Here is a 57,005-nt window from a genome sequence, read left to right on the forward strand (position 1 = left end):
AACCCGTCGGAAGGCATGCTGGCCAAGCGCCGTTCGGGCGCGACGCTGATCAGCTATCTTACGCCGCCGCTGGCACAGGCGGGCCTCTACAAGGGCCTGTCGGAACTGAAGGCGAGCGTCGAACGCTGGCGTGCCACAATCGACGATCCCGACCATGCCGAAGAGCGTGCCGATCTTGAAACGCTGATCGCCGACCAGTGCGAGGCGCTGGACATCGCCTGCGATGACATGTCGACGCTTTACGACCGCCTCTACGAGATGGAGGAGGCGCTGATCCCGCACGGGCTGCACGTGTTCGGCCGCAACCCGCAAGGGGCCGAGCGCGAAGACATGCTCGACGCGATGATGGAAGCGGCCGGCCACGGCGATGCCGCTCCTGATCGCGCGATGCTGGCGGCTAAGCTCGATTCCTCGGACGAACTGGGCGCGCTTATCCATGCGCTTGACGGCGGCTATGTCCCGCCCGCACCCGGCGGCGATGTGGTGGTGAACCCGGACGTGCTGCCCACGGGCCGCAACATCCACGGCTTCGATCCCTTCCTGCTGCCTTCCGCCTTTGCCTGCCGGATGGGCAACGAGCAGGCCGAACGGCTGATCGCGCGCCATGTCGAAAGCGGCCAGCCCTTCCCCGAAAGCATCGCCATGGTGCTGTGGGGCACGGACAACATGAAGTCCGAAGGCGTGCAGATCGCTCAGGCGATGACGCTGATGGGTGCCCGCCCCCGGCGCGACTCCTATGGCCGGCTGTGCGGCGCGGAACTGATCCCGCTGGAGGAACTCGGCCGCCCGCGCATCGACGTGGTGATGACCCTGTCGGGCATTTTCCGCGATCTGCTGCCGATGCAGACCCGGATGCTCGCCGAAGCCGCGCTGCTCGCCAGCGGCGCCGAGGAACCGCAGGAGGCGAATTTCATCCGCAAGCACACGCTGGCGCAGATGGAAAAGCACGGATGCGACCTCGAAACCGCGGCGCTGCGCGTTTTCTCGAATGCCGAAGGCGCGTACGGGGCCAACGTCAACCAGATGATCGCCGGCGGCGTGTGGGCCGATCCGGACGAGCTCGCCAATGCCTTCGAAGTGAACAAGGGCTTCGCCTACGGAGTCTCGGGCAAGCCGGTGCAGCAGCGCGAATTGCTGCAAAGCGCGCTCGGGACGGTCGATTTCACCTACCAGAACCTCGAAAGCATCGAACTCGGCATCAACGACGTCGATCAATATGTCGACGGTCTGGGCGGCGTGACCCGCTCGGTCGCGCGGGCAAAGGGCGCGGAAACCCCGGTCTACATCCTCGATGCCACCCGCGGGAACACCAAGGTGCGCACGCTGGCCGAACAGATCGACCTCGAAACCCGCACCCGCACGCTGAACCCCAAGTGGTTCGAAGGCCTGCTGGAACACGGTTACGAAGGCGTCCGCCAGATCGAGGGGCACGTGACCAGCACGCTGGGCTGGTCGGCCACCACCGGTCAGGTCGCCCCGTGGGTGTACCAGAAGATTTCCGAGACCTTTGTGCTCGACGAGACGATGCGGCGTCGTCTGTCGGAGCTCAACCCCAAGGCTTCCGCACGGGTGGCGAACCGCCTGCTCGAAGCCTGCGACCGCCATCTGTGGGAACCCGACGAGGCTACGCTCGCCGCCCTGCGCGAAGCCAATGACGAGCTCGAGGACCGCCTTGAAGGCGTGTTCGTGGGCGAATGACAACGAGGGATCGTAAACAATGAACCTGCACTCACCCAAATCAAGCTTCAGCCCGCCCGACGGCGAAGGCTCTGTCCAGGTCCAGCTCGACCCGAGCGACGCGATCAAGGGCGCGAAGGTATTTGCGGTCTACGGCAAGGGCGGGATCGGCAAATCAACCACTTCATCGAACCTTTCGGCCGCCTTCAGCAAGCTTGGTCATCGGGTGCTGCAAATCGGCTGTGATCCCAAGCACGATTCCACCTTCACCCTGACCAAGAAGCTGATGCCCACCGTTATCGACGTACTCGAGACGGTAGAGTTCCACGCTGAGGAACTGCGGCCGGAGGACTACATGTTCGAAGGCTATAACGGCGTCATGTGCGTCGAGGCGGGCGGGCCGCCGGCAGGCACCGGCTGCGGCGGCTATGTCGTCGGCCAGACGGTCAAGCTGCTGAAGCAGCACCATCTTCTGGAAGAAACCGACGTCGTGATCTTCGACGTGTTGGGCGATGTGGTGTGCGGCGGTTTTGCTGCCCCGCTGCAGCATGCCGAACGTGCGATCGTGGTCGCGGCGAACGATTTCGACTCCATCTTCGCGATGAACCGGATCGTGGCGGCGATCGGCGCGAAGTCGAAGAATTACGATGTGCGCCTCGCCGGTGTGGTTGCCAACCGCAGCCGCGAGACCGACGAGATCGATCGCTTCTGCGACCAGATCGGGATGCAGCGCCTCGCCCATTTCCGCGATGTCGACGCAATCCGCCGCTCGCGCCTGAAGAAGTGCACCTTGTTCGAGATGGGCGACGATCCCGAAGTGATCCAGGCGCAGAACGAATATCTCCGCCTCGCGCAGATGCTGTGGGACGGCGTGGAGCCCTCGCTGGCACAGCCGATGAAAGACCGCGACATCTTCGATTTCCTGGGGTTCGAATAATGGCGACGCGGCTCCCCTCCCGTTACGATGACCGGCGCGAGGCGCTGGCGACCTATTTCGACAGCACCGCGCGGCAGGCGTGGATCGACCTGACATCCGACGCCAAGGTCAGCGGTATCCGCGCCACGGTGCGGGCGGGCCGCGAGAACATGCGCGCGACGCTGCTGTCGTGGCTGCCCGAAGACCTGCGCCGCACCAAGGTGCTCGATGCAGGCTGCGGCACCGGTGCGCTGACGATCGCTGCGGCTTGCCGCGGGGCGGAAGTGACCGGGATCGACGTTGCCGCAGGGCTGGTCGACGTGGCGCGCGAACGCACGCCTTCCTTCATCGGGCACGGGCGAATCCACTGGACGAGCGGCGACATGCTCGACCCGGCGCTGGGCACCTTCGCGCATGTGGTGGCGATGGATTCGCTGATCCACTACCAGCCCGAAGACCTTGTCGCCGCGCTGTCCGAACTGGCCCAGCGCACGACCCGTTCGATCCTGTTCACCTTTGCCCCCCGCACGCGGTTGCTGGCGACGATGCATCAGGTCGGAAAGATCTTCCCCAAGTCGGACCGTTCGCCCGCGATCGTGCCGACCGCCGAGAGCGAGCTGCGCGAACGGCTGGCACGGCTTTCGGGGTGGAGCATCGGCCGCACCCAGCGCATTTCGAGCGGGTTCTACACCTCGCAGGCGCTTGAACTGGTGAGGCACGGATGAAGCGTCCGGCCCGCCCTCCCGCACCCCATTGGACAGAGGTGGCGTTCCGCCTCCTGCCGTTCGCGGATGCGGCGAGCGCGGACCTGCCGCTCGGACAATTGCTGCGCCTGTCGCTGTTTCAGGTGACGGTGGGCATGGCGACGGTGCTGCTCAACGGCACATTGAACCGGGTGATGGTGGTGGAACTCGGCACGCCGACCTGGCTGGTCGCGCTGCTGATCGCGGTGCCGCTGCTGGTCGCGCCGTTCCGCGCGCTGATAGGGCACAAGTCGGACACGCACCGCTCGGTGCTGGGCTGGCGCCGGGTGCCCTATATCTGGTTCGGCACGCTGATGCAGTTCGGCGGGCTGGCGATCATGCCCTTCGCGCTGTTGCTGCTGGGTACGCCGGAACGCTTCGAGATCGGCCTTGTCGGTGCGACCGCGGCATTCCTACTGACGGGCACGGGCTTCCACGTCACCCAGACCGCCGGCCTTGCGCTGGCAACCGATCTTGCCCCCGAAGAGAAGCGCCCGCGCGCGGTGGCGCTGCTTTATGTCATGCTGCTAGTCGGCATGATGTTCGCAGCCTTCGTCATCGGCGGCGTGCTGATGGATTACAGCGCCACCAAGCTGGTGCAGGTGATCCAGGGCTGCGCGGTGCTGACCATCATTCTCAACCTGATCGCGCTGTGGAAGCAAGAAGCGCGCAATCCCAAGGTGACCGCGCCCGACCGCGAGACACCGAACTTCTCGGAGCTGTGGCATGCCTTCGTGAAGGACGGACGCAATGCCCGGCTGCTGACGGCGATCGGGATCGGGGCGATGGGCTTTGCAATGCAGGACGCGCTGCTCGAACCCTATGGCGGGGAAATCCTCGGCCTGTCGGTCGGCGCGACCACCGGACTGACCGGGGCCTGGGCGCTGGGATCACTGCTGGGCTTCATGCTTTCGGGCCGTTTTCTCGCACGCGGGTGGGACCAGCTGCGGCTGGCGGGTGCCGGTCTGGTGGTCGGCATCAACGCCTTCCTGCTGGTGCTGTTCGCCGGGCCATTCTCGGCACCCGCGATGCTCTATTGCGGCGCGCTGGGCATCGGCCTGGGTCTGGGGCTATTTTCGGTCGGCACGCTGATGGAGGCGATGACTATTGCCAAGAGCGAGACCGCAGGTCTGGCGCTGGGCGCATGGGGCGCGGTGCAGGCGACCTGCGCGGGCGCGGGCATCGCGATCGGCGGCCTGCTGCGCGATCTTGTCGCCGTGCTGGTGCAGAGCGGCGACGGCGCGGCCAGCATGGCCACCCGCGCGAGCGGCTATGCCACAGTATACACACTCGAAGTTGCCCTGCTTCTGGCCGGGCTCGCCGCGCTGGGGCCGCTCGTCGGCCCGCGGCGCAACCGCTCTCCCGACGATACCGACCCGCAGGCGCAGCCCTTCGGACTGAGGGAGTTTCCGACATGATTACCCGTGCCCACCCATCCCAATTCCTGCCCGGCTTCGCCTCAGCCGACCCAATTATCGAGAGGAACGTGAAATGAACCACGCCTATATTGTCGGCACATTCGATGTCGCCGAACTCGCCTTCCTGCTGTTCTTCGGCTTTTTCGTCGCGCTGGTATTCTACCTCAACAGGGAAAGCCGCCGCGAAGGCTATCCGCTGGAGGACGAGCAGACTGGCAAGATCCACCCCGGCAGCCTTTTCGACGGTGACAAGAAGAGCTTCCAGCTGCCGCACGGCCGCGGCACCTATGTGCCCGAGGACGTGGCGCGCGATGATATCAACGTCCCCGCCACGCAGGCCTTCAACGCTGCCGGCGCACCCTGGGTGCCCAGTGGCAATGCGATGAAGGACGGCATGGGCCCGGCCGCATGGGCCAATCGCTCGAAATATCCCGATCTGACCTTCGACGGGCGTCCGCGCATCGTTCCGATCGCACAGAGCCACGAAATCATCGTCGCACCGAATGATCCGCAGCTTATCGGCTGGCCGGTGAAGGCTGCCGACGGCGTGGTCGTGGGCAAGGTCAGCGACATCTGGGTTGATCAGGCTGAGCACATCATCCGCTATCTCGAGGTCGAGACCTCTTCGGGCAAGAAGGTGCTCGCGCCGATGATGGTCGCGGTCGTCCATGGCAATGGTCTGCTGGATGCGATCCTGCCGATCATCGACAACAAGCCCGAATATGTCGAAATCGACGCGATCACCGCCGCACAGTTCGACGATGTGCCCGAAATCGAAACCCCCGGCATCATAACCCGCTACGAGGAAGACCGCATCCAGGCCTATTTCGGCGGCGGTTACATGTATGCAACGCCGGAGAGGGCTGAACCGTGGCTCTGAATCAGGCTGACAACCGGGCGGCGGCCATGCCGCTGCCCGGCGGCATCGATCATGCCGAGCTGGAGAATGACGGTCCGACCGCACATGGCGACCGGCTCGGCACGCCCGCGCCGGACGAAACCGTGCTGTGGAAGGGCCGTCCGGGTCTCGCGATGCTGGCCCGCACCGCGTTCCACACCCGCACGCTCGGAATCTACATGGCCGCGCTCGCGCTAGTTGCTGCCCTGACCGGCAATTACGAAGCCGCGGCGGTATCGGCCGGTCTGGGCGTGGTGCTGGTCGGGTTGCTGTACCTGCTCGCCTGGCTCAGCGCGCGCAGCACGCTGTATATCCTCACCGACGCGAGGCTGATCATGCGCATCGGCATGGCCATCGAAACGCGGATCAATATCCCGCTCAAGCAAGTCACCGCCGCCCATTTCCGCGAGCGCGCGGGCGGCTATGGCGACATCGCATTCGAACTCGGCGGCGACCGGATTCTGGGCATCGTGCTGCTGTGGCCGCACGTCCGTCCGTGGCGCTATGCCCGCCCGCAGCCGATGCTGCGCGCCATACCCGATGCGGCAAAGGTCGCGCAGATGATCGCCGATGTGCGCGCGCGTTATGGCGAAATCGAGCTAAATTTGACCGAGATCAAGGATCAGACCGCACCCGCAGGCCATCACGGCTCTGTGGCTGCACCGGCTGCTGCCCGGGTCGCAGCGGTCAAGCGCGCCGCCGACGCCGGTCTTGGCGACAAGGGATTGGAGGGAGCACCCGCATGATCGTCCGCGAATACGAAAAGGACGAAGTCACGGTCCACAAGGTGCCGCTGATGCTGATGGGCGGGATCGTGGCGATCTCGATACTGCTCACCGCCGCGGTTCAGCTCGGCTTCTTCGAGCGCAGCGCAGTTCCCGAAGTCGCCCGCGCCGAAGCGGGTGTCCAGGCGACCAGAATGCGCACGCTTCGCTTCTTCGACGAGCCCGATGGCACGGTGCGGGTCGAGGACGGCGCAAGCGCCGAGGTGCTGGGTCGTTTCGGGCCGGGTGAGGGCGGCTTCATCCGCGCCAGCGTGCGGAGCCTCGTCCACCAGCGCCGGATCCGCGGCGAGGGGCCGCGCGTGCCCTTCGAACTGACCGAATGGGACACCGGCGGAATGACGCTCAATGATCCGGTCACAGGCAAGAGCGTCGAAGTTTCATCTTTCGGGCCGGACAACCGCGCGATCTTTGCGGGCATGCTGCCGTCAGGGGAGGCGCGCTGATGGCCATGCTGTTCCTCGGTCAGGGTCCGCAATCCTTCGACGTGCGCTGCACCGTTACGGTGGAGCAGAGTCCGGAACACTTCCACGCCCATGTCGAACTGCCCGAAGACGTGACGATGGAGCCGGGCGACAAGGTGCGCGTCCACGGTGATCCGATCGCGATTCCCTTTGGCAGCCGCGAAGTTTTCGAGCGCACCGCCACCGTCACCCGCGCCGGCCTGATGACCCGCGCGGCGATCCGGCTGGCGGCCTATTTCGACTTGGCCGAACTCTACGAAGTCAGCTTCAACGCCGGGAGGATCAAATGAACGCCTACAAGCCGATGACCAGCGAAGAGGCGATGGCGATCGCCACGCAGGACACGATGCTGACCCCGCGTTTCTACACAACCGACTACGACGCGCTCGACGCGATCGACGTCTCTCCGGTGCGCGAAGAATGGGACCAGCTGATCGCCGACATGGTGGGCGATCCCAACAAGCTGCACTTCAAGCATTCCGACCGCTTCAAGGGCGTGATCGAGGGGCTCGAACCGGCGCTGCGCAAGGAATTCACCGATTTCCTCGTCAGCTCGATGACGTCGGAATTTTCGGGCTGCGTGCTCTACGCCGAAATCGCGCGGCGGACGAAGAACCCCGATGTGAAGCAGCTGTTCCGCCTGCTTGCGCGCGATGAAAGCCGCCATGCGGGCTTCATCAACGAAAGCCTGAAGGATGCAGGGATCGGCGTCGATCTGGGCTATCTGACCAAGACCAAGAAATACACGTATTTCAAACCGAAGTTCATCTTCTACGCGGTCTATCTGTCGGAGAAGATCGGCTACGCGCGCTACATCACCATCTTCCGCCACCTGGCGCAGAACCCGCAATACAAGTTCCACCCGATCTTCGACTGGTTCGAGGAATGGTGCAACGACGAGTTCCGCCACGGCGAGGCCTTTGCCATGCTGCTGCGTTCCGATCCCAAGCTTTTGCAGGGCGCGAACAAGCTGTGGGTGCGGTTCTTCCTGCTGTCGGTTTACGCCACGATGTATGTGCGCGACCATAACCGCCCGGTGTTCCACGCCGCGCTGGGGGTCGATCCGACCGAGTACGATTACAAGGTCTTTGCGATCTGCAACCAGATCAGCCGCCAGGTCTTCCCCGTTGAACTCGACATCGACGATCCGGCCTTCCGTCGCCAGATGGAAAAGCTGCGGATCGCGGCGCTGCGGATCGACGAAGGCAAGGAGCGCGGCGGGTTGACCGGCCTTGCCAAGCGCGTGTCCGGCATGGCCGGCGCAGGACTGGCCTTCGCCCGCATGTATTTCCACCGCACCCGGCCCAACGCGCTGCCCGCGCGGATCAGGCTGCAGCCCGCGTGGTAAGCTGGAGCGGCCATATTGTGCCGTTCATCGTGACGGTGGCGATCTGGTTCATCGCCACCGGCCTGATCGCGTGGGCAGATAACCGCGAACGTTCGACCTTCTCGCGCAGCATGATGATCGGCGGCGCGGCGGGGATTACGGGGCTCGTGGTGATCCTGTTCGCCTCGCTGTCGGCAGAGGTATGGGCGGTTTATCTCGCCTTTATCGGGGCGCTGATGGTGTGGGGCTGGCACGAGCTTTCGTTCCTGACCGGAGCCGCTGCCGGGCCGCGCCGCGGGCCGGGCGATCCGTCGCTGACCGGCATGGCGCGTTTCCGTCAGGCTGCGGCGACTGTCATGCACCACGAAGTCGCGCTCGCGCTCACTGCGCTGCTGCTGATCTCGCTGTCGTGGGATGTGCCCAACCAGATCGGCGCGACGGTGTTCGTGCTGATGTTCGGGATGCGGCTGACATCGAAGATCAACCTGTTCGTGGGCGTGCCCAACACAACCTCGGAAATGCTGCCCGAACATCTCGCCTATCTGAAGACCTATTTCGGCCCCAACCGCATGACTTTGCTGCTGGTGCTGTCGATCCTTGGCCTTGGCGCGATGACGGCCTGGTTCGGCACCCTCGCGCTCGCCGCGCCGCTGGGCAGCGCCGAAATGGTCGGTGCCAGCCTGCTGACCACGCTCGCCCTGCTGGGCGTGCTCGAACACTTTTTCCTGGCCCTGCCCTTCCGTGACGGAATGCTGTGGGGCTGGGCACTGCCGCGACGCAATGCCGCCGGGGCGCAAGGGCGCAATTGACGACATGACCGAAAAGAACGAGGAATACCCGATGGACTTCGAAGCCTTTTTTGCCGGCGAGCTGGACACTGTGCGCGCCGACGGCCGTTACCGGGTGTTCACCGACATCAAGCGCCATCGCGGCCGCTTCCCGCACGCCACCCGCTTTATCGACGAAGATACGCAGGCGGTCACCGTGTGGTGTTCGAACGACTATCTCGGCATGGGCCAGCATCCGGCGGTGCTGGAAGCGATGCATTCCTGTCTCGACGAATGCGGCGCGGGCGCGGGCGGTACACGCAATATCTCGGGCACCAACCACTACCACGTGCTGCTCGAACAGGAGCTTGCGGACCTGCACGGCAAGGAAAGCGCGCTGCTGTTCACCTCGGGCTATGTCTCGAACTGGGCGGGCCTCGGCACGCTGGCGGGCAAGATTCCGGGCTGCGTGGTGTTTTCCGACGCATTGAACCACGCCTCGATGATCGAAGGCATCCGACACAGCCGCGCGCCCTACAAGATCTGGCGCCACAATGACGCGGCGCATCTTGACGAGCTGCTGTCGATGTATGGCCCCGAAGTGCCCAAGCTGGTCGCCTTCGAGAGCGTCTATTCGATGGACGGCGACATTGCCCCGATCGCCGAGATTCTCGACGTGTGCGAAAAGCACGGCGCGATGAGCTATATCGACGAAGTCCACGCCGTTGGCCTCTATGGCCCGCGCGGCGGCGGCATTGCCGAGCGCGAAGGGCTGATGGATCGCATCACCGTGATCGAAGGCACGCTTGGCAAGGCCTTCGGGGTGATGGGCGGCTATATCGCGGCGAGCAGCAACCTTGTCGATTTCGTGCGCTCTTTCGCCAGCGGCTTCATCTTCTCGACCGCCCTGCCCCCCGCGATCGCGGCAGGCGCCGCGGCGAGCATCCGCCATCTGAAAAACAGCAGTGCCGAGCGCGAGATGCAGCAGGAGCGCGTCGCGCAGGTGCGCCGCAAGCTCGACATGATGGGCATCCCGCACCTCGACAACCCGAGCCACATCATCCCGGTGATGGTGGGCGACGCCAAGAAGTGCAAGATGATCAGCGACTGGCTGATGGACAACCACGGCATCTATGTGCAGCCGATCAATTACCCGACCGTGCCGGTTGGCACCGAACGCCTGCGGGTGACGCCCTCACCGGTGCACACCGATGGCGATATCGACCGCCTGATCAAGGCGCTGTCCGAGATCTGGTCGCACTGCGAACTCGCCCGGATGGCGACCGCAGCCTAGACCTCTCGGTTTGAAATTGCCGGTTCTCCCTTGGACGGGAGTACGCGAGGGCGGATGCCTTGGGGGAGGCGTCCGCCCTCTATTATTGCGCGCTACTTGCCGACCGGAATGAAGCGCACGGCGACCCCGCCCGACGAAGCGAGCCTTACGGCGAAGCTATCGCCGCCGGTGACGGTTTTTTCCTCGATCACGATGTCATAGGGGTTGGTGTCCCAGTCGGCGTCCGGCCCGTCGCGGTAGATCTGCGCGCGGTAGCGCTTGCCCTTCTCGAGGAAGTCCAGCGGCAGCACCAGATCGCGGGCGTTCTCGTCGGTCACCGCGCCGAGGAACCATTGCTTCGACTTCCTACCCTGCCGCGCGAAGGCGACATATTCGCCCACCTCGCCCGCCAGCGCGATGCTTTCCTCCCAGTCGGCCTCGACATCCTTGATGAACTGGAAGGCGTCCATCCGCGCTTCGTAGTTCTCGGGCAGGTCGGCGGCCATCTGCAGCGGCGAATAGAGCACCACGTAGAGCGCCAACTGCTTGGCCAGCGTCGTCTGCGGACGGTTTGCCGGATCGCCGCGCGGCATGTCGTCGCGCAGCGGGGCGCGCTCGTTGGGCTTCAGATCGAAGATGCCGGGCGTAAAGTCCATCGGCCCGGCAAGCATGCGGGTGAAGGCGAGCATCGGCACATGGCTCGGCGGATTGGGCGGGGTGCCCCAGGCGTTGAATTCCATGCCGCGCGCGCCCTCGCGGGTTATCCAGTTGGGATAGGTGCGGCGCAGGCCCGTGTCCTTGACCGGCTCGTGCGCGTTGATCGCAATCTGCCGCTTCGCTGCTGCCTTCACCACGCGCAGATGGTGGCCGACCATGAACTGGCTGTCGTGCCATTCGTAGCGGCGCACGCCGTTCTCGTCGACGCGCACCACATCGCCCGCGTCGGCGACATAGCCCGTCTTGACCGCCCGCGCGCCCACCTTGCGCATCAGGTCGAAGGCGGCCTCCATCTGGTTTTCGTAATTGGTGATATTGGCCGAGGTTTCGTGATGGCCGATCAGGCGCACGCCCTTGGACTGCGCATACCGGCCCAGCTCCACGATGTCATAGTCCGGCATGGCTTCGGTAAAGCGGAACAGATCGCCATTGTTGAACCAATCACCGTCCCAGCCGATGTTCCATCCTTCCACCAGCACCCCGTCGAAACCGTGCTCGGCGGCAAAGTCGATATAGCGTTTGGTTTCCGCTGTCGTGGCGCCGTGGATCCCGTCGCGGCCCCAGGTGCGATCCTTGATGTGCATCGCCCACCAGATGCCGATATATTTGCCCGGCTCCACCCACGAAACGTCGCCCAGCACGTTGGGTTCGTTGAGGTTAAGGATGATGTCCGAATTGATCAGCCCCACCGCGTCAGGCGCGATCTGGATGGTGCGCCACGGGCTTTTGAACGGGGCGCGGGTTTTGACCTTCGGTCCGCCCTGCCAACTGCGAAGCCGCGCCTCGAAAGTACCGGGACGCAGCGCACCGAGAGACATGGCCGAATAATCGACCAGCGCGGCTTCGTGAATGGCGAAGTGGATGCCGCTGGCCTTGCGGAAGGTCGCAGGCGTGTGCGCATCGTCCACCGTGCCTGCCGCGCCCGTCCGGGTGATATACTCATAGCGGTTGAACTCGTCCGACGGGGTGTACCACATGGTGGTATCCTCCCCGACGGCGAACTGGGTCAGCTCCTCGACGATGGCGATCTCTCCGGCCAGCGCCGGCTGTTCGGCCAGCTCGTAACGGAAGCCGATGCCCGTATCGAAAGCGCGGAACCGCACCACCATCTGCCGCGCAGGGCCTTGCGTGGCGGCGAAAGTGACGGCCAGTTCATTGTGCTGATCACGCACCAGCCGCCGCTCACCCCAGGGCTGTTCCCATGCCGTGTCGTTGGCGACAGAAACCGAACCGGCAATTTCCAGCCCGCGCTCGAAACCGTGATGGTCGGCAAACAGCATCCCCAGCTTCGAAGGCGCGATCACCGTCTCGCCGTCGTAACTAACCGCATAGGTCGCCTGCCCGTTATCGTCGCTGACGGTGACGGCGATCTTGCCGTCGGGCGAGGCCAGCGTCAGACTTTCGGCATGGGCGGGTGCGGCCGCCCACGCGATCGCGGCAAGTGCGATCCATGATTTCCACTGCTTGGTCATTCGTTCTCTCCTGCGCCCCTGCGTCCGACGCATCACTTCGTCTCTTTGAAAATCCGGTAACCCCATGCCGGCAGATCAAGGGTCTCGCCGCCTGCAAAGATCGCCGCCTCGCCGCTCAGCGCATCGGCGTAGCTGCCGTGATGGCGCGCCTTGCCGAAGGTTACCGCGTGCGGCCGGGGTGAGAGGTTGAACGCGGCGAATACCCGCTCGCCCGCCTGCCCCCGCGTGAAGGCGTAAACATCTTCCGCCGCGTCGGTCGGCACCTCGATCATGGCCGCCCCGAAACGTCCGTTGTGGAGCGCCCGCATTTCAGTCTTGAGCGCGATCAGCTTGCGGAAAAGCGCATCATGGCGCCCTTCCCGCCAGACAATCGGATCACGCTCGAAAAAGGCGAGCTGGCGGTCGTTGTCGGCCTCCTGCCCATTATAGATCAGCGGCAGGCCGGAGCCGGTGAAGGACAGCGCAATCGCGGCTTCGTAAGCGTCCCCGTAAATCTCGCTCGCCACTCCGTCCCATGAATTCTGGTCGTGGTTTTCGGTATAGACCATGCGCATGGCGGCATGCGGCCAGGTCTCGGCCTGTCCGGCGTAATAGCCGCGGATCGGCCCTGCCCCCTCGCCGCTTTTGACGAGGCGCTGCATCGCTTCCTTCCAGCCCCAGCCATAGGTCGCATCGAAGGCGCGGTTGTGCAGATCGCGCTGTTCCCATTCGGCCAGCATGAAGACGGGCTTCACCTTGTCGAGCTGAGCGCGGGCCGTGTCCCAGAAATCGGTCGGGACATAGCCCGCGACATCGCAGCGGAACCCGTCGATGCCGAATTCGCGCACCCAGTAGATCAGGCTTTCGGTCATGTAGCGGCGCAAGGCGGGCTGCGAATAATCGAAGTCCGCCACGTCAGACCAGTCGGTGCCGGCCGGCGGCACCAGAGCGCCTTCGGGGCTGCGGGTATACCATTCGGGGTGGCTGTCGGTCAGCGGGTTGTCCGTCGCCGAATGATTGGCAACCCAGTCGAGGATCACCTTCAATCCCAGCCGGTGGGCCTCGTCCACGAAGGCGCGGAAATCGGCTTCTCTCCCCAGCTCCGGATTGACCGCGCGATAGTCTCGCACCGCATAGGGGCTGCCGAGCGAGCCCTTGCGGTTCGCCTCCCCGATGGGGTGGATCGGCATCAGCCATATGATGTCCACGCCCATCGCCGCAAGACGCGGCAACTGCATCTGCGCGGCGGCGAAGGTGCCCTCCGGCGTAAACTGGCGGGTGTTGAGCTGATACAGCACCGCGTCGCGCGTCCAGTCGGCATTGGTCACCTCGACCACGTCACGCGGGGTGTAGTCGGGCTCGGCCAGCGCGGGACTGGCGGCAAGCACCGCTGCCAGCAACCCGATTGTGCCGCGCATCATGCCGCCTGCTCCCTGACCAGCAGGGTCGCCGCCGCCGCTGCCACGAAACTCGCCGCCGCGATCGCCATCGCGTAAATCGGCGCACCGCCGAAGATGTTGGTGACAAGGAAGCCGAGCAGCGTCGCCGCCAGCAGCTGCGGCACGACGATGAAGATGTTGAACACCCCCATGTAGATGCCCATTTTCTCCGCTGGAACGCTCCCCGCAAGGATCGCATAGGGCAGCGAGACGATCGAGGCCCAGGCGATGCCCAGCCCGATCTGCGGCACCCACAACAGCGCCGGATCGCGGACCAGCAGCACCGCAGCAAAGCCCGCCGCGCCCAGCATCAGGTTGAGCGCGTGGAGACGCGTGCGGTCGATCTTCGCAGCCACTACCACGAAACCCAGCGCGGCGGCCGCGGCCAGTCCGTTCCGCACCGATCCCATCAGGCTCCACCAGTCGGCACCGTCCTGATAGGCGGCACCGGCCGCATCGCTCGCGCCGAAGTGGTATTCGGTCACGCCCGGCGTGCCATAGATCCACAGCGCGAACATCGCGAACCAGCTGAAGAACTGCACCACGGCGAGCTGACGCATGGTTTTGGGCATGGCGAACAGATCGCTGACCACCTCCATGAAGCCGCTGTCCTCGCGCCCCTGCGCGCGCAGCATGCTTGCAAACAGCTGGATCACACCGAACCCGCCGATCAGCCCGGCGAGGACATAGAGATCCTTGGCGACCTCGATGGTGCCGAGGAACGCCGGACGGCTGTCTCCCCGTGCCAGCGCCACCAGCGCGGCGACCGCCGCACCAGCGATAATCCAGATCGCACCGCCAGTGGCGAACTGCGCCGCGCTGCGGGTTGCGGCGGCGTGCCCGCCATGCGCCACATCCCCCTGCGATGCTGCGAAACCGGCAAGCTCTTTTGGGGAATATTCCCTGGTGGTGAACACCGTCCAGCACACTGCCGCCAGCAAGGCCGCGCCGCCGATGTAGAACGACCAGTGCACCGTTTCGGGGATCTCGCCGGCAGGCGCGACATTGCTGAGGCCGAGCCAGTTGGTCATCACCCACGGCAGCGCACCGGCCAGCACCGCGCCGGTGCCGATGAAAAAGCTCTGCATGGCATAGCCGACGGTTCGCTGACGATCGGGCAGATTGTCGCCGACGAAGGCACGGAACGGCTCCATCGTCACGTTGAGCGAGGCGTCCATGATCCACAGCATCCCCGCCGCCACCCACAGCGCGGGGGCATTGGGCATGATGAACAGCGCCAGGCTCGCCAGCAGCGCGCCGACAAGGAAGAAGGGCCGGCGCCGACCGAAGCGCGGGCTCCAGGTTTTGTCCGAAAGGTGGCCGATGATCGGCTGCACGATCAGGCCCGTCATCGGTGCGGCAATCCACAGGATTGCGAGGCTGCCGACATCCGCCCCCAAAGTCTGGAAGATGCGGCTGACATTGCCGTTCTGGAGCTCGAATCCGATCTGGATGCCGAGGAAGCCGAAGCTCATGTTCCAGATCTGGCCTGCGCTCAGTGCCGGCTTGAGGCTGCCTTGCGTCATCGTCGTTTCATCCTCTCCCCCGCGCATCCGATCCTGTCGGGGTGACGCGGCTCCGCACAGATTGTAGCATTCCGGCTCTGCCGTCCGGATCATACGCCCAACTCGCGCCGCGACAGTCTGGACAGCTTGCAAAATTTTGCAAGAAACTTTCCGATTTTCTCCGGAAAAATTCTGATACCGGCGTGCCGGATTTTACTTTCTTTATATATTTCATTTCCTTGACTGCTCCGACCCCGCTTGCCCGACATGCATACAAAGATTTGCAAAACTTTTCACAAGCTGTCAGAACCGGCGCCGGAGGGAGTTGGGTCATGGCACGAATCTTCGTGGGAATTGCCGCTGCGCTATGCGCGGGTGCCGCCTTTGCCGGAGAACCGGTCGCACCACCGGCTGCGACTCCGATCGACCAGCGTCAGCTTGAAGACGAGATCATCTACTTCGTGCTGCCCGATCGCTTCGAGAACGGCGACACGTCCAATGATCGTGGTGGCATCAAGGGTGGCCCGCTCCGGCACGGCTTCGATCCCGCGCACAAGGGCTTCTATCACGGCGGCGACCTGAAAGGCCTGACCTCAAGGCTCGACTACATTCAGGGGATGGGCGTCACCGCGATCTGGTTCGCGCCGATCTTCAAGAACAAGCCGGTACAGGGCAAGCCGGGCGAGGAAAGCGCGGGCTATCACGGCTATTGGGTGACCGATTTCACCAGCGTCGATCCGCATTTCGGCACCAATGCCGAATTCAAGGCCTTCGTCGATGCCGCCCATGCGCGCGGGATGAAGGTCTATATGGACATCATCACCAATCACACCGCCGACGTGATCGACTATGCCGAAGGTGAGGCAACGGGCTATGCCTATCGCAGCAAGGGCGACTATCCCTTCTCGCGCCGCGGCGGCCCGGACGGCGCGCCGATCAACGAAGGCTTTGCCGGCGACGACAATCCCGATCCGGCCAACTGGGCAAAGCTGACAGATCCGGCTTTTGCCTATACCCCCGTGGTGAGCGAGGAAGAGCGGGACGTGAAGGTGCCGGCATGGCTCAACGACGTCACGCTCTACCACAATCGCGGCAATTCGCACTGGATCGGCGAAAGCAGCGTCTACGGCGATTTCTCGGGGCTCGATGACCTCGCGACCGAGAACCCGCGCGTGGTACAGGGCATGATCGAGATCTTCGGCGACTGGATCGACAAATACGGGATCGACGGTTTCCGCATCGACACCGCCAAGCATGTGAACCCCGAATTCTGGCAGGCCTTCGTTCCCGCCATGCTCGAACGCGCGAAAGCGAAGGGGATCGATCACTTCCACATCTTCGGCGAGATTGCCTACGAGGAGCCGAACGCGACGCTAGCCGCGCAGGTGATGACGCAAAGCGGCCTGACCTATGCGCTCGACATGGGCTTTGCGAAGGCCGCGCAGATGGTCGCCAGCGGCAAATCGCCGCCGCGGCTGATGGCCGAATTCCTCCAGCAGGATGCAATCTATCCCGGCGGCGCGACCACTGCGCTGGGCCTGCCGACCTTCCTCGGCAACCACGATTTCGGCCGCTTTTCGATGTTCGTGCGCGAGATGAGCGGATCGGATGACGAGGCGGAACTGCTCGCCCGCGTCAGCCTTGGCCATGCGATGATGTTTTTCCTGCGCGGGGTGCCGACGGTCTATTACGGGGACGAACAGGGCTTCATCTCCGACGGCAATGACCAGCTGGCGCGCGAGGACATGTTTCCGAGCAAGGTCGATTTCTACAACGACAACAACCTGATCGGTTCCGATGCGACCACCGCGCAGAGCAATTTCGATCAGCGTCACCCGCTCTACCGCCTGATCGGGGAGCTGGCGCAGGCACGCAGCACCAGCCCGGCGCTGCGCCGCGGGCTGAGCACGGTGCGCGCCTTCGAGGAAGCCGCCCCCGGCCTGCTCGCAGTCGAACGCTATGATCCCGAAACCGGCCAGCGGGTGCTGCTGGCCTTCAACACCGGCGCTTCGGCGCTTTCGCGCAATATCGAGGTGAGCTACCGCGCGCGCCGGGTGGCCCCGCTGCTGGGCAATTGTCCGGCCGCGCTGGCAGCACCCGGCACGCTGCGCATCGCGCTGGAGCCGTTCGGCTTTGCCGCCTGCATTCTGGAGACCGACGACTAATGGCAACCGCTCTTGCCGCCACCGCCACCGACACTGCCCACCCGCTGGCGTGGTGGCGCGGCGCTGTCATCTACCAGATCTATCCGCGCTCCTTCCGCGACACCAATGGCGACGGGATCGGCGATCTGGCGGGGATTGCCGACGGGCTCGACTACATCGCCGATCTTGGCGTTGACGGTATCTGGATCTCGCCCTTCTTCACCTCGCCGATGCGCGATTTCGGCTATGACGTGGCCGATTACTGCGGGATCGATCCAAGCTTCGGCAATTTCGCCGACTTTGACCGGATCATCGAAAGGGCCCACGCGCTGGGCCTGAAAGTCATCATTGATCAGGTCTATTCGCACACCTCGGACGAACATGCCTGGTTTCAGGAAAGCCGGCAGGATCGCACCAATCCCAAGGCCGACTGGTATGTCTGGGCCGATCCCAAGCCCGACGGTTCGCCGCCGTCGAACTGGCAATCGGTGTTCGGCGGATCGGCATGGCAGTGGGACGGGCCGAGGAAGCAGTATTACCTGCACAATTTCCTTACCAGCCAGCCCGATCTCAACGTGCATAACCGCGATGTGCAGGACGCGCTGCTGGATGTGGCGCAGTTCTGGCTGAAGCGCGGCGTCGACGGGTTCCGGCTCGATGCGCTGAACTTCTCGATGCATGACCCGGAGCTGCGCGATAATCCGCCCTCCGGCGTGCCGATGAGCCAGGTGACGCGCCCGTTCGACATGCAGGTGAAGCGGTACAACCAGTCGCACCCTGACATCACCGGGTTCCTTGAACGCATCCGGGCGACGATCGACGAATTCCCCGGCCGCTTCACTGTCGCCGAAGTCGGCGGGCCGGAACCGCTGGCGGAGATGAAGGCCTTTACCGAAGGCGGCAAACGGCTGGATTCCGCCTATAATTTCGATTTCCTCTATGCTCCCCGGCTGACAGCCCCGCTGGTGCGCGCCAGCCTGTCGCAATGGAGCGGGGAGCCGGGCGAAGGCTGGCCGTCCTGGGCCTTTTCCAACCACGATGCCCCGCGTGCCGTCACCCGCTGGACGCTCGACGGCGACTTGGCCCGCGCCGCGCGGTTGAACATGCTGCTGCTGCTGTCGCTGCGCGGCAATCCGATCATCTATCAGGGCGAGGAACTGGGCCTGCCGCAGGGCGAGGTGGCGTTCGAGGATCTGCTCGATCCCGAAGCCATCGCCAACTGGCCGCACACGCTGGGCCGCGACGGCGCGCGTACCCCGATGCCGTGGCAAGCGAATGCTCCGCAGGCCGGTTTTTCCAGCGCCAACCGCACCTGGCTGAAGCGCGATCCGGCACACGCTGCCCTCGCCGTCGACCGGCAGGCCGGTGATCCGCATTCGACCCTTGCCTATACCCGCCAACTGCTCGCGCTGCGGCGGCAACATCCGGCGCTGGTGAGCGGCGACATCACGCTGCTCGATACGCCCGAAGCGCTGGTCGCCTTCGTTCGCCGTGACGAAGGCGGCGCGGTGCTGTGCGCCTTCAATCTGGGCGAGGAGGTGATCGACTGGTCCCCGCCTGAAGGCTTCGCGCACAGCCGCCTGATTGCCAGCGAAAGCGCGGTCGGCGGATCGGGCAATCCGCCCATGGTGCTGGCGCCCGGTTCGGGTTACTGGGCGACAAACGACGCGGAGCAAAGCTGACGATGAATGCCACCCGGGCCCCCTCGCGGCGCAGCGCCACGCTGGAGGATATTGCGCGCGAAGCCGGGGTATCCGTCTCGACCGTCAGCCGTGCATTGAACGACAGCCCCTCGGTAAAGCGGCGGACCAAGCAGCAGATCTGGCAGATCGCGCGCGCGCATGATTATGAATTCCGCGCCTCGATGCCCGCTGGACCAAGCGGGGCGGATGCCACGATCGCGGTGGTCGTCCCCGCCCCGCAGGCGCGCGAAAGCCGGGTGTCGGACCCGTTCTTCCTCGAATTGCTGGCAGGGATTGCCGAGGCCGCGCGCGAGCGTAATGCCGACCTCTTGATCAGCCACCTGAGCCCCCGCGCGGGCGAGGATCTCGATTACGCGATGAGCACCAGCCGCGCGACGGGCGTGATCTTCATCGGCCAGTCCTCGCTGCACCACGCCTTCAACGCGCTGGCCGCGCGGGACAACCGCTTCGTGGTGTGGGGCGCGGAATTTCCCGATGCACAATATTGCGCGATCGGTTCGGACAATGTCGCAGGCGGGCGACGCGCGACGGCGCATCTGGCGCGGCTGGGGCGAAAGCGTATCCTGTTCCTCGGCGACACCGAAGCGCCCGAAGCCGAGCAGCGCTTTCGCGGCTACAAGCAGGCGCTGGAAAAGGCGGGGATCAGGTTCGACGACGAGTTGATCGTTCCCGCCCATTTCGAAGTGCACTCGGGCGAGGCGGCAACCCGCAGCGCGATTGCGCGCGGGCTGAAATTCGACGCGGTGTTCGCCGCATCCGACCTTATCGCCATCGGCGCGATCCGGGCGCTGACCCGTTCGGGACTGAGCGTGCCGGGCGATGTCTCGGTCGTGGGCTATGACAATATTCCTGCCGCAAGGCTCGTCACGCCGCAGCTCACCACCATCGATCAGGATGCGAACCTCGCGGGCCGCATGCTGGTGTCAAAGCTGATCGACCGCGGCGACGGGCCGGCGGTTTCCGAGCGGCTTGAAACCAGCCTGCTGATCAGGGAAAGCTGCGGCGGATAATCGCGCCATGACCGAAGCCGCTCCCGCCCCTGCCCCGCTCAAGCACATCGTCATCGTCGGCGGGGGCAGCGCGGGCTGGATGACGGCTGCAGCGCTGGCGCATGCGGTGGGCCGCGATTGCGCAATCACCCTGATCGAAAGCGAGGCCATCGGCACGGTCGGCGTAGGCGAGGCCACCATCCCGCCGATCCGCCATTTCAACCGCCGCCTCGGCATCGACGAGGCGACCTTCGTGCGCGAGACACAGGGAAGCTACAAGCTCGGCATTCAGTTCGTCGACTGGGGGCGCAAGGGCCACAGCTATTTCCATCCCTTCGGCCAGTACGGGGCCGAATTCGATCAGGTGCCGTTCTATCACCACTGGATGCGCGAATGGATCGAAGGGCGCGTAGAGGGCCCGATCGACGATTTTTCGATGTGCTGGGCAATGGCGAAGGCGGGCAAATTCACCCATCCTTCCACTGACCGGCGGCTGATCCAGTCGACCTTCGATTATGCCTACCATTTCGACGCCGGGCTCTATGCCGCGTACTTGCGGCGGTTCGCCGAACAACGGGGCGTAAAGCGCATCGAAGGCCGCGTGGTCGATGTCGCGCTGCGGGGCGAGGACGGGTTCATCGAAAGCGTCACGCTGGAAAGCGGCGAGGCCATCGCAGGCGAATTCTTCATCGATTGCAGCGGGTTCCGCGGCCTATTGATCGAAGATGCGCTGGAGGCGGGCTACGACAACTGGCAGCATTGGCTTCCGTGTGACCGGGCGGTGGCTGTCCCGTGCGAAAAGGGCGATTTCACCCCCTATACCCGCTCCACCGCCAAGGCTGCGGGCTGGCAATGGCGCATCCCGCTCCAGCACCGCACCGGCAATGGCTATGTCCATTGCAGCCAGTTCATCTCGGAAGACGAAGCCGCCGCAGAGCTGCTTTCGACCCTGGACGGCAAACCGCTGGCAGACCCCCGCACCTTGCGTTTCGTCACCGGCAAGCGGCGCGAATTCTGGAAGAAGAACTGCGTTGCCATCGGGCTGTCGGCGGGGTTCATGGAACCGCTTGAAAGCACCAGCCTGCACCTGATCCAGTACGGCATCCTGCGGCTGATCGCGCTGCTGCCCGACAGTGCCATGTCGCCGCTGCTGACGCGCGAATACAACGCGCAGACGGCCAAGGAATACGAACTGATCCGCGACTTCCTGATCCTGCACTACAAGGCATCGACAAGGGATGATTCCGAGCTGTGGCGGTATTGCGCCGCCATGCCGATCCCCGACAGCCTGCAATACAAGATCGACCACTTCAGCGCCCACGGGATGCTGGTGGCCGACGGGCAGGAACTCTTCGCCAATCCCAGCTGGATTGCGGTCTATCTGGGGCAGGGGATCGTGCCGCAGCGCGCCCCGGCGCTGGCGGCGATGCGGAGCGAGGTGCCGGTGACGCAGCGCCTTGCCCAGATCCGCGAGGCGATGGACGAAGCCGTAGCCGCAATGCCGGCCCATGGCGAATTCATCGCCCGGCATTGTGCCGCCCCGCCCATCCCAGCCTGAGATTGTTTCACGCGAAACATCGCCAAAAACCGCGAAATCGGTCGAGATTCGCCCGGATCGGGCCGAAATCGTGCGAGTTTCGGGCCAACCGCGCGCAAAAGGAAAGGGCCCGCCGTTGCCGGCGAGCCCTTCCTGAGACCCTGGTACGACCCGAGGGTTTCGTACCTTAGAAGTTCTTGCGGATCGTGAAGTTGAACGTCCGGCCGTAGAGTTCGTGACGGCTCGGGAAGGTCCCGATTTCGTTGCCGCCCGCATCGAACAGATCGTTCTGGGTCACGAACGGCTCGTTGGTCAGGTTGAACACTTCGAACAGCAGGCCCAGACCGTTGAGGACGCTGCCCGGCTTGTCGAAGGTGTAACCGATCTGCGCATCGAGGATCGTTTCCGACTGCGCGTCGGCACCCGACAGCGAACCGTCGAAATTCTGCACTTCCGACAGGAAGCCGCTGCGGTAGCGGGCGGCCAGCTTCGCGCGGAAGCCGTTCTTTTCGTAAAAGATGTCGCCCGACCAGGTGAGGTCCGAATAGCCCGGGATCGGCAGCGGGTTGAAGTTCTGGTTCTCCACCTCTGCATCGGCATAGGTGATCGAATAGAACCCGCCGAAACCGTCGAGCGCATTCGACAGGTCACCGAAGTTGACCCGCAGCGTGCCTTCGATCCCGGTGATCTTGCCGTCCGCGAAGTTGACCGGGCCGCTGAACACGCCGGTGGCAAGTTCGGGCGCAGTGGTCAGGATGCCGCCGAAGCCCGCGTTCTCGATCGGCTGGGTCAGATCGATCAGCTCGTTGAAGTCGATGATCCAGTCCGACAGATCCTTGTGGAACGCGGCGACGATGATCGCCGAGCCGGGCGAGAAATACTTCTCGAAGGAGATGTCGTAGGACGTCGAGCTGTAGGGCTGGAGGAACGGGTTGCCCCCGCTCAGATTGAAGCACACCAGCGAGGGCGGATTGAACCCGATCACGGTGTCGGGGATCTGGTCGCCATTGGTGTCGGCGCAGCTCAGCGCGTTGATGGTGACGTTCTGGTTCGCCGTCATCTGGTCAAGCCGCGACCGGGTGATCGTCTTGGCAGCAGCCAGACGGATGAAGGTGTCGGGCATGATCTCGAAGCTGAGGTTCATGCTCGGCAGCCAGTTGTCGTAGCTGGTGCCCACGGTGTTGAGCAGGCCGCCGCCGATCGTGCCGGTCGATTCCTGCGAGGTATCCGCATAGCGCAGACCGATATTGCCGCGCACCGGAACCGAGCCGAGATCGCCGTCGATATTGGCCTGGATGTAGAAGTTGTGGACCTTCTCTTCGACCACCCACTCGGTGTCGAAGGTCGCCTTCTCGACGTTGTAGGTGCCGTCAGTCAGGAAGCGCGACGGATCATAGGCGAGAATGTCATTGTTCAGGCCCTTGGTGTTGGTCGAACCGACGATCGAATTGGTCGGCACCGCCAGCCCGTTGCCGAAAGCGGCGGTCGGCCGCAGGAAGCTTTCGTTCGAATCGAAGTTCTTCTGACGGTCGGTGTAGAGCCAGCCGACCACGATCGAGTCGAGCAGGCCGCCGTCGAATTCCCAATAGGCTTCGGCGCGCAGCTGGTGCAGCTCGTCCTCGATGATCGGCTGCTTGATGAAGCCGACCTGGCCCCACCCGCCCGGATCGGTCAGCAGGACATTGGCCGGATCGGTGTAATCGAGCAGGCCGTCGATGCTGTAGGTGCCATCGGCGGGGAAATTGAAGGTCAGCGTATCCTGCGCACCCGAACGGGCGCGGCCGGTGCCGGCATAGCTTTCATAGTCGATGTCGTTGCGATCGAGCGTCGAATAGCCGTAGTCGAGAATGAAGCCGAGATTGTCGTTCGCCTTCCATTCGAGATTGCCGCCAATGGCGAAGATTTCCGACTCGCTGCCCTCGGTATCGGTGCGCAGGATCGGCACCACCGACGAATAGGTTGCGCTGTCGGCGAAGGGTCCGCTGCCGGTCGCGCCTTCGAAGGTCGCGCCGCTCCACGATGCGATCGGGGTTTCGGTGCCGCGGAAGATGCCCGAATCCTGGGTATCGGTGTAGAAGCCGTCGATATTGATCGAAAGACTGTCGGACGGTTCGAACTGCAGCGTCCCGGCAACCGAGGTACGTTCGAAATTGCGGCTAACGACGCCCTGACGCGGGTTGTCGGCCGGATAGATCACCCCGCCCGCCGTGCGACCGACCTGGAACTGGTTGGTCTTCAGCTCGCGGCTGATGAACTGGGTCGGGATCGACTGCACCGTGACACCCAGCGACCAGCCGAGCGTGCCGTCGGCATTCTGATCGATATAGGAGCCGAAGAAGCGGTAACCGTCATCTGCGAAATCAGGGTTGAGCGAGCCGCTGTCGTTGATGGTGTAGGTCGCCTGTGCGGTAATCTGGCGGTCCTTGTAGTCGAGCGGCTTGATGGTGCGCAGATCGACCGCGCCGGCGATGCCGATTGCGGCCAGCTGGGCGTCACCGGTTTTGTAGACCACGCCCGAACCGATCAGTTCGGACGGGAACTGGTCGAATTCGATGCCGCGGTTGTTGCCGGCCGAAACCACTTCGCGGCCATTGAGCAGCGCGAGGCTGAAGTCCGGGCCAAGGCCGCGGATCGAGATCTGCTGCGAACGGCCGCGCACGCGCTGAGCGGTGACGCCCGGCAGACGCGCGAGCGTATCGGCGATCGAAAGGTCGGGCAGCAGGCCGATGTCTTCAGCCGCGATCACTTCGACGATCGAGGTCGCCTTGCGCTTGGCATCAAGCGAAGTCTGGATCGAGCTGCGGATGCCGGTGACGACGATGGCATCGCCTTCATCCTCGGCGGTGGCGACAGTCGGCTCGTCCGCGTCCTGCGCGAATGCCGGGGCGCCGGCCGCGGCCAGCGCCAGAAAGGTTGCGGCCCCGCAAAGCAGGCGCGCCGAACCATTAATCCCAGTGGTCTTCATCAGAACTCCCCTCCCGCAAGCGACATCATGCGTGTGCTTTTGCAGTTTTTTTCATAGCGCAGTTGCATCCTCAGGTAAATCGCCAATCGCGCCCCTGCGGACAAACCGCAGTTTCTGTATTTTTTCATCTTTTTATCAATTATATATGTAGGATACGGCTGCCTTGCGGCGACCCTGCGCGGGATGGTTTCAACAACTTGTTGCCCGATTGTCACAGTCTTGGCGGGCACAAGCAGCAAGTCATGCCGCAACCGTCCACGCAGGCAAGCGGGCCATCCTCTCCGCGCGCCGAAACATCCATTATATCTCTGCTTTTAAGTCATTTTTTGAATATCCTTGGAGCGCGGAACGCCTTTTGTTAGGCTCCGGATCATGGCGATCACCCCCACTTCCGGCACAATTTCGCCCCTCCAGGCTTGGACTATCAACGCGCAAGCGGCGGATGCTTCATATTTTTCAACGCAAAACCATAGGCTTGTGCTGGCAAACGGTCTTCTCGAACATCCTGAACACGCCATTTCGCAAGCTATTTTGCAAAAATTTGCAAGAATCACGCCGCAATATCCGGGCTTGCGCGCACCGCTCGATCCCGTGGTGTGCCGCGCATGGCTGCAAATCCTCGGCCCCCTGCTCGATCAATGGTTCGACGCGCCCGGCACGCGCTGGGAAATGCAGGCGTGGTATTCGCTCGTCACCACGCCGCCGGGCGATCTGCTGCCGATCCAGCGCCTGCCTCATGTCGACGGCACCGATCCGCGCCAGATCGCGATGATGCTCTACCTGCACCGCACCGGCCATGGCGGCACGGCGTTCTTCCGCCACCGTTCAACCGGGCTGGAGGCGCTGACCGGTGCCGATTACCCGCGTTATGCCGCCGCACTGCAAGACGATGTGGCGAAAAGCGGCCTGCCGCCTGCCGCCTACACCACCGACGGCGCACCGCATTTCGAGCGCATTCACACGGTGCCGGGCGACTTCAACAGCGCGGTATTCTATCGCGGCAACATCCTGCATAGCGGGGTGATCGACAATAACACGCCGCTGAGCGCCGACCCGCGCGAAGGGCGGCTGACGATCAACGCCTTCTTCCGCCCGGCGGAATGACGGGGCGGAACAGGACGGGGACAGGATGACGGACACGGGATCGGTGCGCAAACTGGTGATCGTCGGCGGCGGCACTGCAGGGTGGATCGCTGCGGCGGCATTTGCGCGCCTGCTGGGCCAACGGCTCGAAATCGAGCTGGTCGAAAGCGAGGCGATCGGCACTGTCGGCGTGGGCGAGGCAACGATCCCGCAGATCATCCGGCTGAACGCGATCCTCGGCCTTGACGAGAATGAATTCCTGAAAGCCACCTCGGGCACGTTCAAGCTGGGGATCGAATTCGTCGACTGGGGCAGCAAGGGCAGCCGCTATCTCCACACTTTCGGCGATACGGGCATGAACCTGGGCAATGTTGCCTTCCACCATTACTGGCGGCGCAGCACCTTTGCCGAACCCGCGCCCGACCCCAAAGGGCTGTGGCATTATTCGCTGCACCAGCTTGCTGCCGATCAGGCGCGGTTCGGCAAGCTCGACCGGGTCGGCAATACGGCGATGACGGGGCTGGCCTATGCCTATCACTTCGACGCCAGCCGCTATGCCCTGTTCCTGCGCACCTATGCGGAAAGCCGCGGCGTGACGCGCACCGAAGGCATCGTCGAAAGCGTCCAGCGCGACGGCGAGAGCGGCGACATTACCGCCATCACCCTGAAGGGCGGCAAGCGCGTGGCGGGCGATTTCTTCATCGACTGCACCGGCTTTCGTTCGCTGCTGCTGGGCGGCGAACTGGGCGTTGCCTACGAGGACTGGTCGCAATGGCTCCCCTGCGACCGCGCGCTGGCGGTGCCGAGCGAGCGCCTGCCCACCATCGTCCCCTATACCCGCGCCACCGCGAAAGATGCGGGCTGGCAATGGCGCATTCCGCTGCAACACCGCACCGGCAACGGGCATGTCTATTCAAGCGGCTTCGTCTCGGACGAGGATGCCGCCGACACGCTGCTGGCCGGACTGGATACAAAGCCGCTGGGCGATCCGCGCCCGATCCGCTTCACCACCGGTCGGCGCGCGGCATTCTGGGCGCAAAACTGCGCCGCCATCGGCTTGTCGAGCGGGTTTCTCGAACCGCTCGAATCGACCAGCATCCACCTGATCCAGTCGCATGTCAGCCGGCTGATCCAGCTCTTCCCGCGCTCTGCCGATGCGGGGGCAATGCGCGAGGAATACAACCGCCGCTGCGCCGCCGAATTCGCGCAGATCCGCGATTTCCTGATCCTGCATTATCACCGCACCGACCGCGAGGACACGGAGTTCTGGCGGTACTGCAAGCACATGGCGGTGCCCGACAGCCTGACCCATAAGCTGGAGCTGTTCGCCGCATCGGGCCGGGTCGGGCGCGATGTCGACGATCTGTTCCGCGATGCCAGCTGGGTGCAGGTGATGCTGGGCCAGGGCGTCATGCCCGCCGATTACGATCCGATGGCCGATCAGCCGGGCGATGCGCAGCTGACCGAATTCCTCGCCAACCTGCGCACTATCATCGAACGCGGCGTGGCAAGCCTGCCGACGCATGAGGAATATCTCGCCCGCCACTGCCCGGCCGCTATGCCCGTGGCGGCGGCCTGACATCACCCACGAAAAAGGGCGGCGAGGTTGCCCGCGCCGCCCTTTCGAATGCTTTTGGCAGAAGCCGTGCGCTTACTTGCTCTGGCTTTCGAGGTAAGCCACCAGGTTGGCGCGGTCCTGATCGTTCTTGATGCCCGGGAACGCCATCTTGGTGCCCGGCATGAAGCCCTTCGGATCCTTGAGGTATTCGAACAGCACGTCGGTGGTCCAGGTCACGCCGCTGTTCTTGTTGGCGTCCGAGTAGGAGAAGCCGGCGACGGTGCCCGACTTGCGACCCACGACGTTGTAGAGCGACGGGCCGACGCGGTTCACGCCTTCTTCGAGCACGTGGCACGAACGGCACAGCGCGAACACCTTTTCGCCCTTGGCCGGATCACCGGTCAGACCGGCGAGCTGGAGGCCGGCACCGGCATCGGCGGTTTCGGTCGCCGCGGCGTCGGTTGCTTCGGTGGCTTCGCCTTCGGCCGGAGCGGCCGGTTCTTCGGCAGCCGGAGCCGCCGCGGTTTCTTCAGCCGCCGGGGCGTTGGCATCGCTGCCCGCACCGCCACCGCAAGCCGAAAGAGTCATCAGGCCCGCAACTGCGGCCGCACCCATCAGGAAATTACGCTTCATGGTCGTTTCGTCCTCTGAACAACAATGTCCTCCCGTATCCCGGGCGGGCATAAACCAGTTTTTCCGGCATTGAAAGCAGGACTTCGGCACGCTTTCATGCCCTGCCCCTCCCGTCGCCGTAACGTCCTAACGCATGTAAGGCCCAAGGGTTTCCCGAAGGATTTCCGCAACCCTGCGCGTCGGCGGCCGGTCTGCCTATTTGCGTTACCGCGAACCGGCGCTAAACAGCCGGGCATGAACAGACTTCCCTGGCACACCAAGATCGTCCTCGCCCTGCTGGCGTTCCTGCCCGTCTATTTCGTGGTCGCCGCGCTCGGCACCAAGTTCGGCGTGTGGAGCTGGCAGACAGGTTTGCTGGCGCTGACATTCGGCGGCGGAGTGATCCTGCTCGGCCTCACCGCGCTGGCGGCGCTGGTTTCGCTGATAATCGCCGCGCGCGCCAAGCCGCGCAACAACGGCCTGCTGGCGGCGGCGATCATCGGCCTGCTGTTGCCGGGCGCGATCTTCGTGATGTTCACGGCAGCGGGCGCCAAGGCCGGGGAAAATCCGATCCACGACATTTCCACCGACACCGCCAATCCGCCCGCCTTTTCCGACGATACGTTGGCGCGGCGCGAGGCGGCGGGGGCCAATCCGCTGAGCGATTACCAGACCCCGCTCGGCGAGCTCGAACCGTTCAAGCAAGGCATCTCGCCGCAGCTGGCGGTGAAAAGCCACGCGCAGATTATCACCGACCGTAAGGACCGCCCTGCCCCACTGCCGCTGGGCGGCGCGAGCAAGGAAGACGGCGTGGCCGCAGTTGCGGCGGCGATGGGTAACATGGGGCTGAAGGACATCCGCACCGATGTCGCCGCAGGCCGGGTCGAAGGCGTGGCCGAAACCTTCTGGTTCGGTTTCAAGGACGACGTGATTGCGCGCGTGGGCGACCAGCAGATCGACTTCCGTTCGGTCAGCCGGGTCGGGCAAAGCGATCTGGGCGCCAACACGGCGCGGATCGCCGAACTGCGCAAGCAGACCGAAGCGCTGCTGGGCGCGGCTAGTCGCGGAACGCCGCCCGCGCCATAAGGCTGCGCTGGAAGACGGTCAGCGCGCATAATCCGGCATAGGCATAGGCCATTACGCCGAACCATGCCGGAAACAGGCACATGGCGATGAACACGGCGATGGTTTCCGCCCCTTCCGCAAGGCCGGTGGAATAGAAGAAGCTTTTGCGTCCGTGCGCCTGCGTTTCCTCTCCGCGCTTGGCGGCGATCACGGCAAAGGCAAGGAAGCTTACCCCCGTCAGCACGAAGCTTGCCACCAGCACCAGCGCGGGCAGGGTATTGGCGGGCGCAAGGATGCCGAAGCCGAGCGGCACCGCGACATAGAATGCGAAGTCCGCGACGATATCGAAATAGCCGCCAAGGTCGCTCGGGCCCAGCACCCGCGCCACCGCGCCGTCCAGCCCGTCAAGCAGCCGGTTGGCAAGGATCAGCGCGAGCCCCCAGCCGAGGTGGCCGAAAGCAATCGCCGCCGCGCCTGCGAGGCCGAGCGCAAGGCCGGTAAAAGTCAGTCCGTTGGCGGTCACGCCCGCACCGGCAAGCAGCCGTCCGGCGCGGTTCAGCGGCGGATCAATCAGCGGGCGAAGACGCGCGTCGAACATCCGGTTACCCGCCCCAGCTCACCAACCCGATCCACGCGCCCGTCATGGCGCTGGCGAGATTGCCCGCGATCCAGCTTTTCATCCCCAGCCCTGCCGCCTCGGCGCGGCGTTCGGGACACAGGGTGCCAATGGTCGAAACCAGCAGGCCGACACTGGCAAGGTTGGCCACCCCGCACAGCGCATAGGTGACGATCAGCAGGCCGCGCGGGCCGAGCGTGCCGGCGGGCAGCGCCGCGAGTTCTAGATAGGCGACATATTCGTTGAGCACCGCCTTGGTGCCCATCAGGCCTCCTGCCGCCTGCGCCTCGGCCCAGGGCACGCCGAGCAACCACATGAAGGGCGAAAGCAGCCAGCCGAACAGGCGCTTCAGCGTCAGCGGATCGCCCTCTACCAGCGGCAGCAGCGCCAGCGCCTGATCGACCATCGCGACGAGCGCGAACACCACGATGATCACCGCGATCACCGCAAGGAACAACTGCATCCCGTCCATCGTGCCTTTGACGATCGCATCGATGCTGCCTTCGTATTTCAGACCAGGTTCGTCCTTTTCGACGGCGGTGGCTTTGTCGGCATCGGTGCCCGGCACCATCAACCGCGCCACCAGCAGCGCCGCGGGCAGCGAGATCAGCGAGGCGGAAATCATATGGCCCACCGCGTCCGGCACGGTCTGCCGCAGGGTGGTGGCATAAAGGATCAGGATCGCCCCCGAGATGGTCGCCATGGTCAGCACCATGATCTGGAACAGCTCGCTGCGGCTGACCTTCGCGAAATAGGCGCGGGTGACCAGCGGTGCCTCTACCACGCCGAGGAAGATGCTCGCTCCGCCCGACAGGCCGACCACGCCCGAAACGCCCAGACTGCGGCGCAAGAGGAACGACAATCCGTTGACGATCCAGCGCAGCACGCCCCAGTGCCACAGCAGCGCGGCGAGCGCGGAAAACACGATCACCAGCGGCAGGATCTGGAACGCGATGATGAGCGGCGGCTGCGCGCCTTCCTTCAGGGCAAAGGGCAATTCCGCCCCGCCGAGATAGCCGAACATGTAGGACGATCCCTTGATCGTCGCCCGCTCGACCGCGCTGACCGCATCATTGGCGAGGCCGACTGCGGCCCACACTGCCGGCACCCGCACGATCAGCACCGCCAACAGGCCCTGCAATGCGAACGCGCCCGCGATCCAGCGCCAGCCGGGATGGCCCTTGCGATTCTCGCTCAAGGCCCAAGCGATGCCCAGCAGCGCCGCCAGCCCGATCAGCCCCCGCAACTGGTCGAACAGCTCCATGCTGTTAGCCCCGCCGCCAGTCGTGATAGCGCTCGACCCAGCGCAGCACCCCTTCGGGCTTGTGCGCCTTCTTCCAGTTTCCGGCCGCAAACTTGTTGGCCTCGGCCATGGTCGGATAGGAATGGATCGTGCCGAGGATCTTATTGAGGCCGATACCGTGCTTCATCGCCAGCACATATTCGGCCAGCAATTCGCCCGCATGCGCGCCGACGATGGTTGCGCCCAGCACCTTGTCCTTGCCGCCTGCGGGCGTGAGAACCTTGACGAAGCCCTTGGTCTCGCTCTCGGCAATCGCGCGGTCGAGATCGTCGAGATCGTAGCGGGTAACCTCCACCGCGATGCCTTTTTCTGCCGCCTCGCGTTCATTGAGGCCGACGCGCGCGAATTCCGGGTCCATGAAGGTGACGGCGGGGATGACGCGGTAATCGGCCTTGAACTTCTTGAAGGTGCCGAACAGCGCGTTGACGCTGGCGTACCATGCCTGATGGCTGGCGGTGTGGGTGAACTGGTACGGCCCCGCCACGTCTCCGGCGGCGAAGATGTTGGGGAATTTGGTGGCAAGAAATTCGTCGGTGACGACCGTCCTCGCCGTATCGACGCCGATATCCTCCAGCCCGAAACCGTTGAGCCGCGCCTTGCGCCCGACGGCAACGATCAGCGTGTCGAAGGGTAGGCGCACCTCTGCCCCGTCATGCTCCGCAATCAGCGCGCCGGTTTCGACCCGAGTGGCCTTGTGGTCTGTGTGAACGATCACACCATCCGCCTCCAATACCCCTCTTGCGAGTTCGGAGACATCCGCATCCTCGCGGCCCAGCAGGCGATCCTCCATCTCGACCTGAGAGACTTTCGAGCCCAACCGCGCAAGTGCCTGAGACAACTCGCATCCGATCGGCCCGCCGCCAAGGATGACGACACGTTCAGGCACCTTGTCCATCTGCGCGAAGGCATCCCACATGGTCTCGCTGGTGAGATAGCCCGAACCCTCGATCCCCGCGATCGGCGGCACCACCGGCTCTGCGCCAGAAGCGATGACGATGCTGCGCGTGGTGAGCCGCTGCGTGCCGCAGTCGTTCCGTGCAATCTCCACCGTCCAGGGGTCGACGATCTTGGCATAGCCCTTGACCACATCGACCCCGAGCCCTTCGTAGCGTTCGACAGAATCGTGCGGCTCGATCGCCTTGATCGCCTCCATCACCCGCGCGATCACCGCCTTGAAGGGCACCTGCGGTTCGGCCAGAGCCAGCCCGTATTTGTCCGCCCCGCGCATCATGGCGGCGACCTTGGCGCTCTTGATCAACGCCTTGGACGGCACACAGCCGGTGTTAAGGCAATCGCCGCCCATGTCCTTGGCCTCAACCAGCGTTACCTTGGCCTTCACCGTGGCGGCGATATAGGCCGAGACGAGGCCGGCCGAGCCTGCGCCGATAACCACCAGATTGCGATCAAACTTCCTGGGCCGGGTGAACCCGGCATAGACCCGGCGGCGCTTGACGAAGCCGGTCACCAGCTTGGCCAGCCACGGCACGATGCCCAGAAACACGAAGCTGCCGATCAGCACCGGCGACAGCAGACCGCTGGTGCTCTCGATCCGCGCCAGCTGCGTGCCGGCGTTCACATAGGCGATGGTTCCGAGCAACATCCCGATCTGGCTCACCCAGACATAGGTCCAGGTGCGGATGCGGGTGAGGCCCATCACCAGATTGACCACGAAAAACGGGAAGGCCGGGATCATCCGTAGACTGAACAAATAGAACGCCCCGTCGCGTTCCACCCCCGCGTTGATCGCCTTCAACCGCTCGCCGAAACGCGCCTCGATCGTGTCGCGCAGCACGTAGCGGGACGACAGAAAGGCAAGCGTCGCCCCCAGTGTCGAGGCGAAGGAGACAAGCACCGTCCCCGTCACCACCCCGAACAGCGCGCCCGCCGCAAGCGTCAGGATTGCCGCACCGGGCAGGGATGCTGCCGTCACCGCGACATAGATCGCAAAGAAGCCCGCGAGCACTGCCACGGGATTTTCGGCGTAGAATGCCTCCCACTGGCCGACCGCCTGCTTGATCCCTTCCAGCGTGAAATACTGGCCGAGATCGAATGCGAAATAGGCTGCAACGACAGCCGCCAGCGCGGCAAGAATGGCAAATTTCTTCAAGGGGCCTCCTTGCCCTGCGTTCGTGTGGAGCGCACGCGCGGTTACGCGGTTTCCGCCAGCGCGGCGTATCGGGCGATCCACCGCTTGTCGATCCGGTGCTTGAGCGCGAGCACCCACCGTCCCTCGGCGGAGAGCGGGCCATAGCTGGCAATCGCCGACCCGTCGCCCGTATTCAACAGATAGAGGTTGTTCCAGCGCGGCTTATAGGTGCGGCGCGGCGCCTTGCCCGCCAGCACGCTGCGCAGATTGGCAGCGAGCACCGGCCCGGCGAACACCGCGTGCACGCCCGAACGGGCCAGCGCGCGATCGGCCCGCGCAGCGACATCGCCTGCGGCAAGGATGTGCGGATGCGAGGTCGATTGCTGGTGCGCATCGACCAGCACGAAACCCTGCGCATCGGTTTCAAGACCGCTGTCCTTCACCCATTGCGGCGCGGCGCTGCCCAATGCGGCGACGATCAGATCTGCCGGTTCCAGCGAATGATCGTCCGCCATGATTGCCCCGCCTGCCAGCCGCGCATCGGCAAGGTGCAGCGCGATCCCCTGCCGCACCAGCGCCGTCGCCGCGCGGGTGCGCACAGCTTGCGAAAATCCGGGCAGCAGGCCGTCCGGCCCTGTTACCAGCGAGACTTCGGGCCGCGCATCGGCCCGGACAAGATTGCGCAGACCGAAGGCCAGCTCCACCCCGCCCGCGCCCCCGCCCGCCACCACCACGCGGCGCGGCGCGGGCATGGCGGCGATACGGCTGACGAAATCCGCGATCGGGCGAATGTCGATCAGGCGCGGATCCTCCCCCAGAATGGCCGCCGCCCGACCGACCCCGCCGGTATCGAGCGAAGCGCAGTCGAAGCCGATGGCTCTGCCGCTGTCGGTTGTCACCATCCGCGCCTGCGGGTCGAGCGCGATGCAGCGTCCCTGCACCCATTCCACCCCGGCGCGGCGGCCCAGCGCTGCCAGATCGACCAGCCCTTCGTCCCGCGCATGCTGCCCGGCAAGCCAGCCCGGCACCATGCCCGAATAGCGCAAATGCCTGTCGGGAGTGAGCAGCACCGTGTGAACATTTGCAGGTGGGCCGCGGCCGATCCAGTCAGCCAGCACCGCGACATGGGCATGGCCGCCGCCCACCAGCAGCAGCGCGCGCTGCGCCGGATTGTCAGATGAAAACTGCGGCCCCTGCTCCATGGCGCGCAGCATGCACGATCGGGCGCGGTTCAGCTACCGGCAAGGTTGGGCCGCTAACGGGGCGCCAAAGGCGAAAATGCCTCGCAATAGCTTCATAAGGCTTCATATCTTCATGATTTGGCACATTGTGGACTTCCCGGAACCGCAGCCGGTCTGGGCCATTAAACGATTGCAGCACGCAGTGTTGCGCGGCATGCATCAAGGCCACACAAGCCGGGCGCGCGTCGGTGTGCGCATGAATGATCGCGTGAACACAGGTTCTGGATGGAAAGGCTGCCATGGCGGTTGAAGGCCCCTCTTACGGCTCGCAGATATCGCTGACCAAGTTCTTCCGGATCTTTGCCGAGATTCTGAAGCCCGAAAGCAGTTTCTACTGGCTTGCCGTGGTCTACGGCATCGGCATCAGCCTGCTGTCGCTTGCCACGCCGATTTCGGTGCAGATGCTGATCAACACCGTCGCCAACACCGCGATGCCCGCGCCGCTGGTGATGCTGTCGATCACGCTGTTCGTGCTGCTGCTGTTTTCCTCGATGCTCTACGCGCTGCGCATCCACCTGATGGAACTGTTCGCGCGGCGGTTCTACGCGCGGCTGGTGAGCGAGATTTCGCTGATCGCGATCTACGCCCAGAACCCCTTCTTCACCGACACCACCCGCGGCGCGCTGTTCAATCGCTATTTCGACGTGATGGTGATCATGTCGCGCCTGCCGATCCTGATCCTGGACGGGTTCTCGATCCTGCTCGGCATCACGGTCGGCTTTGTGCTGGTGTCGCTTTATCACCCGCTGTTCCTGCTGTTCACGCTGGTGATGGTGGCGCTGATCTGGTTGGTGTGGCTGGTGTGGGGCAGTCGCGCGATCCGTGCGGCGATTGACGTGTCCCACGCCAAGCACGGCACCGCCGTGTGGCTGGAACAGATCGGCGAATCCAACGGCTTCTTCAAGTCGCAGCAGCGCGTCGATTTCGCCATTGCCGAAACCGACAAGGTCACCCACGGCTATCTGAAGGCGCGTCGGCACTATTTCCGCCAGCACTTCTCGCAGACGCTCTCGTTCCTGTTCATGTATGCCACGGCCAGCGCGGTGTTGCTGGGCCTTGGAGGCTGGCTGGTGATCCAGTCCGAGCTGACGCTGGGCCAGCTGGTGGCGGCCGAACTGGTGCTGTCGGCGGCATTCTTCGGGGTCGCGCAGCTGGGCAACTATCTCAACTATTTCTACGAATTGTGCGCAGCGGGCGAGGAAGTCTCGCTGTTCTTCGACATCGAGCAGGAAAAGCCCGGCGGCGCCGATCCGATCAGCGGGGACGATCACACGCTCGTCTTCCGGCAAGTGCGTGGACGGGCGCGGTACGAGGAAGCCGAGCTCGATTTCACCATCCCCAGCGGCAGCGTGGTGATGGCATCGACCAGCCAGCACGGGCTGCAGCGCCTGTTCACCAATGTCATCAAGCTCTACGATCTGCCCGCTAGCGGCTATTGCACGCTCGGCGGGACCGACATCAAGGATATCGAGGCGCATCATCTGCGCATGGCGATCTATGTGCTCGACCGGCCCACCTTCGTGCCGATGACGATCCGGCAATATCTCAGCCTGTCCTGCCCGACGGGCGAAAGCTGGCGGATGCTCGATGCGCTACAGGCGGTCGGGCTGGCGGAGACGATCCCCGGCCTGGAAAACGGGCTCGATACCAAGATCGCCGCGACCGGCTATCCGCTCTCGACGGTCGAACTGCTCAAGCTCAAGCTGGCAAGCGCGATCCTGGCCCGTCCGCGATTGCTGGTGCTGACCCGCCTGTTCGACCTGATCGAGGCCGAAGACCTTGCCAACGCACTTGCCGCGCTGCGCGCGCAGGCCTTCACCACAGTGATCTATTTCTCCAATCGGGATGCCGCGCTCGGCTGCGACCGCTTCCTGCACATGGAAGCCCGCCAGCAGAACTGGTTCGACGATTTCGAAGCCTTCGCCGCTGCCCGCCGCACCCGGCAGGCCGCAAGGGCCGATAGCGCCCGGCTGCGCGCCCAGATCGCCGCTGGCGACAAGGGAGGCACGGCATGAGCTCGCTGCAGAAAATGTCGCACCGCTTCACCGCGCTGGAATCGGTCAAGGTGCCGCGCGTCATGCGCACGGTGTTCTACATGCTGCTGGTGGCCTTCCTTTCGGCGCTGGTGTTCCTGATCTACGCCCCCTGGGTGCAGACCGCGACCGGTCGCGGGGCAGTCAACACGCTCAACCCCAACGAACGCAAGCAAGACATCAACGCGCTGGTCCCGGGCCGGATCGAGGAATGGTACGTGCGCGACGGCAGCGCGGTGAAGAAAGGCGATCCAATCGTGCGGATTGCCGATATCGATCCCAACCTGATCGAGCGCCTGCAGGCCGAACGCACGCAGATCGAACTGCAATTGCAGGCCGCACAAAGCGCACTCGCAACCGCGCGGCTGGACGAACGCCGCGCGCGCGAGTTGTTCGAGGCGGGGCTGGCCGCAAGGCGCGATTTCGAACAGGCGCAAATCCGCATTGCCGAGATGCAAGGCCGGGTCGCCGCCGCACAGGCCAATCTCAACCGCGCCGACGTCAACCTTTCGCGCCAGTCGGTGCAGATCGTGCGCGCGCCGCGCGACGGCTTTATCCAGAGCCTCAATGCGGGTGACGCCGCCACTTACATCAACGCCGGCGACGTGCTGGCGACTTTCGTGCCCGACAATGCCGAACGCGTGGTCGAAATCTTCATCGACGGGCGCGACGTGGCGCTGGTGAAACGCGGCGACAAGGCGCGGGTCATGTTCGAAGGCTGGCCCGCGGTGCAATTTTCGGGCTGGCCCTCGGTCGCGGTCGGCACCTTTGGCGGAACCGTGGTCGCGGTAGACCAGTCGGCCCAGCCCAACGGCCGGTTCCGCGTGCTGATTGCCGAGGACAAGTCCGATCCGCACCCCTGGCCGGAAGAGCGCTTTGTACGCTTCGGCGCCAAGGCGCAGGCCTGGGTGCTGCTCGAAACCGTGCCGGTGGGCTACGAAATCTGGCGCCAGCTCAACAACTTCCCGCCCGAATTGCCGCCGGGCGAAACCGCCGCTGCCGGCGAGTGAGGATGGCGCGCAGCCTTGCCTTGCAGAGCCGTGCGTGGCTCGCCTGCGGAGCAGCGGCGCTGGCGCTCGCCGCCATGCCCACGCCTGCGCTGGCGCAGGACATCGCGCCGCTGGAAGAGCCGATCGACGTGGCGCTGAGGACCGGGCCCTTGCTGCCCGGGGAAGTGCTGCGTTCCTCCGCCCTCACCTTCCCCTCGATCCTCGAGGCGTTCGAACGCGAAGCCGCCGCACGCAGCGACCAGCTGTCGGCCGACGGGGCGTTCGATCTGATGCTGAAAGGCGAATATTATGATCGCCTCACCGGCTTTTATTCCGGCGGGTTCGGCAAGGTCGAGGCGCGCCAGCCGCTGCGCCCCTATGGCGCGGAAGTGTTCGGCAGCTACCGCGTGTCGGACGGGGATTTCCCGACCTACGAGAACTACAACTTCACCAACCAGCTGGGCGAGGTGAAGGTCGGCGCGCTGTTCTCGCTGCTGCGCAATCGTGACATCGACGCCCGCCGCTTCGCGATCGAGGACACCCGCCTCGCCGCCAGCCAAGCGCAGCTTGATGTCATGCTGGTGCAACTGAACGTCCAGCACGAGGCCCTGCGCGCCTATTGGCGCTGGGTCGCGGCAGGCGAGGAAATCCGCGTGTTCGAGGAATTGCTCGAAATCGCCGAAGCGCGGCAAGTTGGCCTGGCGCGCGAGGTGAACGAAGGCGCGCGTCCGCGCATCGCACTGACCGAGAACGAACAGAACCTGCTGATCCGCCGCTCGCTGCTGGAGGAAGCCAAGCGCAATTTCCTCGTCGCTGCCAACAGTCTCGGCTTCTACTTGCGCGGGTCGGACGGGCAGATGATCGTGCCCACCCGCGAGATGCTGCCCGAACTGGCGCGCATGGAAGCTGTCGCCCCGGTCGAACAGCTGGTCGCCACCCCGGTGAGCGAAGTGATCCAGAGCCGGCCCGAACTCCAGACGTTCAAACTGGCGCTGGAACGCGCGAACAACCGCGTCGAACTGCGGCGCAACGATCTTCAGCCCAAACTCGATGCCAGCGTCGAATTGTCGCGCGATTTCGGTGCGCTGGGGCCGGGTGGTCCGGGTTTCGATTCGACCGATGCGGTGGTCGGCCTGACCTTCACCGTGCCCCTGCAACGGCGCGAGGCGCGCGGGCGGCTGCAACGCGCCGAGGCCGAACTGCGCGAGACCGAGCTGCGCCAGCGCCGCATCGCCGACCAGATCACCACCGAGGTGAGCAACATCATCGACAACCTGTCGGCGGCGCTGAAAATCGCGGATCTCGCCGATGCCGAAGTCAAGCAGGCCAGCGCGATGGTGCAGGCCGAACGCACCCGCTTCCGGCTGGGCGCGGGCGAGTTTTTCCTCGTCAACGCGCGCGAGGAAGCCGCCGCCAACGCGCAGGTCAAGGCGATCCGCGCCAAGCTCGCCGGCCGTCTGGCCGAAGCGAGCTATAACGCGGCGACCATGAACCTTACGGCGCTGGGTCTGGAGTAGCGGGGGGTTCGTCCCCGACCGTGACGGCGGCTTCGGCCTCCGCAGCAGCCTTGGCCTTGGCCTCGGCCAACCCGATCAGATCCACCGGCACATCACGCTCATAGGCCAGCACCCCGGGCACCGGCGGAATCCGGCCCACCAGCGCGCGGATGAAGTTGTTGCGCTTGCCCGCTGCGCGCAGCTCCGCCTTGGCGTTGGGATATTGCGCGAGGCTTTCCGGAACGCTCCAGTCGGTCGGCACCGCCGGACGATCGGGCAGCAGGGTCCGCTCGAAGGTCGACTGCTCCAGCGCCGCGCGATCCGCCCAGCCCAGACCGAGGAAATCGCCAAGCGACGTGATCTGCCCCGCCTTCGCCTCGAACTTCACCGAACCCATGCAGTAGCACACCCCGAACACCTGCCCGTTGGGCATGTAGAGCATCGGTCCGTAATAGGTGTATTCGCCCGGCTCGACCTCGATCAGGTAGCTGAAGGTCTTTTCCTCGCCTTCGGTCTTGTCGAAGATAAATTGCGGGCCGAACGGCACCATCATGCGCATGTCGATCGGCGCGATGGCAAAGCTCTCCTCGGTCGGCTCGACCGGCTTTTCCCCGCGTCCGCGACCGGATTGTTGCTGGATTTCCCAGTTCTTGAGCCTGCCGGGATATTTCCTGACCTCGTCCTCGAATTCCTCGCGCCACTTGGCCTCGTAATTCGCGATTTCCTCCGCGTTCGGAGTCTTCAGAAACAGGCCGTTGCTGCGGTTCCTGCGGCTCTTGATGTAGATATAAGCCTTGGCCGGATCGATCTTCTGCTTGCCCGAGGCAAGGTTCTTGGCCTCCACCGCCTTGTATTCGGCGATGTCGGGCTTGATCTTTTCGGCAGCAGCCGGGGTGGCGGCGAGCGCGATTGCGCCCGCGATCAGGGTCACAATGCGCTTCATGGTTCAAGCACCTCGTACTGCGGTTTCGGGCCGGAGGCGACACGCGCCTGTTTGCGCAAGGCGGCTTCGCGATCCTTCGCGTTCTCGCGGCTCAGCCCTTCCTCGAAATGAAATGCCTGCCACAGGTCCTTCTCCAGCCCGTAACGGTCATAGCCCTTGAAATACATGCAGTTGCGCAAGTTGACGCGCTTGATCCGGCGGCGTTCGGCGCTGCCGAAAATCGCATCCGCCATCAGCCCGCCGATCGCCCCGCCGATCCCGCCGGCCAGCATGCCGTAATTGGCCGAGGCCGCCGCAATCGCCGCGTCACTGGCGCCCATGTAGAAATTGATCCCGCTGGCGAGGGAATCGCATTCGATAATGTCGGCATAGGCCCGGCTGAAGTCCGTCCCTTCGCGGTGGAAGAAGAAGTATTTGTCGAAATCGCCCGCGATCACCGGATCGGGCGTGTAGGCGAGATCGGGCATGGCGACCGCCTCGATCTCTTCGGCGGAGAATGTCTTCATCTCCGGCTCGCTCTTGATGGCCTGCGCCTGAGCCACCGCAGCCAGCGGCAGCAAGACGAGGCCCGTCCATCGGACCATTCCCATATTCTCAGGTTCCCCGTTGCGATCCCTGTCTGCGAATTTGCATAAGCTTGCAGACTGGAAAAGGGGGGCGATTTCGGCGGAATCAAATATTCCGGTGGAGAACCTAAAGCCGCCCTCTCAGCGCCTGATAAGCCGCCGCCGACACCGTGTTGGCAAGGTTGAGCGAACGGATCACGTCGGATCGCATCGGCAGGCGGAACAGCCGGTCCGCATGACGCTCGATGATCGCCTTGGGGATACCTTTGGTTTCCTGCCCGAACACAAGAAATGCGTCTTCGGGATATTCGGGCTCGTAGAAGCTGCGGCTGCCGAATTCCTCGAACAGAAACAGCTGGTCAGGCCGCGGGACGCGCGCCTCCAGAAAGGCGTCCCAGCTGGCATATTCGGTGAGGCGGACTTGCGGCCAGTAATCGAGGCCCGAACGCTTCACCCGCTTGTCGCTGATCTCGAACCCGAGCGGGTGGATCAGGATCAGCTCCATGTCGAGCGCCACGCAGGTGCGCCCCACCGCGCCGGTATTGCCGGGGATTTCAGGCTGGACGAGGATGATGGAGAGGCCCATCAGGCCCCGCCCCTCACCCCAGCTTGCCCTTGAGCAGCTGGTTAACCAGCTGCGGATTGGCCTTGCCCTGCATTGCCTTCATCGTCTGGCCGACGAAGAAGCCGAACAGGGCTTCCTTGCCGGCGCGGTATTGTTCGACCTTGTCGGCGTTGGCGGCGATGATCGCGTCAACGGCGGCTTCGATCGCGCCGGTGTCGGAGACCTGCTTCAGCCCCTCGGTGTCCGCGATCTCGTTCGGATCGCGGCCTGTCCTGAGGACGATTTCGAAGATTTCCTTGGCCTGCCCGCCGCTGATCTCGCCCTTGTCGGCCATGGCGAGGATGCTCGCCTGCGCGGCGGCGGTGGCGTTGGCCGGATCGCCTTCGTCACCCAGCGCCTTGATCACCCCCGGCGCGACCGAGAGCGACCAGTTGGCGACCTGCGTTGCGACTGCGGCTTCATCCTTGCCGATGGTCTTGGCGGTTTCGGCCAGCAGGGTTTCGAACCGCGCGAAGGTTTCGACCTCGGCGGTCAGTTCGCGCGCGTTGTAGGGGGTGAGGCCGAGCGCCTCGACATAGCGCTTGCGCTTGGCGTCGGGCAGTTCGGGCAAGCTGGCGCGGCATTCGGCGAGGAAGTCGTCTTCCAGCACCAGCGGCAGCAGATCGGGATCGGGGAAGTAGCGGTAATCGTGCGCGTCTTCCTTGCTGCGCATCGTGCGCGTGGTGCCGGTGCCGGGATCGAACAGGCGGGTTTCCTGCACCACCGTGCCGCCCGCTTCCAGCACATCGACCTGCCGCATTGCTTCGTGCTCGATCGCCTGCATGACGAAGCGCACCGAGTTGACGTTCTTGGTCTCGGTGCGGGTGCCGAAGGGCTCGCCGACCTTGCGCACGCTGACGTTGACGTCGGCGCGCATCGATCCTTCTTCCATGTTGCCGTCGCACGAGCCGACATATCGCAGGATCGCCCGCAGCTTGCGCAGGTAAGCCCCTGCTTCGGCGGGCGAACGCATGTCTGGCTTCGACACGATTTCCATCAGCGCCACGCCCGAGCGGTTCAAATCGACATAGGACATGGTGGGGTGCTGATCGTGCATCAGCTTGCCTGCGTCCTGCTCCACGTGAATGCGCTCGATCCCAATGACCTTGTCCTCGGGAATCCCGGCCTTCTCGTCCGCCTCGATCAGCAGCGAGCCCTCGCCCACAAGCGGATGATAAAGCTGGCTGATCTGGTAGCCTTGCGGCAGGTCGGCGTAGAAGTAGTTCTTGCGATCAAATCGGCTCCACGCGTTGATCTGCGCCTCGATCGCCATGCCGGTGCGCACCGCCTGGCGGATGCATTCGCGGTTAGGCACGGGCAGCATCCCCGGCATCGCGGCATCGACGAGGCTGACCTGCGAGTTCGGCTCGGCACCGAAAGCGGTCGCCGCGCCCGAGAACAGCTTGGAGTTCGAAGTGACCTGCGCGTGAACTTCGAGGCCGATTACGACCTCCCACTCGCCGGTTGCGCCCTGGATGCGGTAGTTGCTCATGGTTGCGCGATTGCCCCGAATCGCGGCAATTTGCAACGCCGAGCGATCATTGCACCAAAACCCGCCGGGCTTCGCGCTCGAACGGCGACAAGCGCCGCAGCATACGGGTCGCACGCTTTTCGAAAACGAGATGCAGCACGATCCCCGCGGCGACACCGCTCAAGAAAATCAGGAGGTGCCCGGCACCGTCGCCGAGGCGAACCGCAACATGCTGGACGATCGAATTGACCGGGGTATGGACGAGATAGATGGCATAGCTCGCGCCGCCCAGCAGCATCGCCCATTCGGGTATCTTCACGCGCGATTCAATGCAGACCATACCGTACAGGCAAAGCGCGAAGCCTGCGCCGATAAGCGGCACAAACAAATTCCCCGGCGACGTGTAATCGAGCGTGCCGAGCCGGTTGACCGGCCAGATGACCGTCGCCGCGCCAAGCGCGAGAACAGCGGCGATCCCGATCAGCAAGGGCCAGACCGAGGATACCGGCCAGCGCCGGGCGATGTTCGCCACGAGCGCGCCGAAGATGAAGTCAAGCACGAAACTCGAAAGCAGCAGGCTTGGCACGCCTTCGATGGGACGCCCGGCGGCGATCAGGCCCATCTGGACGAGCACCGCCAGCGCCCAGCTGCCGAACAGCACCATGCCGGCGCGGCGGCTGGCGATCGCGACGCAAAATGCGAGGTAGAAAAGCATCTCGTGCCGCAGGGTCCAAACGACCAGCGGGAGCGGTTCGGCAAGGCTCGGATAGAGCAACAGCGACGTGCCGATCCGGTCGAGGGCGGGCACTTCGTCCATCACCGCCCGGAGCGCGATCCATCCCCCGGCGACCAGCCACAGCAGGGGGAACAGCCGGACGAACCGTTTCCATAGGTACGGCAGGGCGCGATCGCTACGGCCGATATCCTCGCGTTGGACATAGAAGATGATGAATCCGGACAGGACGAAAAAGAAGTCCACGCCCAACTGGAGCGGTGACGCCCAAGGCGAGGCGCTCAATCCGATATAATTGGCCGTTGCGTTGGCGTGGAATGCGACCACCGCGCAGGCGGCGATGCCGCGACCCAGTTCGACGGTCCGGAGTTTCATCAGCTTCGCCCTCGTTGCTCCGTGACCGGAGTTCCCGGGAGGAAAATCATTCGCCACCGTGATCGCGATCCTCGATCACCTTGCCATCCGGCCCGAAGCGCATTTCGCCGTGATCGACGTTCTTTCTAACCCAATTGGCGACCATGAAGGTCACCGGCACCGCGAGGGCGATGCCGATACCGGCAAGCCACAGCGCGGTATCGGGGGTCACCACCACTTCTCCGGCTTGGCGGTGAAGCCCGCCCGCTGCTGGATCGCGAGGCCGGCGTTAAGCACGCCTTGCTCGTCGAAAGGCTTGCCCACCAGCTGGAGGCCGAGCGGCAAGCCGTCGGCGTTGATCGTGGCAGGCACGCTCATCGCGGGAAGCCCCGCGAGCGACGCGGGGACGGCGAAGACGTCGTTCAGATACATCGTCAGCGGGTCTTCGTTCATCGAACCCAGCGGGAAGCTCGCCGTCGGCGTGGTCGGCGCGAGGATCACGTCGCACTGCTCGAAAGCGCGTTCGAAATCGCGGGCCACGAGGGCTCGGACCTTCTGCGCCTGCGTGTAGTACGCATCGTAGAAGCCGGCCGAGAGCACATAGGTGCCGATCAAGATACGGCGCTTGACCTCGTCGCCGAAGCCCGCCGCGCGGGTGGCGGCGTACATGTCCTGAAGGCCGACATTGTCGGGCAGATCGCGCAGGCCATAGCGCACCCCGTCATAGCGCGCGAGGTTTGACGAGGCTTCGGCGGGGGCGACAATGTAATAGGCGGGCAGCGCATATCTGGTGTGCGGCAGCGAGACATCGACGATCTCCGCGCCCGCGTCCCTGAGCCACGCCTTGCCCCGTTCCCAGCTGTCGAGAATCGCCTGATCGGTGCCCTCCATCCGGTATTCGCGCGGGATGCCGACCTTCTTGCCGCGCAGGTCGGAATTCAGCGCCGCTTCCCAGTCGGGCACGTCCATCTGAAGCGAGGTCGCGTCTTTGGGATCGAACCCGGCCATCGCGCCCAGCATGATCGCGCAATCTTCTACGCTGCGCGCCATCGGCCCGGCCTGATCGAGGCTTGAGGCGAAGGCGACGATGCCCCAGCGCGAACAGCGGCCATAGGTCGGCTTGATCCCGCAGATGCCGGTGAAGGCCGCCGGTTGCCGGATCGATCCGCCGGTGTCGGTGCCGGTCGCAGCCGGCGCGATGCGCGCGGCGACGGCAGCGGAGGAGCCGCCCGAGGAGCCGCCGGGGCTCATCGGCTGGTTCGACCCGGCCTTGCGCCACGGCGAGGCGACATTGCCGAAATAGGACGTCTCGTTCGACGAACCCATCGCGAACTGATCGAGATTGAGCTTGCCCAGCATGCCCGCGCCTGCATCCCACAATTTCTGCGAGACGGTGGATTCGTACCGCGGCTGGAAGCCTTCGAGGATGTGCGATGCGGCGGTGGTCTGCACGTCGTAGGTGGCGAACAGGTCCTTCATGCCGATCGGCACGCCCGCCATCTTGCCCAGATCCTTGCCTGCCGCGCGGTCGGCATCGACCTTGTCCGCGGCGGCGAGTGCGTGATCGGGAGTGGTGACGATAAAGGCGTTCAGGTCAGCGGCTTCGGCCACGGCGGCGTTGAAGGCTTCCGCCACTTCGCGCGCGGTGAAGTCGCCCTTCGCCACGCCGTCGCGGAGTTCCTTGACACCGAGAGAGGTCAGGTCGGTCATATTATTCGATCACCTTCGGAACGCCGAAAAAGCCGTGCTCGGCGGCGGGCGCATTGGCCAGCACATCGGCCTGCCTGCCGCCGCCGGTCAGTGGATCGGCATCGACCACGTCATCGCGCAGGCGCAGGGTATTGGGGATCACCGCCGCCATCGGCTCGATCCCCGTCACGTCCACCTCGCCCAGCTGTTCAACCCACTGGAGGATGCCGTTGAGTTCGGGCACCATGCGTTCCAGCTCGGCGTCATCCATGCGGATGCGCGCCAGCGAAGCGATCTTGGCGACGGTTGCCTTGTCGACCGACATTGCGCGCCGCCTCTTACTGTGCCGGTGCGGGCGCGGGTGCGCCGCCCTGCCCCAGCTGGCTCTGCATCGCCTGCTGCAGGATGGCGAGATTACGCTCGAAGGTCTGCTGGCTCATCACGTCGATCACCTCGATCTCGAATTCGAGATCGGCATTGGCCGGGATCGGCGAGCCCGGAGGCGGTTCGGCGCCATAGGCCTGCGCGGCGGGGATGAAGAGCGTGTACTTGCCGCCCTTCTGCATCTGCTTCAGCCCTTCGAAGAAGCCCGGAATGGTCGCCCCTTCCTCGATCGGGAAGGGCGTGCCTTCGGGGAAGATGCCTTCGACGGGCAGCGGAATGTCGCGCGATTCGTCGAAAGTTTCGCCGGTGCTGGCGAGCTTGCCCTTGTACTTGATGAACAACACGTCGCCGGTCTGGGGCATCGGGCCGGTTCCGGCGGTGATGGTATCGACACCCAGCCCCTTGGGCACAGCGGACCAGGCAAGGCCGGCGCCGACGGCGATGGCGAGGAGGACGCCGATCCACAGCTTGGTAAGCGAGCCCTTGGCAACGGGCTGGATCGGAACGCGGGTAATTTCGGTCATGTCATGGTCCTGCGTGACGGCGCGGCTTTCTGCCGCGACAGACGGCAAAAGGGCGCGGGGATGAGCCGCGCCCTGATGGCTTATCGCAAAGGGTGTTTCAAGCGGCTTCCACGAGGAAAACAGCGCCTGGCGACGGGATTACTTGCTCCCGTCACGCTCCATCCGCTTGCGCTCGAGCTTGCGGGCGCGGCGCACGGCGGCAGCCTTTTCGCGGGCGCGCTTCTCGCTCGGCTTTTCGTAGTGGCGACGCAGCTTCATCTCGCGATAAACGCCTTCGCGCTGCAGCTTCTTCTTGAGCGCGCGCAGGGCCTGATCGACATTGTTATCGCGAACGATGATTTGCATAGAAGACGACTACCTCAGTTCCTCAAACACACAGAGCCCGCCTCGATTCTCGCGGGGATGCGCGGTGAATTGCCAATGAAATGCGGGCGAATCCCAAGGGGAACCGCCCTCCAAACCGCGCCCCGATAATCCAACAGCGCCCGAAAGGCAACCCGTCAGCGCATCCGGAAGCGGCATTGGCATCGCGGCGCGTGCTAGGCAGAACGGCCCGTCGCCGCTATGGGCGGGCGATGGCCGGTGAACTCTCCCCCATTTCCGCAAGCCTCAACGTCGCCCTTGGCGGTGCGGTGGGCGCTGTGCTGCGTTACCAGACCGGACGCGCGGTGTCGCATCTGGCCGGGCCGGACAATGCCTTCCCCTGGGCCACGCTGAGTGTCAACATCGTCGGCAGCCTTGCGATGGGCGCGCTGCTGGGCTGGCTGGCGCGCGGGACCATCGGCGGACAGACCGCGGAGACCATGCGGTTGCTGGTGGGCGTCGGCCTGCTGGGCGGCTTTACCACCTTCAGCGCCTTCAGCGCCGAACTCGTCACCATGCTCCACCGCGGACAGGCAGGTCTGGCTTTCGGCTATGCCGCAGCCTCGCTGATTGCCGGGATGGCTGCGATGATCGTCGGCCTTGTCGCCGCGCAGAGCGTTTCATGACCCAGACCCCCACCGAAAATTCCGCCGACAATGTCCGCCAGTTCACCGTGAACGAGGATGACGACGGCATCCGGCTCGACCGCTGGTTCAAGCGCAATCTGCCGCAGGTCGGCTTTGCCACCGTGTCGCGCTGGGCGCGCACCGGGCAGATCCGGGTCGACGGCAAGCGCGCCAAGCCGGAAGATCGGCTGGCGGCGGGACAGGTGCTGCGCGTTCCGCCGGGCGGCGAGGACACTGCACCGCGCAAATCCGCTCCGCGCGTCCGCACGCTAAGCCCCGAACAGATCGCCGAGGCGCGGGACATGGTGATCCGCGAAACGCCCACCGCGATCGTGCTCAACAAACCCCCCGGCCTCGCCACGCAGGGCGGCAGCAAGACGACCAAGCATGTCGACGGCCTGCTGGATGCCTTCGTCACCGATGAACGCACCCCGCGCCCGCGGCTGGTCCACCGGCTCGACAAGGATACCTCGGGCGTGCTGCTAATCGCGCGCACCCCGGGCAGCGCGGCGAGTTTCTCCAAACGCTTCGCCAGCCGCAGCGCGCGCAAGGTCTACTGGGCGCTGGTTGTCGGCGTGCCGCAGCTGGCCGAAGGCGTGATCGACGCGCCCCTCGCCAAGCAGCCGGGGACCGGCGGCGAGAAGATGCATATCGACGAGGAGAACGGCGCGGCGGCCAAGACCCGTTACCGCGTCGTCGACCGTGCGGGCCAGCGCGCGGCGTGGGTGGAGCTGGAACCGCTCACCGGACGCACCCACCAGCTGCGCGTCCACATGGCGGCAATCGGCCACCCGATCGTGGGCGACGGCAAGTATGGCGGGCAGGATGCCTTTCTGACCGGCGCTATCAGCCGCAAGATGCATCTCCACGCGCGGCGGTTGATCATCACCGAGCCCAAGGCCGGCGAAGGGGCCAAAAACAAGGAGGGGGGAGGCAAGCTCGACGTGACTGCCGAACTGCCGCATCACTTCGCCGCCAGCATGGAAGCGCTGGGCTTCGATCCGTCGCTGTCCGACGCCTCTCCCTTGCGCGAAGAGACACCTGAGAAATCGGCGGAAGAGAAAAAGCAGGCCGCCCGCCGCCACTTCAAACAGGCGCGCAAGGAAACCCGCGCGCCCCGCCGCGCACGCGGAGCCGCTAATCCGAAAGCCAAGGCAAAGCCCAAACCCAAGGCCAAGCCCGGCCTGAAGGCGGGCAGCAAGCCCAAGCCAAAGGGCGGCAGCAAGGGCGCGCGGCGCTGATGCACCCCAATCCGCTCTTCCGCACCGATGACAGGGCGCTGTGCGACAGCCTGATCGATGAGATCGGTTTCGGCATGGTCTTCGCGCAGACGCCCGACGGGCCGCGCGTGGCGCATACTCCGCTCATCTCGACCGGCGATGGCGCGGTGCAGTTCCACCTTGCGCGCAGCAATGCGCTGACCCCTTATCTCGACGGCGCAACCGCGCTGATCGTGGTCAATGGTCCGGACGGCTATGTCTCTCCGCGCTGGTACGAAAACCGCGACACCGTGCCGACGTGGGATTACGTCGCGCTTGAGCTAGAAGGCCGGGTCCAACGGATGGATGACGCAGCGCTCGAGGCCTTTCTGCACAAGGCCATCGCCAAGCATGAAAGCAAGCTTGGCGGGGAGCCGTGGCGGGCGGAAGAATCCTCAGAGAAGGTGTGGTCCGGGCTGTTCAAGGGCATTACCGGCTTCGCGATGGAGGTGACCGAGCGACGCCCCACCTTCAAGCTATCGCAGAAGAAGTCTGCCGCCGAACGCGCCCGCATCGCCGGGGGGCTGGACGAGGCCGGGAAGGCCGCGCTTGCCCATCTGGTCAGGAGCTTTGCGACATGAGCGCGATGCGCCTCGCGGTGTTCGATTGCGACGGAACGCTGGTCGACGGGCAGGCCGATGTCTGCTGGGCGATGGACCGCGCCTTTGCCCGCGCGGGGCTGGCTGCGCCGGACACCGCGGCGGTGCGGCGCATCGTCGGCCTCAGCCTGCCTGCCGCCGTGCGCGCGCTTTCGCCCGATCTTTCCGACGAACAGAACCGCGCGGTGACCGAATTCTACCGCTCCAGCTTCCGGGCGCGGCGCGAGGAAGGCCTGCTGGACGAGCCGCTCTATGACGGTATCGCCGAACTGCTGGCGGGGTTGCGCGACGCCGGGTGGAGCCTTGCGGTCGCCACCGGCAAGTCCGACCGCGGGCTCGCCGCCTGCCTTGCCACGCATGGCATTGCCGATCTGTTCGTCTCGCTCCAGACTGCGGACCGCCACCCCTCCAAGCCCCACCCCGCGATGCTGGAAGCCGCACTGTTCGAAGCCGGGGCGCAGCCGCATGAAGCGGTGATGATCGGCGATACCAGCTTCGACATGCTGATGGCCCGCAGCGCCGGAGTGCGCGGACTGGGCGTGGCGTGGGGCTATCACGCCCCGGCAGAACTCATCGCAAGCGGCGCTGTGAGCGTCGCCGAAAGCGTCGCGGCACTCGAACGCGCGCTGGAGGAGGCGCTGCCATGAACCGGCAGTCCCGCGAAGCGGTCGAACGCCAGGCGCGGCAACGCTTCATCATCCTCAACGCGCTGCGCTTCGGCGGGATCGTGATGGTGATGTTCGGCTTTGCCATCGTGCGCGGGTTGATCGACCTGCCCTGGGCACTGGGTGCGGGATTGGCAGTGATCGGGATGCTCGAATTCTTCTTCCTGCCGCGCTTCATCGCGCGCAGCTGGAATGCCGGAGACGGAAGCAGGAAATGATCCGCAGGTTCTACAAGGACGTGACGCTCGGGGAGGTACCGGGCGCCCAAACCCTCGGGTATCAAGTGTTGCTCGACGGGCGCGGCGTGAAAACCGTGGGCGGCGCGGCGCAACTGGTGCCGACGCAGGGCTTGGGCGAGGCACTGGCAGCCGAATGGCGGCGGCAGGGCGAAAAGATCGACCCCAAAAGCCTGCCGCTGCGCGACATGGCGGATTATGCGATCGACGTTGTCGCCTCCGATCCGGTAACGATTGCCGCCGGTCTGATCGCCTATGCCGAAACCGATACGCTGTGCTACCGCGCCGATCCTGACGAGCCGCTGCACGCCCGCCAGCAGGCCGTGTGGGAGCCGCTGCTCTCCGCTTTCGAGGCCGCGCACGGCATCACGCTGGTGCGGGTCAGCGGCGTGCTCCACCGCCCGCAGCCGCCCGAAACGCTGGCGACATTGCAGACGAAACTGACGACGCTTGATCCCTTCGCGCTGGCAGGGGTGGAGGCGATGACCAAGCTCGCCGCCTCGCTCGTCACTGCACTAGCCGCGCTCGACGCGGCTGACGGGGAAGAACCGCTGGCGCTGTGGCAGGCGGCCTGTCTCGAAGAGGAATGGCAGGCCGAGCTATGGGGCCGCGACGAAGAGGCAGAGGAACGCCGTGCCCGGCGCGAGGCCGATTTCCTGCGTGCCTGCGGCTTTGCGCGGCTGGCGCGTTGCTGAGGGTCAGACCGCCCGCCCCGTCAAGCGTTCAATTCACAACCCACTCCGCCGCCTCGCCCGCGACCTGATTGGCTACCCGGTTGAGCGCCGCGCCCACTGCGCGCGCTTCTGGCGGAATGCCGCTTTCGCGCGCTTCGAAACGGCGGGTGGTGGCATTGCCCTCGCCATCCACGCGGATCGCGTCATAACGCACCACAACCGACGAGGTGGACGCATCATAGCCCATGTCGATCAGCGTGCCGCGCAAGGTCGTGGTAGCGAGCGCCACGGTCTCGTCCCCGTCAAGCACCAGCGCCGCGCCGCCGCTTTTGGCGCGCAAGGTCTCGCCCAGCAGGTGGCGGAACAGGCGCGCGGGCTTTTCCACCCAGAAGGCATCCTGAAGATAGGCGAGTTCGGTGTCGGACACCTGCACCGGCACGCGCAGCACATCGAGCTTGGCCGGGGCGTCGAGCGCCAGCACCGCGATCACCTTGCGATCGGGCGCGGCGGCGGCGCCGCTGCCGACGGGCGCACGCTCTGTGGGGCTGAGGGTCAGCAGGCTTTCGGGCGGGGGGCCGCCAAGGCTGATGCAGCCTGAAAGCCCCAGCGCCAGCAACGCCGGCGCGGCAATCCGCCTGGCAAGATTCGTCATGCCTTTGTGCTTCACGGCCATATCCTTCACGGCTTGTAATCCGGCAGCGCCTTGCCACCCACCAGCGCGCCCGCGCCTTCGCTTTCGAGCTTTTCGGTGATCGAACGCAGCGCACGGCTGGTAGCGCGCAGATCCTGCAAGGTCGCCTCGGCATTGGGCAGCGTGCTTTCGCGCAGCTGCTTGGCCGCCGGACGCGTATCCTCCAGCGTCGCCGCCAGCGATGCCGCCGCGGCATTGGCGGAACGCAGTGTCGCGCGCAGTTCGGCGGCGAGCGGCTTGCCCTCGTCATTCACGAGCTTTTCGGTGGTGAGCGTCAGTTTCTCGATCGAATCGAGCGTCTGGTTGAATTCCTCGAGCGTGGTCTGGAACTGTTCGAGATTGGCGACCAGCGCCGGGGTCGCCTCGGCGAGGCCGCCCGACAGGCGGTTGGTGTTGCGCAGAATTCCGGCAATCTCCTGCTGGTTTTCCGGCCCGAGGATGGTGTTCAGTTGTTCGGTCAGCGTCGTCAGCCGTTCGAGCAGGAGCGGCGCGTTGGCGACGATTTCGCCAAAGCCCCCGCGCCCCGGCGGGATGACCGGGCGGCCTTCGGGACAGGCGGTGGTTTCGCAGGTGATCGGCGGTGCATCCTTGCGCGCGCCGTCCAGCAGGATGGTGGACACCCCGGTGAAGCTTGCCTGGATGGTCGCCTGCGTGCCGACCAGGATCGGCACATCGTCGCGCACCTTGATCCGCACCCGGACGAATTCGGGATTGCCGTCAGCCAGCGAGATTTCCTTCACCTGCCCCACCGGAACCCCGGCAAAGCTGACTTCGCTGCCATTGGCGAGGCCCGACACCGACTGGGCATAGAAGATGTCGTATTCATCCTGTTCGCCCTGCCCCAGCCGCGCGATCCAGACGATGAACGCCGCCAGCCCCGCCAGCAGCACCAGCGTTACCGCACCGACCCAGAGATGGTTCGCTCTCGTTTCCATGTGCGTTCCCTATGAAGCCCGCCGGGCGATGATGTCCAACATTCTCTCGCCCTTATCCTTTCGCGCGCTCGTGCGAGGCCCTGGCCGCACGGCCGCGCGGGCCATTGAAATATTCCTCGATCCACGGATGTCCGGTCGCGATCAGTTCGGGGATCGTGCCGACCGCGATGATCTTCTTTTCGGCGATCACCGCCACCCGGTCGCAGATCTCGTAAAGCGTATCGAGATCATGGGTGATGAGGAACACGGTGAGGCCCAGCGTTTCCTTAAGCTCGCGGGTCAGGCGGTCAAACTTGGCCGCGCCGATCGGGTCGAGCCCGGCGGTCGGCTCGTCAAGGAACAGCAGTTCCGGATCGAGCGCCAGCGCCCGCGCCAGCCCTGCGCGTTTCTTCATCCCGCCCGACAATTCGGACGGATATTTGGCCACCGCGCTATCGGGCAGGCCCGACAAGATCACCTTGTAACGCGCGATCTCGGCGCGCAGCACGGGATCGAGATCGGGATAGAACTGCTTCAATGCGACTTCGACGTTCTCGCCCACCGTCAGGGTTGAGAACAGCGCGCCGCCCTGGAACAGCACACCCCAGCGGCAGCGCACCCCGATATTGCTGTCGGGATCGATGTCGGTGATGTTTCTGCCCAACACCTCCACCCGTCCGGCGCTGGGGCGCTGCAAGCCGATGATCGATCGCATCAGCACCGATTTGCCGCTACCCGATCCGCCCACCACGCCAAGGATTTCGCCACGCCGCACGGTCAGGTCGAGGTTCTCGTGGACCACGAAATCGCCGAAACGGTTGGCCAGCCCTTCGACCACGATCGGGGGCGGTTCGTCGGGGGAATGATAATGTCCGCTCATCAGCCCCAGCCCACTTCGGTAAAGAACACCGCGAAGAACGCGTCGAGCACGATCACCGCGAAAATGGCAGAGACCACCGCCATGGTCGTGCGGCGGCCGACTTCCTCGGAATTGCCGCGCACTTGCAACCCGTTGTAACAGCCCGCCAGCCCGACGATCAGCCCGAACACCGGCGCCTTGATCAGGCCAACCCACAGATCGTGCGTCGGCACCACGTCGTGAATCCGGTCAAGGAAGGTCCAGAACGGGATGCCCAGCGTCAGGTCGCCCACCACTGCCCCGCCGACAATCGCCACGACCGAGGCATAGAAGCCCAGCAGCACCATCATTAAAGTCGCCGCGACGATTCGCGGGATCACCAGCACCTCGATCGGTGAGATGCCGATGGTGCGCATCGCGTCGATTTCCTCGGTCAGCTTCATCGTGCCGAGCTGCGCGGCAAAGGCGCTGCCCGAACGGCCTGCGACCATGATCGCGGTCATCAGCACGCCCAGCTCGCGCAGGGTGATACGCCCGACGAGATTGACGGTCAGCGCCTCGGCCCCGAATTGTTCGAGCTGCACCGAGCCTTGCTGGGCAATCACGATGCCGATCAGGAAGCTCATCAGCCCGATGATCGGCAGCGCGGTGACGCCGACCAGTTCCATCTGGTGCACCAGCGCCTTGAACGGAAAGCGCGTCGGGTGGCGGATCAGGCTGCCGACCCCGATCAGGATCTGCCCGAAAAAGCCGACCACGCCGTAAAGGCCCGAGCGCCCGGCATAGACCTTTTCGCCCAGCGCCACCGGCACGCGTTCCCACACCGGCAGACGATCAGGGCCGATATCGCTGCTTGCCTCGATCCCGCGGACTGCGCCCAGCAGACGCTGCGCCGCCTCGCTCGCACCGGTGATCTCGGCATCATGCGCGCGGGCGAATTGCAGCACCACCCATGCGCCGACCGTGTCGATATCGTCGACATCGGACAGGTCGACCGCCGCCACCGGGCCGGAAAGGGTTTGCAGCGCGCGCTCGAACGGGCCGATCGCGGCCAGCGTTAGCTGACCCGACAGCACCAGCCGGGAATGTCCCGCGCCGTCTTCCACCAGCGAATATTGCGCGGCTTCCTCCATTACGAGCAAGCTATGGGGAGATTTTCGGCCTTCGACAAGGCTCTCGCGCAGGGTTCGGGCGCGCCTGCGCGTCTTGTCCGTTGCATCGCAGCATCGCTGCTGGCATGGCGCGGCCCATCATGAGCAACACTTTGCCCACCACCTTCGACCCCGCCGAAATCGAGGCGCGCTGGTATGCCCACTGGGAAGCGAACGGCCTGTTCCGTCCCGAACGCCCCGACGCGGAAGCCTTCACCATCGTCAACCCGCCGCCGAACGTCACCGGCTCGCTGCACATCGGCCACGCGCTCGACAACACGTTGCAGGACGTGGTGGTGCGCTATGAACGCCTGCGGGGCAAGGATGCGCTGTGGGTGGTCGGCACCGATCACGCAGGCATCGCCACGCAGATGGTGGTCGAACGCCAGCTGGAGGCGCGGCAGGACAAGCGCACCAATTACAGCCGCGAGGATTTCGTGGCGAAAGTGTGGGAGTGGAAGGCCGAAAGCGGCGGCACCATCACCAACCAGCTGCGCCGTCTGGGCTGTTCGATGGACTGGAGCCGCGAACAGTTCACCATGGACCCGCACTTCACCCGCGCGGTGATCAAGACCTTCGTCGATCTCTACAACGACGGCCTCATTTACCGCGACAAGCGACTGGTGAACTGGGACCCGAAGCTGAAGACCGCGATTTCCGATCTTGAGGTCGAACAGCAGACGCTGGCAGGCAGCTTCTGGCACTTCAAATATCCGTTGGCTGACGGGGTCACCCTGCCCGACGGGCGCGATTATCTCGAAGTGGCGACCACCCGTCCCGAAACCATGCTGGCCGACATGGCCGTGGCGGTGAACCCGGCGGACGAACGCTATGCCAGCGTTGTCGGCAAGCATGTGATCCTGCCGCTGACCGGCCGCCGTATTCCGGTGATCGCCGACGAGCACGCTGATCCCGAACTGGGAAGCGGCTGCGTCAAGATCACGCCGGGCCATGATTTCAACGACTTCGAAGTCGGCAAGCGGGCGGGAATCGCAGCGGGCGAGATGCTCAACATGCTCGATGCCGAAGCGAACGTGTGCCAGACTGCAGACGGGCTGGTGCCGGAGGAATTCCTCGGCCTGCACCGGTTCAAGCGTGACGGCGTCGACGGCGCACGCGAGCTGGTTGTCCGGCGGATGAAGGAACAGGGCTTCCTCATCCCGCACATCACCAGGGGCAAGGACGGCGAGGAAATCGAACACGACGCCGAACCGCGCCAGATCGCGACGCCTTTCGGTGATCGCGGCGGCGTGGTGATCGAGCCGTGGCTGACCGACCAGTGGTATGTGAACGCAGCGGAACTGGCGAAGAAGCCGATCGCGGCGGTGAAGTCCGGCGAAATCCAGATCGTGCCCAAGACGTGGGAAAAGACCTTCTTCAACTGGATGGAAAACATCCAGCCCTGGTGCGTCAGCCGCCAGCTGTGGTGGGGGCACCGGATTCCGGCGTGGTTCGCCGATGATGGCCGTTGCTTCGTGGCCGAAGACGAGGCTGCCGCGCAGGCGCTGGCCGGGGAAGGCGTCAAACTCACGCAGGACGAGGACGTCCTCGACACGTGGTTCTCTAGCGCGCTGTGGCCCTTCGCCACGCTCGGCTGGCCGGAGAGCGATGCGCCGCTGCTCCAGAAACACTTCCCCAACAGCCTGCTGATCTCCGGCTTCGACATCCTGTTCTTCTGGGATGCGCGCATGATGATGATGGGCTTCTACAACATGGGGCAGAAGCCCTGGGACAAGCTCTATCTCCACGGCCTTGTGCGTGCCGCCGACGGCGCAAAGATGTCGAAGTCCAAGGGCAACGTCGTCGATCCGCTTGGCCTGATCGACCAGTACGGGGCGGACGCGCTGCGGTTCTTCATGGCGGCGATGGAAAGCCAGGGCCGCGACATCAAGATGGATGAAAAGCGGGTCGAAGGGTATCGCAACTTCGCCACCAAGCTGTGGAACGCGGCGCGTTTCTGCCAGTCCAACGGCATCGGTGCGTCCTCCACGATCAAGGCCCCGCCCGCGCGGCTTGCCGCCAACCAGTGGATCATCGGCGAGGTGCAGGCCTGCGTCGGTGAAATCGAACGCGCCATGGCCGATCTGCGCTTCGATGCGGCGGCCAATGCGATCTACCAGTTCACCTGGAGCAAGTTCTGCGATTGGTATCTCGAACTGATCAAGCCGCTCTTTAACGGGGATGCCGACAGCCCGCCTGCGGTGGAAACCCGCGAAGTGGCCGGCTGGGCGCTCGACCAGATCCTCGTCATGCTGCACCCCTTCATGCCCTTCATAACCGAAGAGCTGTGGCACAAGCTGGGCGCGCGGCCTTACGAACTGATCCTTGCGCAGTGGCCGGCGCCGCAAGCGGAAGTGAGCAAGGAAGCGACCGACGCCATTGACTGGGTGATCGACCTCACCACCAACACCCGCTCGGCGAAGAACGAACTCCGCATCGCGCCGGGGGCAAAGCTGGCGGCGTGGCTCGCTGCTCCGTCAGACGTCGCTGCGCGCACCATCGAACGCTCCAGCGCCGCGATCGAGCGTCTGGCGCGCCTTGCGCCGGTGACGATCGGCGAAGCTCCCGCAGGCCCGGCCATGCAGGTCACCGCGGGCGAGGACGTGTTCATCGTGCCGCTCGAAGGGGTCGTCGATATCGCCGCCGAAAAGGCCCGGCTCGAAAAGGCGCTGGCGACCAGCACCAAGGAAGCCAAGAGCCTTGAAGGCCGCCTGTCCAACGCCGCCTTTGTCGAGAAAGCCAAACCCGAAGCAGTCGAAAAAGCCCGCGCCGATCTCGCCCACCACCAGGGCGAAGTCGAACGGCTGACATCGGCGCTGGCGCGGCTGGGCTAAAGGCGCAAACCAGCGCAACAGATTGGCGCCGCGCCCGCTTTCAGGACGCGGCGAACCGGCCGGTTATTC

General features: G+C 64.7%; 52 protein-coding genes (2 of these 52 cut by a window edge). 28 read left to right on the plus strand and 24 right to left on the minus strand.

Features of this window, described 5'->3' with window-relative positions; genetic code table 11:
* The 11 genes from OIK40_RS06470 to hemA all read left to right on the plus strand — a co-directional run.
* Positions 1 to 1,698, plus strand: partial view of a magnesium chelatase subunit H gene (locus OIK40_RS06470; RefSeq protein WP_273677161.1) — the 3' portion only. It extends 1,947 nt beyond the left edge of the window; the window shows 1,698 of its 3,645 coding nt (coding positions 1,948–3,645); its start codon lies beyond the left edge, outside the window; its stop codon occupies positions 1,696 to 1,698.
* Positions 1,699 to 1,717: 19 nt separating this feature from the next.
* Positions 1,718 to 2,614 (plus strand): ferredoxin:protochlorophyllide reductase (ATP-dependent) iron-sulfur ATP-binding protein, encoded by an 897-nt coding sequence (bchL, locus tag OIK40_RS06475; protein ID WP_273677163.1) that lies wholly within the window; start codon positions 1,718 to 1,720, stop codon positions 2,612 to 2,614.
* On the plus strand, positions 2,614 to 3,318 hold the full coding sequence (gene bchM, locus OIK40_RS06480; protein WP_273677165.1) for a magnesium protoporphyrin IX methyltransferase: 705 nt from the start codon (positions 2,614 to 2,616) through the stop codon (positions 3,316 to 3,318). Before bchL ends, bchM begins: the two co-directional genes overlap by 1 nt.
* Positions 3,319 to 3,356: 38 nt before the next feature.
* Positions 3,357 to 4,754, plus strand: coding sequence for a BCD family MFS transporter (locus OIK40_RS06485; RefSeq protein WP_374211790.1), 1,398 nt, complete (start codon positions 3,357 to 3,359; stop codon positions 4,752 to 4,754).
* A gap of 73 nt (positions 4,755 to 4,827) precedes the next feature.
* A complete protein-coding gene (puhA, locus tag OIK40_RS06490) occupies positions 4,828 to 5,634 on the plus strand; it encodes a photosynthetic reaction center subunit H (protein WP_273677168.1) in 807 nt (268 codons plus the stop codon).
* A complete protein-coding gene (gene puhB, locus OIK40_RS06495; protein WP_273677170.1) occupies positions 5,625 to 6,398 on the plus strand; it encodes a photosynthetic complex putative assembly protein PuhB in 774 nt (257 codons plus the stop codon). Before puhA ends, puhB begins: the two co-directional genes overlap by 10 nt.
* On the plus strand, positions 6,395 to 6,880 hold the full coding sequence (gene puhC, locus OIK40_RS06500; protein WP_273677172.1) for a photosynthetic complex assembly protein PuhC: 486 nt from the start codon (positions 6,395 to 6,397) through the stop codon (positions 6,878 to 6,880). Before puhB ends, puhC begins: the two co-directional genes overlap by 4 nt.
* The gene (locus OIK40_RS06505; RefSeq protein WP_273677174.1) at positions 6,880 to 7,188 is read left to right on the plus strand and encodes an O2-dependent cyclase accessory protein; all 309 of its coding nucleotides are present in this window, start codon (positions 6,880 to 6,882) and stop codon (positions 7,186 to 7,188) included. Before puhC ends, OIK40_RS06505 begins: the two co-directional genes overlap by 1 nt.
* The gene (gene acsF, locus OIK40_RS06510) at positions 7,185 to 8,246 is read left to right on the plus strand and encodes a magnesium-protoporphyrin IX monomethyl ester (oxidative) cyclase (protein ID WP_273677176.1); all 1,062 of its coding nucleotides are present in this window, start codon (positions 7,185 to 7,187) and stop codon (positions 8,244 to 8,246) included. Before OIK40_RS06505 ends, acsF begins: the two co-directional genes overlap by 4 nt.
* On the plus strand, positions 8,240 to 9,034 hold the full coding sequence (gene puhE / locus OIK40_RS06515) for a putative photosynthetic complex assembly protein PuhE (RefSeq protein ID WP_273677178.1): 795 nt from the start codon (positions 8,240 to 8,242) through the stop codon (positions 9,032 to 9,034). Before acsF ends, puhE begins: the two co-directional genes overlap by 7 nt.
* A gap of 31 nt (positions 9,035 to 9,065) precedes the next feature.
* A complete protein-coding gene (hemA, locus tag OIK40_RS06520) occupies positions 9,066 to 10,286 on the plus strand; it encodes a 5-aminolevulinate synthase (protein WP_273677423.1) in 1,221 nt (406 codons plus the stop codon).
* A 92-nt stretch (positions 10,287 to 10,378) separates the two neighbouring features.
* Here the strand turns inward: hemA and OIK40_RS06525 are convergent, their stop codons facing one another.
* Genes OIK40_RS06525 through OIK40_RS06535 form a run of 3 tightly spaced genes read right to left on the minus strand, consistent with a single transcriptional unit; the run spans position 10,379 to position 15,398 of the window.
* Positions 10,379 to 12,454 carry a glycoside hydrolase family 97 protein gene (locus OIK40_RS06525; protein WP_273677179.1) on the minus strand — a complete coding sequence of 692 codons (2,076 nt, stop codon included), beginning with the start codon at positions 12,452 to 12,454 and terminating at the stop codon, positions 10,379 to 10,381.
* A gap of 32 nt (positions 12,455 to 12,486) precedes the next feature.
* Complete coding sequence (locus OIK40_RS06530) at positions 12,487 to 13,854, minus strand: alpha-amylase family glycosyl hydrolase (RefSeq protein ID WP_273677181.1); 1,368 nt, start codon at positions 13,852 to 13,854, stop codon at positions 12,487 to 12,489.
* Positions 13,851 to 15,398 carry an MFS transporter gene (locus OIK40_RS06535; protein WP_273677183.1) on the minus strand — a complete coding sequence of 516 codons (1,548 nt, stop codon included), beginning with the start codon at positions 15,396 to 15,398 and terminating at the stop codon, positions 13,851 to 13,853. The genes OIK40_RS06530 and OIK40_RS06535 overlap by 4 nt, the downstream gene beginning before the upstream one ends.
* A 311-nt stretch (positions 15,399 to 15,709) precedes the next feature.
* Between OIK40_RS06535 and OIK40_RS06540 the strand changes: the two genes are divergently transcribed.
* The 4 genes from OIK40_RS06540 to OIK40_RS06555 are packed head-to-tail and all read left to right on the plus strand — an operon-like array spanning position 15,710 to position 21,771.
* A complete protein-coding gene (locus OIK40_RS06540) occupies positions 15,710 to 17,542 on the plus strand; it encodes an alpha-amylase family glycosyl hydrolase (RefSeq protein ID WP_273677185.1) in 1,833 nt (610 codons plus the stop codon).
* A complete protein-coding gene (locus tag OIK40_RS06545) occupies positions 17,542 to 19,203 on the plus strand; it encodes an alpha-amylase family glycosyl hydrolase (RefSeq protein WP_273677187.1) in 1,662 nt (553 codons plus the stop codon). The genes OIK40_RS06540 and OIK40_RS06545 overlap by 1 nt, the downstream gene beginning before the upstream one ends.
* Before the next feature lie 2 nt (positions 19,204 to 19,205).
* Positions 19,206 to 20,234 (plus strand): LacI family DNA-binding transcriptional regulator, encoded by a 1,029-nt coding sequence (locus OIK40_RS06550; RefSeq protein ID WP_273677189.1) that lies wholly within the window; start codon positions 19,206 to 19,208, stop codon positions 20,232 to 20,234.
* Between the two features lie 7 nt (positions 20,235 to 20,241).
* Positions 20,242 to 21,771, plus strand: a complete 1,530-nt coding sequence (locus OIK40_RS06555; protein WP_273677191.1) for a tryptophan halogenase family protein — start codon at positions 20,242 to 20,244, stop codon at positions 21,769 to 21,771.
* Positions 21,772 to 21,937: 166 nt separating this feature from the next.
* Here OIK40_RS06555 and OIK40_RS06560 read toward each other — a convergent pair whose 3' ends face one another.
* Entirely contained in the window at positions 21,938 to 24,715 is a 2,778-nt protein-coding gene (locus OIK40_RS06560; RefSeq protein ID WP_273677192.1) for a TonB-dependent receptor, read from the minus strand.
* 372 nt (positions 24,716 to 25,087) lie between these two features.
* On the opposite strand from OIK40_RS06560, the gene OIK40_RS06565 reads away from it, so the two are divergent.
* Complete coding sequence (locus OIK40_RS06565) at positions 25,088 to 25,819, plus strand: DUF6445 family protein (protein WP_273677194.1); 732 nt, start codon at positions 25,088 to 25,090, stop codon at positions 25,817 to 25,819.
* Positions 25,820 to 25,844: 25 nt separating this feature from the next.
* A complete protein-coding gene (locus OIK40_RS06570; RefSeq protein WP_273677196.1) occupies positions 25,845 to 27,377 on the plus strand; it encodes a tryptophan halogenase family protein in 1,533 nt (510 codons plus the stop codon).
* A 72-nt stretch (positions 27,378 to 27,449) separates the two neighbouring features.
* On the opposite strand, the gene OIK40_RS06575 is transcribed toward OIK40_RS06570, so the two are convergent.
* Positions 27,450 to 27,989 carry a c-type cytochrome gene (locus OIK40_RS06575; RefSeq protein ID WP_273677198.1) on the minus strand — a complete coding sequence of 180 codons (540 nt, stop codon included), beginning with the start codon at positions 27,987 to 27,989 and terminating at the stop codon, positions 27,450 to 27,452.
* A gap of 234 nt (positions 27,990 to 28,223) precedes the next feature.
* On the opposite strand from OIK40_RS06575, the gene OIK40_RS06580 reads away from it, so the two are divergent.
* A complete protein-coding gene (locus OIK40_RS06580; protein ID WP_273677200.1) occupies positions 28,224 to 29,054 on the plus strand; it encodes a DUF1499 domain-containing protein in 831 nt (276 codons plus the stop codon).
* Here the strand turns inward: OIK40_RS06580 and OIK40_RS06585 are convergent.
* Genes OIK40_RS06585 through OIK40_RS06600 form a run of 4 tightly spaced genes read right to left on the minus strand, consistent with a single transcriptional unit; the run spans position 29,026 to position 34,252 of the window.
* The gene (locus OIK40_RS06585; RefSeq protein ID WP_273677202.1) at positions 29,026 to 29,631 is read right to left on the minus strand and encodes a CDP-alcohol phosphatidyltransferase family protein; all 606 of its coding nucleotides are present in this window, start codon (positions 29,629 to 29,631) and stop codon (positions 29,026 to 29,028) included. The genes OIK40_RS06580 and OIK40_RS06585 overlap by 29 nt on opposite strands.
* A 4-nt stretch (positions 29,632 to 29,635) precedes the next feature.
* Positions 29,636 to 30,913, minus strand: coding sequence for a NupC/NupG family nucleoside CNT transporter (locus OIK40_RS06590; RefSeq protein WP_273677203.1), 1,278 nt, complete (start codon positions 30,911 to 30,913; stop codon positions 29,636 to 29,638).
* Positions 30,914 to 30,917: 4 nt separating this feature from the next.
* Positions 30,918 to 33,059: a dihydrolipoyl dehydrogenase family protein gene (locus OIK40_RS06595; RefSeq protein ID WP_273677205.1), complete on the minus strand. Its 2,142-nt coding sequence runs from the start codon at positions 33,057 to 33,059 to the stop codon at positions 30,918 to 30,920.
* Between the two features lie 41 nt (positions 33,060 to 33,100).
* A complete protein-coding gene (locus OIK40_RS06600) occupies positions 33,101 to 34,252 on the minus strand; it encodes an FAD-dependent oxidoreductase (RefSeq protein WP_273677207.1) in 1,152 nt (383 codons plus the stop codon).
* Between the two features lie 266 nt (positions 34,253 to 34,518).
* Here OIK40_RS06600 and OIK40_RS06605 point away from each other — a divergent pair, with 266 nt between their 5' ends.
* Genes OIK40_RS06605 through OIK40_RS06615 form a run of 3 tightly spaced genes read left to right on the plus strand, consistent with a single transcriptional unit; the run spans position 34,519 to position 38,818 of the window.
* Entirely contained in the window at positions 34,519 to 36,294 is a 1,776-nt protein-coding gene (locus tag OIK40_RS06605) for an ABC transporter transmembrane domain-containing protein (protein WP_273677209.1), read from the plus strand.
* Positions 36,291 to 37,322, plus strand: a complete 1,032-nt coding sequence (locus OIK40_RS06610) for an HlyD family secretion protein (protein ID WP_273677210.1) — start codon at positions 36,291 to 36,293, stop codon at positions 37,320 to 37,322. The genes OIK40_RS06605 and OIK40_RS06610 overlap by 4 nt, the downstream gene beginning before the upstream one ends.
* Before the next feature lie 2 nt (positions 37,323 to 37,324).
* Complete coding sequence (locus tag OIK40_RS06615) at positions 37,325 to 38,818, plus strand: TolC family protein (protein WP_273677213.1); 1,494 nt, start codon at positions 37,325 to 37,327, stop codon at positions 38,816 to 38,818.
* Here the strand turns inward: OIK40_RS06615 and OIK40_RS06620 are convergent.
* From OIK40_RS06620 to rpsU, 10 genes are all read right to left on the minus strand, one after another.
* Complete coding sequence (locus OIK40_RS06620) at positions 38,796 to 39,740, minus strand: hypothetical protein (protein WP_273677215.1); 945 nt, start codon at positions 39,738 to 39,740, stop codon at positions 38,796 to 38,798. The two genes, OIK40_RS06615 and OIK40_RS06620, sit on opposite strands and share 23 nt — an antisense overlap.
* Positions 39,737 to 40,330 carry a hypothetical protein gene (locus OIK40_RS06625; protein ID WP_273677217.1) on the minus strand — a complete coding sequence of 198 codons (594 nt, stop codon included), beginning with the start codon at positions 40,328 to 40,330 and terminating at the stop codon, positions 39,737 to 39,739. The genes OIK40_RS06620 and OIK40_RS06625 overlap by 4 nt, the downstream gene beginning before the upstream one ends.
* Positions 40,331 to 40,433: 103 nt before the next feature.
* Complete coding sequence (locus OIK40_RS06630) at positions 40,434 to 40,892, minus strand: tRNA (cytidine(34)-2'-O)-methyltransferase (protein WP_273677219.1); 459 nt, start codon at positions 40,890 to 40,892, stop codon at positions 40,434 to 40,436.
* Between the two features lie 13 nt (positions 40,893 to 40,905).
* Positions 40,906 to 42,402 (minus strand): Asp-tRNA(Asn)/Glu-tRNA(Gln) amidotransferase subunit GatB, encoded by a 1,497-nt coding sequence (gatB, locus tag OIK40_RS06635; RefSeq protein ID WP_273677221.1) that lies wholly within the window; start codon positions 42,400 to 42,402, stop codon positions 40,906 to 40,908.
* A 46-nt stretch (positions 42,403 to 42,448) separates the two neighbouring features.
* The gene (locus OIK40_RS06640; protein ID WP_273677224.1) at positions 42,449 to 43,489 is read right to left on the minus strand and encodes an acyltransferase family protein; all 1,041 of its coding nucleotides are present in this window, start codon (positions 43,487 to 43,489) and stop codon (positions 42,449 to 42,451) included.
* 46 nt (positions 43,490 to 43,535) lie between these two features.
* Positions 43,536 to 43,700: a glutamyl-tRNA amidotransferase gene (locus OIK40_RS06645; RefSeq protein WP_273677225.1), complete on the minus strand. Its 165-nt coding sequence runs from the start codon at positions 43,698 to 43,700 to the stop codon at positions 43,536 to 43,538.
* Positions 43,697 to 45,178: an Asp-tRNA(Asn)/Glu-tRNA(Gln) amidotransferase subunit GatA gene (gene gatA, locus OIK40_RS06650; protein ID WP_273677226.1), complete on the minus strand. Its 1,482-nt coding sequence runs from the start codon at positions 45,176 to 45,178 to the stop codon at positions 43,697 to 43,699. Before gatA ends, OIK40_RS06645 begins: the two co-directional genes overlap by 4 nt.
* 1 nt (position 45,179) lies before the next feature.
* Positions 45,180 to 45,482 (minus strand): Asp-tRNA(Asn)/Glu-tRNA(Gln) amidotransferase subunit GatC, encoded by a 303-nt coding sequence (gene gatC, locus OIK40_RS06655; RefSeq protein ID WP_273677228.1) that lies wholly within the window; start codon positions 45,480 to 45,482, stop codon positions 45,180 to 45,182.
* 13 nt (positions 45,483 to 45,495) lie between these two features.
* On the minus strand, positions 45,496 to 46,065 hold the full coding sequence (locus tag OIK40_RS06660) for an FKBP-type peptidyl-prolyl cis-trans isomerase (RefSeq protein ID WP_273677230.1): 570 nt from the start codon (positions 46,063 to 46,065) through the stop codon (positions 45,496 to 45,498).
* Positions 46,066 to 46,203: 138 nt separating this feature from the next.
* Positions 46,204 to 46,410, minus strand: a complete 207-nt coding sequence (gene rpsU / locus OIK40_RS06665; protein ID WP_273677232.1) for a 30S ribosomal protein S21 — start codon at positions 46,408 to 46,410, stop codon at positions 46,204 to 46,206.
* A gap of 230 nt (positions 46,411 to 46,640) precedes the next feature.
* On the opposite strand from rpsU, the gene crcB reads away from it, so the two are divergent.
* The 6 genes from crcB to OIK40_RS06695 are packed head-to-tail and all read left to right on the plus strand — an operon-like array spanning position 46,641 to position 50,508.
* Positions 46,641 to 47,054 carry a fluoride efflux transporter CrcB gene (gene crcB / locus OIK40_RS06670; RefSeq protein ID WP_273677234.1) on the plus strand — a complete coding sequence of 138 codons (414 nt, stop codon included), beginning with the start codon at positions 46,641 to 46,643 and terminating at the stop codon, positions 47,052 to 47,054.
* Entirely contained in the window at positions 47,051 to 48,295 is a 1,245-nt protein-coding gene (locus OIK40_RS06675; protein ID WP_273677235.1) for an RluA family pseudouridine synthase, read from the plus strand. The genes crcB and OIK40_RS06675 overlap by 4 nt, the downstream gene beginning before the upstream one ends.
* A complete protein-coding gene (locus OIK40_RS06680; RefSeq protein WP_273677237.1) occupies positions 48,295 to 48,894 on the plus strand; it encodes an FMN-binding negative transcriptional regulator in 600 nt (199 codons plus the stop codon). Before OIK40_RS06675 ends, OIK40_RS06680 begins: the two co-directional genes overlap by 1 nt.
* Positions 48,895 to 48,899: 5 nt before the next feature.
* Positions 48,900 to 49,559 (plus strand): HAD-IA family hydrolase, encoded by a 660-nt coding sequence (locus tag OIK40_RS06685; protein ID WP_273677425.1) that lies wholly within the window; start codon positions 48,900 to 48,902, stop codon positions 49,557 to 49,559.
* Positions 49,556 to 49,795 (plus strand): hypothetical protein, encoded by a 240-nt coding sequence (locus tag OIK40_RS06690; protein WP_273677239.1) that lies wholly within the window; start codon positions 49,556 to 49,558, stop codon positions 49,793 to 49,795. Before OIK40_RS06685 ends, OIK40_RS06690 begins: the two co-directional genes overlap by 4 nt.
* On the plus strand, positions 49,795 to 50,508 hold the full coding sequence (locus tag OIK40_RS06695) for an ATP12 family chaperone protein (RefSeq protein WP_273677426.1): 714 nt from the start codon (positions 49,795 to 49,797) through the stop codon (positions 50,506 to 50,508). The genes OIK40_RS06690 and OIK40_RS06695 overlap by 1 nt, the downstream gene beginning before the upstream one ends.
* 28 nt (positions 50,509 to 50,536) lie before the next feature.
* Here the strand turns inward: OIK40_RS06695 and OIK40_RS06700 are convergent, their stop codons facing one another.
* Genes OIK40_RS06700 through OIK40_RS06715 form a run of 4 tightly spaced genes read right to left on the minus strand, consistent with a single transcriptional unit; the run spans position 50,537 to position 54,084 of the window.
* Entirely contained in the window at positions 50,537 to 51,139 is a 603-nt protein-coding gene (locus OIK40_RS06700; protein WP_273677241.1) for an ABC-type transport auxiliary lipoprotein family protein, read from the minus strand.
* A gap of 26 nt (positions 51,140 to 51,165) precedes the next feature.
* A complete protein-coding gene (locus OIK40_RS06705) occupies positions 51,166 to 52,113 on the minus strand; it encodes an MlaD family protein (RefSeq protein WP_273677243.1) in 948 nt (315 codons plus the stop codon).
* A 52-nt stretch (positions 52,114 to 52,165) separates the two neighbouring features.
* A complete protein-coding gene (locus OIK40_RS06710; protein ID WP_273677246.1) occupies positions 52,166 to 52,972 on the minus strand; it encodes an ABC transporter ATP-binding protein in 807 nt (268 codons plus the stop codon).
* Entirely contained in the window at positions 52,972 to 54,084 is a 1,113-nt protein-coding gene (locus OIK40_RS06715) for an ABC transporter permease (RefSeq protein WP_273677247.1), read from the minus strand. Before OIK40_RS06715 ends, OIK40_RS06710 begins: the two co-directional genes overlap by 1 nt.
* Positions 54,085 to 54,203: 119 nt before the next feature.
* Here OIK40_RS06715 and OIK40_RS06720 point away from each other — a divergent pair, with 119 nt between their 5' ends.
* Positions 54,204 to 56,936, plus strand: a complete 2,733-nt coding sequence (locus OIK40_RS06720; RefSeq protein WP_273677249.1) for a valine--tRNA ligase — start codon at positions 54,204 to 54,206, stop codon at positions 56,934 to 56,936.
* Positions 56,937 to 56,999: 63 nt separating this feature from the next.
* Here OIK40_RS06720 and OIK40_RS06725 read toward each other — a convergent pair whose 3' ends face one another.
* Positions 57,000 to 57,005 carry the 3' portion of an amidohydrolase family protein gene (locus OIK40_RS06725; RefSeq protein ID WP_273677251.1) on the minus strand. Its footprint extends 1,293 nt past the window's final position, so the window shows 6 of its 1,299 coding nt (coding positions 1,294–1,299); its start codon lies beyond the right edge, outside the window; it ends in the stop codon at positions 57,000 to 57,002.

The sequence above is a fragment of the Erythrobacter fulvus genome (assembly GCF_028595285.1).
Classification (GTDB): domain Bacteria; phylum Pseudomonadota; class Alphaproteobacteria; order Sphingomonadales; family Sphingomonadaceae; genus Erythrobacter; species Erythrobacter fulvus.

Bases quoted from the DNA above. Each gene is read 5' to 3' on its own strand.
- bchL (WP_273677163.1), top strand. From the start codon at position 1,718: ATGAACCTGCACTCACCCAAATCAAGCTTCAGCCCGCCCGACGGCGAA.
- bchM (WP_273677165.1), top strand. From the start codon at position 2,614: ATGGCGACGCGGCTCCCCTCCCGTTACGATGACCGGCGCGAGGCGCTG.
- puhA (WP_273677168.1), top strand. From the start codon at position 4,828: ATGAACCACGCCTATATTGTCGGCACATTCGATGTCGCCGAACTCGCC.
- puhC (WP_273677172.1), top strand. From the start codon at position 6,395: ATGATCGTCCGCGAATACGAAAAGGACGAAGTCACGGTCCACAAGGTG.
- OIK40_RS06505 (WP_273677174.1), top strand. From the start codon at position 6,880: ATGGCCATGCTGTTCCTCGGTCAGGGTCCGCAATCCTTCGACGTGCGC.
- acsF (WP_273677176.1), top strand. From the start codon at position 7,185: ATGAACGCCTACAAGCCGATGACCAGCGAAGAGGCGATGGCGATCGCC.
- hemA (WP_273677423.1), top strand. From the start codon at position 9,066: ATGGACTTCGAAGCCTTTTTTGCCGGCGAGCTGGACACTGTGCGCGCC.
- OIK40_RS06525 (WP_273677179.1), bottom strand. From the start codon at position 12,454: ATGACCAAGCAGTGGAAATCATGGATCGCACTTGCCGCGATCGCGTGG.
- OIK40_RS06530 (WP_273677181.1), bottom strand. From the start codon at position 13,854: ATGATGCGCGGCACAATCGGGTTGCTGGCAGCGGTGCTTGCCGCCAGT.
- OIK40_RS06535 (WP_273677183.1), bottom strand. From the start codon at position 15,398: ATGACGCAAGGCAGCCTCAAGCCGGCACTGAGCGCAGGCCAGATCTGG.
- OIK40_RS06540 (WP_273677185.1), top strand. From the start codon at position 15,710: ATGGCACGAATCTTCGTGGGAATTGCCGCTGCGCTATGCGCGGGTGCC.
- OIK40_RS06545 (WP_273677187.1), top strand. From the start codon at position 17,542: ATGGCAACCGCTCTTGCCGCCACCGCCACCGACACTGCCCACCCGCTG.
- OIK40_RS06550 (WP_273677189.1), top strand. From the start codon at position 19,206: ATGAATGCCACCCGGGCCCCCTCGCGGCGCAGCGCCACGCTGGAGGAT.
- OIK40_RS06555 (WP_273677191.1), top strand. From the start codon at position 20,242: ATGACCGAAGCCGCTCCCGCCCCTGCCCCGCTCAAGCACATCGTCATC.
- OIK40_RS06560 (WP_273677192.1), bottom strand. From the start codon at position 24,715: ATGAAGACCACTGGGATTAATGGTTCGGCGCGCCTGCTTTGCGGGGCC.
- OIK40_RS06565 (WP_273677194.1), top strand. From the start codon at position 25,088: ATGGCGATCACCCCCACTTCCGGCACAATTTCGCCCCTCCAGGCTTGG.
- OIK40_RS06570 (WP_273677196.1), top strand. From the start codon at position 25,845: ATGACGGACACGGGATCGGTGCGCAAACTGGTGATCGTCGGCGGCGGC.
- OIK40_RS06575 (WP_273677198.1), bottom strand. From the start codon at position 27,989: ATGAAGCGTAATTTCCTGATGGGTGCGGCCGCAGTTGCGGGCCTGATG.
- OIK40_RS06580 (WP_273677200.1), top strand. From the start codon at position 28,224: ATGAACAGACTTCCCTGGCACACCAAGATCGTCCTCGCCCTGCTGGCG.
- OIK40_RS06585 (WP_273677202.1), bottom strand. From the start codon at position 29,631: ATGTTCGACGCGCGTCTTCGCCCGCTGATTGATCCGCCGCTGAACCGC.
- OIK40_RS06590 (WP_273677203.1), bottom strand. From the start codon at position 30,913: ATGGAGCTGTTCGACCAGTTGCGGGGGCTGATCGGGCTGGCGGCGCTG.
- OIK40_RS06600 (WP_273677207.1), bottom strand. From the start codon at position 34,252: ATGCTGCGCGCCATGGAGCAGGGGCCGCAGTTTTCATCTGACAATCCG.
- OIK40_RS06605 (WP_273677209.1), top strand. From the start codon at position 34,519: ATGGCGGTTGAAGGCCCCTCTTACGGCTCGCAGATATCGCTGACCAAG.
- OIK40_RS06610 (WP_273677210.1), top strand. From the start codon at position 36,291: ATGAGCTCGCTGCAGAAAATGTCGCACCGCTTCACCGCGCTGGAATCG.
- OIK40_RS06615 (WP_273677213.1), top strand. From the start codon at position 37,325: ATGGCGCGCAGCCTTGCCTTGCAGAGCCGTGCGTGGCTCGCCTGCGGA.
- OIK40_RS06620 (WP_273677215.1), bottom strand. From the start codon at position 39,740: ATGAAGCGCATTGTGACCCTGATCGCGGGCGCAATCGCGCTCGCCGCC.
- OIK40_RS06625 (WP_273677217.1), bottom strand. From the start codon at position 40,330: ATGGGAATGGTCCGATGGACGGGCCTCGTCTTGCTGCCGCTGGCTGCG.
- OIK40_RS06630 (WP_273677219.1), bottom strand. From the start codon at position 40,892: ATGGGCCTCTCCATCATCCTCGTCCAGCCTGAAATCCCCGGCAATACC.
- gatB (WP_273677221.1), bottom strand. From the start codon at position 42,402: ATGAGCAACTACCGCATCCAGGGCGCAACCGGCGAGTGGGAGGTCGTA.
- OIK40_RS06640 (WP_273677224.1), bottom strand. From the start codon at position 43,489: ATGAAACTCCGGACCGTCGAACTGGGTCGCGGCATCGCCGCCTGCGCG.
- gatA (WP_273677226.1), bottom strand. From the start codon at position 45,178: ATGACCGACCTGACCTCTCTCGGTGTCAAGGAACTCCGCGACGGCGTG.
- gatC (WP_273677228.1), bottom strand. From the start codon at position 45,482: ATGTCGGTCGACAAGGCAACCGTCGCCAAGATCGCTTCGCTGGCGCGC.
- OIK40_RS06660 (WP_273677230.1), bottom strand. From the start codon at position 46,065: ATGACCGAAATTACCCGCGTTCCGATCCAGCCCGTTGCCAAGGGCTCG.
- rpsU (WP_273677232.1), bottom strand. From the start codon at position 46,410: ATGCAAATCATCGTTCGCGATAACAATGTCGATCAGGCCCTGCGCGCG.
- crcB (WP_273677234.1), top strand. From the start codon at position 46,641: ATGGCCGGTGAACTCTCCCCCATTTCCGCAAGCCTCAACGTCGCCCTT.
- OIK40_RS06675 (WP_273677235.1), top strand. From the start codon at position 47,051: ATGACCCAGACCCCCACCGAAAATTCCGCCGACAATGTCCGCCAGTTC.
- OIK40_RS06680 (WP_273677237.1), top strand. From the start codon at position 48,295: ATGCACCCCAATCCGCTCTTCCGCACCGATGACAGGGCGCTGTGCGAC.
- OIK40_RS06685 (WP_273677425.1), top strand. From the start codon at position 48,900: ATGCGCCTCGCGGTGTTCGATTGCGACGGAACGCTGGTCGACGGGCAG.
- OIK40_RS06690 (WP_273677239.1), top strand. From the start codon at position 49,556: ATGAACCGGCAGTCCCGCGAAGCGGTCGAACGCCAGGCGCGGCAACGC.
- OIK40_RS06700 (WP_273677241.1), bottom strand. From the start codon at position 51,139: ATGACGAATCTTGCCAGGCGGATTGCCGCGCCGGCGTTGCTGGCGCTG.
- OIK40_RS06705 (WP_273677243.1), bottom strand. From the start codon at position 52,113: ATGGAAACGAGAGCGAACCATCTCTGGGTCGGTGCGGTAACGCTGGTG.
- OIK40_RS06710 (WP_273677246.1), bottom strand. From the start codon at position 52,972: ATGAGCGGACATTATCATTCCCCCGACGAACCGCCCCCGATCGTGGTC.
- OIK40_RS06715 (WP_273677247.1), bottom strand. From the start codon at position 54,084: ATGGAGGAAGCCGCGCAATATTCGCTGGTGGAAGACGGCGCGGGACAT.
- OIK40_RS06720 (WP_273677249.1), top strand. From the start codon at position 54,204: ATGAGCAACACTTTGCCCACCACCTTCGACCCCGCCGAAATCGAGGCG.